The 57,671-nt window shown below is 69.9% G+C and carries 55 protein-coding genes and 4 tRNA genes (2 of these 59 running past the window's edge); 49 read left to right on the top strand and 10 right to left on the bottom strand.

What is annotated here, in order from left to right; genetic code table 11:
- From EY822_RS15150 to EY822_RS15135, 4 genes are all read right to left on the bottom strand, one after another.
- Window positions 1–965 carry the beginning of a Pls/PosA family non-ribosomal peptide synthetase gene (locus EY822_RS15150; RefSeq protein WP_150309275.1) on the bottom strand. It extends 3,277 nt beyond the left edge of the window, so the window shows 965 of its 4,242 coding nt (coding positions 1–965); its start codon is at window positions 963–965; the stop codon falls past the left edge of the window.
- Window positions 966–1,027: 62 nt separating this feature from the next.
- Entirely contained in the window at window positions 1,028–2,296 is a 1,269-nt protein-coding gene (gene ectB / locus EY822_RS15145; RefSeq protein WP_150309274.1) for a diaminobutyrate--2-oxoglutarate transaminase, read from the bottom strand.
- 257 nt (window positions 2,297–2,553) lie between these two features.
- Window positions 2,554–3,606: a M20/M25/M40 family metallo-hydrolase gene (locus EY822_RS15140; protein ID WP_150309273.1), complete on the bottom strand. Its 1,053-nt coding sequence runs from the start codon at window positions 3,604–3,606 to the stop codon at window positions 2,554–2,556.
- Between the two features lie 22 nt (window positions 3,607–3,628).
- Window positions 3,629–4,330: a 4'-phosphopantetheinyl transferase family protein gene (locus tag EY822_RS15135; RefSeq protein ID WP_150309272.1), complete on the bottom strand. Its 702-nt coding sequence runs from the start codon at window positions 4,328–4,330 to the stop codon at window positions 3,629–3,631.
- 147 nt (window positions 4,331–4,477) lie between these two features.
- On the opposite strand from EY822_RS15135, the gene EY822_RS15600 reads away from it, so the two are divergent.
- A complete protein-coding gene (locus EY822_RS15600) occupies window positions 4,478–5,290 on the top strand; it encodes an AfsR/SARP family transcriptional regulator (protein WP_150309321.1) in 813 nt (270 codons plus the stop codon).
- Here the strand turns inward: EY822_RS15600 and EY822_RS15125 are convergent.
- Window positions 5,250–5,322, bottom strand: a tRNA-Val gene (locus EY822_RS15125). The two genes, EY822_RS15600 and EY822_RS15125, sit on opposite strands and share 41 nt — an antisense overlap.
- Before the next feature lie 137 nt (window positions 5,323–5,459).
- On the opposite strand from EY822_RS15125, the gene EY822_RS15120 reads away from it, so the two are divergent.
- The 4 genes from EY822_RS15120 (at window position 5,460) to EY822_RS15105 (ending at window position 6,983) form a co-directional block, all read left to right on the top strand.
- Window positions 5,460–5,531: transfer RNA gene (locus tag EY822_RS15120), tRNA-Gly, on the top strand.
- A gap of 54 nt (window positions 5,532–5,585) precedes the next feature.
- Window positions 5,586–5,656: transfer RNA gene (locus tag EY822_RS15115), tRNA-Cys, on the top strand.
- Between the two features lie 14 nt (window positions 5,657–5,670).
- Window positions 5,671–5,742, top strand: a tRNA-Val gene (locus tag EY822_RS15110).
- A gap of 125 nt (window positions 5,743–5,867) precedes the next feature.
- Window positions 5,868–6,983 carry a Gfo/Idh/MocA family protein gene (locus EY822_RS15105; RefSeq protein WP_150309271.1) on the top strand — a complete coding sequence of 372 codons (1,116 nt, stop codon included), beginning with the start codon at window positions 5,868–5,870 and terminating at the stop codon, window positions 6,981–6,983.
- 9 nt (window positions 6,984–6,992) lie between these two features.
- On the opposite strand, the gene EY822_RS15100 is transcribed toward EY822_RS15105, so the two are convergent.
- Complete coding sequence (locus tag EY822_RS15100; RefSeq protein WP_150309270.1) at window positions 6,993–7,418, bottom strand: DUF5997 family protein; 426 nt, start codon at window positions 7,416–7,418, stop codon at window positions 6,993–6,995.
- A gap of 83 nt (window positions 7,419–7,501) precedes the next feature.
- Here EY822_RS15100 and EY822_RS15095 point away from each other — a divergent pair, with 83 nt between their 5' ends.
- The 5 genes from EY822_RS15095 to pdxT all read left to right on the top strand — a co-directional run bounded on the left by EY822_RS15095 (window position 7,502) and on the right by pdxT (window position 12,603).
- Entirely contained in the window at window positions 7,502–8,281 is a 780-nt protein-coding gene (locus EY822_RS15095) for a LysR family substrate-binding domain-containing protein (protein WP_227497384.1), read from the top strand.
- A gap of 190 nt (window positions 8,282–8,471) precedes the next feature.
- Window positions 8,472–10,406, top strand: a complete 1,935-nt coding sequence (gene thrS / locus EY822_RS15090; protein ID WP_227497398.1) for a threonine--tRNA ligase — start codon at window positions 8,472–8,474, stop codon at window positions 10,404–10,406.
- Window positions 10,407–10,537: 131 nt separating this feature from the next.
- Window positions 10,538–11,068 carry an HIT family protein gene (locus EY822_RS15085; RefSeq protein ID WP_227497397.1) on the top strand — a complete coding sequence of 177 codons (531 nt, stop codon included), beginning with the start codon at window positions 10,538–10,540 and terminating at the stop codon, window positions 11,066–11,068.
- A gap of 10 nt (window positions 11,069–11,078) precedes the next feature.
- Entirely contained in the window at window positions 11,079–11,996 is a 918-nt protein-coding gene (pdxS, locus tag EY822_RS15080) for a pyridoxal 5'-phosphate synthase lyase subunit PdxS (RefSeq protein ID WP_150309269.1), read from the top strand.
- Entirely contained in the window at window positions 11,986–12,603 is a 618-nt protein-coding gene (pdxT, locus tag EY822_RS15075; protein WP_150309268.1) for a pyridoxal 5'-phosphate synthase glutaminase subunit PdxT, read from the top strand. The genes pdxS and pdxT overlap by 11 nt, the downstream gene beginning before the upstream one ends.
- A gap of 156 nt (window positions 12,604–12,759) precedes the next feature.
- Here the strand turns inward: pdxT and EY822_RS15070 are convergent, their stop codons facing one another.
- On the bottom strand, window positions 12,760–13,548 hold the full coding sequence (locus EY822_RS15070) for a PIG-L deacetylase family protein (RefSeq protein ID WP_150309267.1): 789 nt from the start codon (window positions 13,546–13,548) through the stop codon (window positions 12,760–12,762).
- 95 nt (window positions 13,549–13,643) lie between these two features.
- Between EY822_RS15070 and EY822_RS15065 the strand changes: the two genes are divergently transcribed.
- The 9 genes from EY822_RS15065 (at window position 13,644) to EY822_RS15025 (ending at window position 22,828) form a co-directional block, all read left to right on the top strand.
- On the top strand, window positions 13,644–14,402 hold the full coding sequence (locus tag EY822_RS15065) for a YebC/PmpR family DNA-binding transcriptional regulator (protein ID WP_150309266.1): 759 nt from the start codon (window positions 13,644–13,646) through the stop codon (window positions 14,400–14,402).
- An 11-nt stretch (window positions 14,403–14,413) separates the two neighbouring features.
- A complete protein-coding gene (ruvC, locus tag EY822_RS15060; protein WP_150309265.1) occupies window positions 14,414–15,016 on the top strand; it encodes a crossover junction endodeoxyribonuclease RuvC in 603 nt (200 codons plus the stop codon).
- A gap of 16 nt (window positions 15,017–15,032) precedes the next feature.
- Window positions 15,033–15,647 (top strand): Holliday junction branch migration protein RuvA, encoded by a 615-nt coding sequence (gene ruvA / locus EY822_RS15055; protein WP_150309264.1) that lies wholly within the window; start codon window positions 15,033–15,035, stop codon window positions 15,645–15,647.
- Window positions 15,644–16,681: a Holliday junction branch migration DNA helicase RuvB gene (gene ruvB, locus EY822_RS15050; protein ID WP_150309263.1), complete on the top strand. Its 1,038-nt coding sequence runs from the start codon at window positions 15,644–15,646 to the stop codon at window positions 16,679–16,681. Before ruvA ends, ruvB begins: the two co-directional genes overlap by 4 nt.
- Window positions 16,682–16,755: 74 nt before the next feature.
- A complete protein-coding gene (locus tag EY822_RS15045) occupies window positions 16,756–17,226 on the top strand; it encodes a preprotein translocase subunit YajC (RefSeq protein WP_150309262.1) in 471 nt (156 codons plus the stop codon).
- 63 nt (window positions 17,227–17,289) lie between these two features.
- Window positions 17,290–19,110 carry a protein translocase subunit SecD gene (gene secD / locus EY822_RS15040; protein ID WP_150309261.1) on the top strand — a complete coding sequence of 607 codons (1,821 nt, stop codon included), beginning with the start codon at window positions 17,290–17,292 and terminating at the stop codon, window positions 19,108–19,110.
- Window positions 19,110–20,147 (top strand): protein translocase subunit SecF, encoded by a 1,038-nt coding sequence (secF, locus tag EY822_RS15035; protein ID WP_150309260.1) that lies wholly within the window; start codon window positions 19,110–19,112, stop codon window positions 20,145–20,147. The genes secD and secF overlap by 1 nt, the downstream gene beginning before the upstream one ends.
- Entirely contained in the window at window positions 20,144–20,503 is a 360-nt protein-coding gene (locus EY822_RS15030) for a rhodanese-like domain-containing protein (RefSeq protein WP_227497383.1), read from the top strand. The genes secF and EY822_RS15030 overlap by 4 nt, the downstream gene beginning before the upstream one ends.
- Before the next feature lie 72 nt (window positions 20,504–20,575).
- Complete coding sequence (locus EY822_RS15025; protein ID WP_150309258.1) at window positions 20,576–22,828, top strand: RelA/SpoT family protein; 2,253 nt, start codon at window positions 20,576–20,578, stop codon at window positions 22,826–22,828.
- Window positions 22,829–22,837: 9 nt separating this feature from the next.
- On the opposite strand, the gene EY822_RS15020 is transcribed toward EY822_RS15025, so the two are convergent.
- From EY822_RS15020 to EY822_RS15010, 3 genes are all read right to left on the bottom strand, one after another.
- Window positions 22,838–23,449: a hypothetical protein gene (locus EY822_RS15020; RefSeq protein ID WP_150309257.1), complete on the bottom strand. Its 612-nt coding sequence runs from the start codon at window positions 23,447–23,449 to the stop codon at window positions 22,838–22,840.
- 92 nt (window positions 23,450–23,541) lie between these two features.
- Window positions 23,542–24,774 carry a DUF349 domain-containing protein gene (locus EY822_RS15015; protein WP_150309256.1) on the bottom strand — a complete coding sequence of 411 codons (1,233 nt, stop codon included), beginning with the start codon at window positions 24,772–24,774 and terminating at the stop codon, window positions 23,542–23,544.
- Window positions 24,775–24,911: 137 nt separating this feature from the next.
- Window positions 24,912–25,694, bottom strand: coding sequence for a peptidylprolyl isomerase (locus EY822_RS15010; protein WP_150309255.1), 783 nt, complete (start codon window positions 25,692–25,694; stop codon window positions 24,912–24,914).
- A 118-nt stretch (window positions 25,695–25,812) separates the two neighbouring features.
- Between EY822_RS15010 and EY822_RS15005 the strand changes: the two genes are divergently transcribed.
- From EY822_RS15005 to metK, 30 genes are all read left to right on the top strand, one after another.
- Window positions 25,813–27,285 (top strand): replication-associated recombination protein A, encoded by a 1,473-nt coding sequence (locus tag EY822_RS15005; RefSeq protein WP_150309254.1) that lies wholly within the window; start codon window positions 25,813–25,815, stop codon window positions 27,283–27,285.
- A gap of 245 nt (window positions 27,286–27,530) precedes the next feature.
- Complete coding sequence (gene rpsD, locus EY822_RS15000; protein WP_150309253.1) at window positions 27,531–28,160, top strand: 30S ribosomal protein S4; 630 nt, start codon at window positions 27,531–27,533, stop codon at window positions 28,158–28,160.
- Between the two features lie 127 nt (window positions 28,161–28,287).
- Window positions 28,288–28,659 (top strand): DUF948 domain-containing protein, encoded by a 372-nt coding sequence (locus EY822_RS14995; protein ID WP_150309252.1) that lies wholly within the window; start codon window positions 28,288–28,290, stop codon window positions 28,657–28,659.
- Window positions 28,660–28,724: 65 nt separating this feature from the next.
- Window positions 28,725–28,943 carry a hypothetical protein gene (locus tag EY822_RS14990; protein WP_150309251.1) on the top strand — a complete coding sequence of 73 codons (219 nt, stop codon included), beginning with the start codon at window positions 28,725–28,727 and terminating at the stop codon, window positions 28,941–28,943.
- Between the two features lie 48 nt (window positions 28,944–28,991).
- A complete protein-coding gene (gene alaS / locus EY822_RS14985; protein ID WP_150309250.1) occupies window positions 28,992–31,646 on the top strand; it encodes an alanine--tRNA ligase in 2,655 nt (884 codons plus the stop codon).
- 5 nt (window positions 31,647–31,651) lie between these two features.
- Complete coding sequence (ruvX, locus tag EY822_RS14980; RefSeq protein WP_227497382.1) at window positions 31,652–32,119, top strand: Holliday junction resolvase RuvX; 468 nt, start codon at window positions 31,652–31,654, stop codon at window positions 32,117–32,119.
- Between the two features lie 248 nt (window positions 32,120–32,367).
- On the top strand, window positions 32,368–33,342 hold the full coding sequence (mltG, locus tag EY822_RS14975) for an endolytic transglycosylase MltG (RefSeq protein ID WP_227497381.1): 975 nt from the start codon (window positions 32,368–32,370) through the stop codon (window positions 33,340–33,342).
- The gene (locus tag EY822_RS14970) at window positions 33,335–34,276 is read left to right on the top strand and encodes a shikimate dehydrogenase (RefSeq protein WP_150309249.1); all 942 of its coding nucleotides are present in this window, start codon (window positions 33,335–33,337) and stop codon (window positions 34,274–34,276) included. Before mltG ends, EY822_RS14970 begins: the two co-directional genes overlap by 8 nt.
- Before the next feature lie 88 nt (window positions 34,277–34,364).
- The gene (gene aroC, locus EY822_RS14965) at window positions 34,365–35,573 is read left to right on the top strand and encodes a chorismate synthase (protein WP_150309248.1); all 1,209 of its coding nucleotides are present in this window, start codon (window positions 34,365–34,367) and stop codon (window positions 35,571–35,573) included.
- The gene (locus tag EY822_RS14960; protein ID WP_150309247.1) at window positions 35,573–36,061 is read left to right on the top strand and encodes a shikimate kinase; all 489 of its coding nucleotides are present in this window, start codon (window positions 35,573–35,575) and stop codon (window positions 36,059–36,061) included. The genes aroC and EY822_RS14960 overlap by 1 nt, the downstream gene beginning before the upstream one ends.
- Window positions 36,058–37,161 carry a 3-dehydroquinate synthase gene (aroB, locus tag EY822_RS14955; protein WP_150309246.1) on the top strand — a complete coding sequence of 368 codons (1,104 nt, stop codon included), beginning with the start codon at window positions 36,058–36,060 and terminating at the stop codon, window positions 37,159–37,161. The genes EY822_RS14960 and aroB overlap by 4 nt, the downstream gene beginning before the upstream one ends.
- A gap of 5 nt (window positions 37,162–37,166) precedes the next feature.
- Window positions 37,167–38,246, top strand: coding sequence for a magnesium and cobalt transport protein CorA (locus EY822_RS14950; protein ID WP_150309245.1), 1,080 nt, complete (start codon window positions 37,167–37,169; stop codon window positions 38,244–38,246).
- Window positions 38,247–38,283: 37 nt separating this feature from the next.
- On the top strand, window positions 38,284–38,724 hold the full coding sequence (locus EY822_RS14945) for a type II 3-dehydroquinate dehydratase (protein WP_150309244.1): 441 nt from the start codon (window positions 38,284–38,286) through the stop codon (window positions 38,722–38,724).
- A 90-nt stretch (window positions 38,725–38,814) separates the two neighbouring features.
- Entirely contained in the window at window positions 38,815–39,378 is a 564-nt protein-coding gene (efp, locus tag EY822_RS14940; RefSeq protein ID WP_150309243.1) for an elongation factor P, read from the top strand.
- Window positions 39,379–39,396: 18 nt separating this feature from the next.
- Complete coding sequence (gene nusB / locus EY822_RS14935; RefSeq protein ID WP_150309242.1) at window positions 39,397–39,810, top strand: transcription antitermination factor NusB; 414 nt, start codon at window positions 39,397–39,399, stop codon at window positions 39,808–39,810.
- Window positions 39,811–39,885: 75 nt separating this feature from the next.
- Entirely contained in the window at window positions 39,886–40,707 is an 822-nt protein-coding gene (locus tag EY822_RS14930; protein WP_406610424.1) for an ABC transporter ATP-binding protein, read from the top strand.
- The gene (locus tag EY822_RS14925) at window positions 40,704–41,759 is read left to right on the top strand and encodes an aliphatic sulfonate ABC transporter substrate-binding protein (protein WP_150309241.1); all 1,056 of its coding nucleotides are present in this window, start codon (window positions 40,704–40,706) and stop codon (window positions 41,757–41,759) included. The genes EY822_RS14930 and EY822_RS14925 overlap by 4 nt, the downstream gene beginning before the upstream one ends.
- The gene (locus EY822_RS14920; RefSeq protein ID WP_150309240.1) at window positions 41,759–42,739 is read left to right on the top strand and encodes an ABC transporter permease; all 981 of its coding nucleotides are present in this window, start codon (window positions 41,759–41,761) and stop codon (window positions 42,737–42,739) included. Before EY822_RS14925 ends, EY822_RS14920 begins: the two co-directional genes overlap by 1 nt.
- Window positions 42,740–44,746, top strand: a complete 2,007-nt coding sequence (gene acs, locus EY822_RS14915; RefSeq protein ID WP_150309239.1) for an acetate--CoA ligase — start codon at window positions 42,740–42,742, stop codon at window positions 44,744–44,746.
- Window positions 44,747–45,346: 600 nt separating this feature from the next.
- Complete coding sequence (gene pyrR / locus EY822_RS14910; RefSeq protein ID WP_150309238.1) at window positions 45,347–45,973, top strand: bifunctional pyr operon transcriptional regulator/uracil phosphoribosyltransferase PyrR; 627 nt, start codon at window positions 45,347–45,349, stop codon at window positions 45,971–45,973.
- Complete coding sequence (locus EY822_RS14905; RefSeq protein ID WP_150309237.1) at window positions 45,970–46,959, top strand: aspartate carbamoyltransferase catalytic subunit; 990 nt, start codon at window positions 45,970–45,972, stop codon at window positions 46,957–46,959. The genes pyrR and EY822_RS14905 overlap by 4 nt, the downstream gene beginning before the upstream one ends.
- Entirely contained in the window at window positions 46,956–48,320 is a 1,365-nt protein-coding gene (locus EY822_RS14900; RefSeq protein ID WP_150309236.1) for a dihydroorotase, read from the top strand. The genes EY822_RS14905 and EY822_RS14900 overlap by 4 nt, the downstream gene beginning before the upstream one ends.
- Window positions 48,317–48,832, top strand: a complete 516-nt coding sequence (locus EY822_RS14895) for a PH-like domain-containing protein (RefSeq protein WP_150309235.1) — start codon at window positions 48,317–48,319, stop codon at window positions 48,830–48,832. The genes EY822_RS14900 and EY822_RS14895 overlap by 4 nt, the downstream gene beginning before the upstream one ends.
- Entirely contained in the window at window positions 48,829–50,043 is a 1,215-nt protein-coding gene (gene carA / locus EY822_RS14890; RefSeq protein WP_150309234.1) for a glutamine-hydrolyzing carbamoyl-phosphate synthase small subunit, read from the top strand. Before EY822_RS14895 ends, carA begins: the two co-directional genes overlap by 4 nt.
- On the top strand, window positions 50,043–53,336 hold the full coding sequence (carB, locus tag EY822_RS14885) for a carbamoyl-phosphate synthase large subunit (RefSeq protein WP_150309233.1): 3,294 nt from the start codon (window positions 50,043–50,045) through the stop codon (window positions 53,334–53,336). Before carA ends, carB begins: the two co-directional genes overlap by 1 nt.
- The gene (gene pyrF / locus EY822_RS14880; protein ID WP_227497380.1) at window positions 53,333–54,208 is read left to right on the top strand and encodes an orotidine-5'-phosphate decarboxylase; all 876 of its coding nucleotides are present in this window, start codon (window positions 53,333–53,335) and stop codon (window positions 54,206–54,208) included. The genes carB and pyrF overlap by 4 nt, the downstream gene beginning before the upstream one ends.
- A complete protein-coding gene (gene gmk / locus EY822_RS14875) occupies window positions 54,205–55,125 on the top strand; it encodes a guanylate kinase (protein WP_150309232.1) in 921 nt (306 codons plus the stop codon). Before pyrF ends, gmk begins: the two co-directional genes overlap by 4 nt.
- A 125-nt stretch (window positions 55,126–55,250) precedes the next feature.
- Window positions 55,251–55,517 carry a DNA-directed RNA polymerase subunit omega gene (gene rpoZ / locus EY822_RS14870; RefSeq protein ID WP_150309231.1) on the top strand — a complete coding sequence of 89 codons (267 nt, stop codon included), beginning with the start codon at window positions 55,251–55,253 and terminating at the stop codon, window positions 55,515–55,517.
- 60 nt (window positions 55,518–55,577) lie between these two features.
- Window positions 55,578–56,873: a bifunctional phosphopantothenoylcysteine decarboxylase/phosphopantothenate synthase gene (locus tag EY822_RS14865; RefSeq protein WP_150309230.1), complete on the top strand. Its 1,296-nt coding sequence runs from the start codon at window positions 55,578–55,580 to the stop codon at window positions 56,871–56,873.
- 40 nt (window positions 56,874–56,913) lie between these two features.
- A protein-coding gene (gene metK / locus EY822_RS14860) for a methionine adenosyltransferase (RefSeq protein ID WP_150309229.1) crosses the window boundary here: on the top strand, window positions 56,914–57,671 show its 5' portion. 436 nt of this gene lie beyond the right edge of the window; the window shows 758 of its 1,194 coding nt (coding positions 1–758); the start codon lies at window positions 56,914–56,916; its stop codon lies beyond the right edge, outside the window.

Below are 57,671 nucleotides of genomic sequence, written 5' to 3'. Positions count from 1 at the left end.
GCTTCGCCCGAGACGAGCAGGAATCGAAGGTCCGGGAGGTCGTCGTCGATGGTCGCCAGCAACGTGGGAACGCAGCACATCGCCGTGACCCGTTTCGCCCGCAGGTACTCTGCGAGCTCGGCGCCCAGCAGGCTGGACCGGCCGGGCTTCGGCACGAGGGTGGCCCCCACCAGGAGCGGGACCCAGGTCTCCTCCACGGAGAAGTCGAAGGCGATCGTCATGCCCTGGTACATGCGGTCCGAGGGCAGCAGACCGTAACTGCTCGACGCCACCCGCACGAAGTTGCAGATGCTCGCGTGTTCGATCGCCACGCCTTTCGGTCGGCCCGTCGAACCGGAGGTGTAGATGATGTACGCCAACTCGTCGGTGGACTCCCCGACGTCGCCAGCGGCGAGGCGCGACGGGTCCGCGGCGTCGAGCTGCTCCTGCACGACGTCGAGGCACACCGTCGGTGCGGCCACCTCGGGGATGAGGTCGGTGAGCTGCGACACCGACAGGATCAGCACCACGTCGGCGTCCTCGACGATGTACTGGAGCCGGTCCGGAGGGAACCCCGCGTCCAGGGGCACGTACGCCGCCCGGATCTTCAGGACGGCGAGCATGCCGATGTAGTTCCGCCATTGGCGGTCGAAGAGGAGCGCAATACGGTCACCGGGTCGGGCACCGCGCTGCAGAAGATGGCGGGCGAGCTGGTTCGCCCGCGCATCCAACTGCTGGTAGGTGAGAATCACGTCCCCGGCATCGACGGCGATCTGCGCACCCTTGCCTTCGGCGAGCAACCGGTCGCACCGGTCTTCGATCAGCTGGTCCAACCGCTCACCCGGTGTCCACCGGACGGCCTGGTCGGCTTCGGGGGCGCGCAACACGCCGGCGGACTCGCTCGTCGGAGGCGCACTCGTCGGAGGCGTGCTCCGGGGGGCGATGGGGCGGGCGATGCGGGTTCGGGGGCTCGCGGTCGTACTCATGGTGTCCCTTTGCTGGAGAGAAGAGCTGGGTGAGAGGGGGAGCAGCGTCCGGTGCGGGACGCTCAGGCGACCGAGGTCAGTGCGACCGGCGCACCGGTCACCGCCTCCGCGGCGTCGGAGAGGATGTCGAGACCTCTCGACAGGTCCTCGGGGCTGATCGTCAGCGCCGGCATCGCTTTGACGACCTCGCCCAACGGGCCGGACGTTTCGACGAGCAGTCCACGGGAGAAGGACTCCGCGGCGATGCGCCGGGCCGTCCGGGGGTCGGGATAGGAGATGCCGGCGAGGAGCCCTCGGCCACGGACGACGCCGTCGGCGGTTGCCGCGATTCGCGCGAGCCCATCCCGCAATCGGACGGCGAGATCCGCGACCTCCGCCTCGAGCCGGTCGTCCCGCCAGTAGCGCTCCAGCGCCGCCGTGGCGGTGACGAACGCCGGATTGGGACCCCGGAAGGTTCCGTTGTGCTCGCCCGGCTTCCAGACGTCGAGTTCGGGCGTGAACAGCGTCAGCGCCATGGGAAGCCCGAAGCCCGAGATCGACTTGGAAAGGCAGACGATGTCGGGAACGATCCCGGCCTCCTCGAAACTGAAGAACCGTCCCGTGCGCCCGCAGCCGGCCTGCACGTCGTCGACGATGAGCAGCACGCCGTGTTCCGAACAGAGGGCGGAGAGGCCCCGCAGCCAGTCCGCCCGGGCGGCACGCAGTCCACCCTCCCCCTGCACGGTCTCCACGATCACCGCGGCGGGCGTGTCGAGCCCCGATCCCGGGTCCTCCAATGCCTGCCGGAGCCAGAGGAAGTCCGGTTCCGGGGCGTCGAGGTAGCCGTCATACGGGATGCTCGACGTGTAGGGAAGCGGAATCCCCGCTCCGGACCGCTTCATCGAATTGCCCGTCACGGACAGGGAACCCAGGGTCATCCCGTGGAATGCGTTCGTGAATCCGACGACGTGGTGCCGACCGGTGACCTTCCGCGCCAGCTTCAGTGCTGCCTCGACCGAGTTCGTTCCGGTCGGGCCCGGGAACATCACTTTGTAGTCCAACCGCCTCGGTTTGAGGATCACCTCCTCGAACGTCTCCAGGAAGCGCCGCTTGGCGGGAGTCTTCATGTCGAGGGAGTGCACGATCGAACCTGAGAGGAGGTATTCGACCAGGGGGGTGAGCAGTTCCGGATTGTTGTGGCCGTAGTTCAGGGCCCCGGCGCCGGAGAAGAAGTCCAGGTACTCCCTGCCGTCCTCGCTCCGGAGCGTGCTTCCGGCCGCCGTGTCGAAGACGGTGTCCCAGCCGCGGGAGTAGCTGCGGACCTCTGACTCCAACGTTTCGAAAATGTCCATCGACGGATCTCCTTCGCGACTCTGCGAGGGGCGAAGATCCGGATTCGACGTGCGAATCCGACACCCGATGCGATCCCGAAGTCGGAACAGACGACGCACGCCGGTGTGCGCGCCCTCTTCGGAAAAGATCGGATGACCCGTTGGACCGCCGGTCGGACCGTCGGGACACCACCCACCACGGACTGTAGGCATCGGACGGTCACCGGAGCGTTACACCGCCGTTACGGCGATGACGCCGCCGATGCCGCGTCGGCGGTTCACTCCGATCGGTGCACCTCGGCGAACGTCGCGGTGGCGAACGCGAGCGCGCCGGCCATGTCCCGAAGAAGCTCGGAGTCGACGTTCTCGATCGTGTCGCAGCTCTCGTGATAGCAGGAGTCGAAGGCGCGACCGGCGGTGCCGCCGTAGTGCTTCGCCTGATCGACGGTCTTGGCCTCGTCGTCACCGGTGAACAGACCCCCGACCGGTATCCCGGCGTCGGCGAAGGCGGCGTAGTCCGATTCGCCATCGAGGGGGGTGAACTCTGCGGGAAGCCCGCTCTGGTCGAAATATCGGAGGAATGTCTCCTCGATGATCTCCGAACCGGCTGGGCCGCCCCGTCCGACGACCGAGCCGTCGCCGTCGTGGACGAACCGCGCACCGTTCGGCGAGGCGGCCATGTCGACGTTCAGATTCAGCATCACTCCGTCGAGCTCCGATGTGCTCAACTCCTCGACATAGTGCTCCGAGCCGTGCAGGCCGTCTTCCTCGCCGCCCCAGAACGCGAAGCGCACGCGGTTGGTGGGCTCCATGCCGTCCTCGGCGAACCAGAGGGCGGTTTCGAGCAGCGCTGCGACGCCACTGCCGTTGTCGTTGATTCCGGGACCCCGGCGTACCGAATCGAGATGTCCACCGACCACCACGGTGTTCAGGGCGTTCCCGCCCGTGTCGGCGAGGACGGTGAAGGTCTCCACTCGCGCATCCCGGTGGTCGCGATAGCTGAACGACTGTCGGACGGTGTCGTAGCCGGCCGCTCGCAGTTGCTCCTCCACGTACCGGGCGGATTCCTCGTACCCGCTGGTACCCGCGGCGCGGTTGCCGCCGTTGGCGTCGGCGATGCGCTGCAGGGCGTCGAGGTGACCGAGCACATCCCGGGTCGAGAACGCGTCGGAGACCATGCGGGCGTCGATGCCGCTCGATCCTGCGTCGACGACCTCGGACAACCGTGGATCGGGCGAGAACGCGCTCGAAGGGACCGAGCACCCCGTCAGCACGAACACGAGAAGAAGAGCGAGAGTCACGGCAGCGCGACGACCGCCGGTATCCGCCATGTCCATGCCCGTTCCGCCTCGGCTAGCCGAGGCGTCGGCTCTCGATGAGGGACCCGGCCGAGAAGGCGACAGCCGCGGTGTAACCGGACGGCATGCCGAGCTCACGGGGGTCGATGTCCATCACCTCAATGCCCTCGATGTTCCGGGCCGACGCTTCGACGGTCGAGGGTTCTCGAAGGAGGCCCGTGCCGAGAACCTTGAGGAACGCTTCCTTGCGGGTCCACAGCCGAGCACGTACGCGTGTTGCCTCGGGGTCGGCGATGCCGGCGAGGGAGGAGCGTTCAGCCGCGGTGAGGACGACGTCGTCGAAACCCGCGAACCTCACCCGGGCGCTGTTCTCCACATCGATGCCGACCGCGGTCGTTCCGGGGCCTACCGCGCCGACCATGGCGCACCAAGGTCCGGACCGACTGAGGCTGATCCGCACCGGCTCCCCGCCGCGGCGAGCACTGTATCCGGGACGGCCGTGGTCGATGGATCCGGACGATCGGCAGTTGCGACACGAGTAGTCGAGGACGAGCTCGCGCGGAGCTGCGGAGAGAATGTTCGCGGCGAACGACCGGATGGCCAGCCGTCCACCGAGGAAGCGATCCCTGTCCCAGCCGCTCGCGAAGGTCGCCGCCCGCCGCAGCTCGACCGGATGCAGTTCCGACGCACGATCGTCCAGCGGATCGTCGAGACGCACCGCTGACACCAGCAAGTCCCCGAACCGGATCGACGCCACCGTTCCACGTTAGATCGTTCACGCGCTTACCGAAATGAAGAAATCTCATTATTGTGGAATCCTCACGCATCAACGCCGATGTCGTGATGGCGACGCACCGAGGCCCACGCCGAGGGGCGGCGCACGAAATCGTCAAAGGAACCCGACATGGTGATTTCCGAAGCCCCGAACGCCGTTCTGCCCGACTGCCCGCCCATTTCTCGGCTGTGTCTCCTGGGCGGACCGTACGCCGTGCATGGGCCGCACCGGCTGACCGCGCCGGAAGGGGCTGAGCGGTTGGTGGTCTTCGTAGCCCTGTACGATCACCGGCCGGTCCGCCGCCGCAAGATCGCGGGAACCCTGTGGCCCTCGGTGAGTGAGGAGAGGGCGGCGGGGAATCTTCGGGCCGCGCTCTGGCGCCTCAACGCGTCGGGTCTCGACGTTCTCGATGCGGACAAGGATGTGCTGGCGATCAAACCGGACGTGCGCATCGACCTGTTCGAGTTGTCCGCCTGGGCGAAGCGGGTGATGACCGGGACGGCGGTGGCCGACGACCTGACCCTCGACCATGTGCACGGGGCGGCGCTCGAACTTCTTCCCGGGTGGTACGACGAATGGGTCGTCATCGAGCGTGAGCAGTTCCGTCAACGCCTTCTGCACGCGCTCGACGTGCTGAGCAGACGGCTGACGCTCGAAGGTCGACACGCCGAGGCCATCGAGGCGGCCGTCATCGCGGCCGCCATCGAACCACTGCGGCAGACGACGCAGGAGGCTCTGATGCTGGCCCATATCGCCGAAGGAAACGTCAGTGAGGCGCAGCGCGTACTGGACGCCTACGCGCGCCTGCTGCACGCCGAGTTGGGGATCCTGCCGACGACCCGACTCTCGAGCCTCGTGCGCGCTGCGCACAGCGAGGTACGCCCCGTGCATCCGATGAGAGTGGGCGATACCGGACTCGAACCGATGACCTCTTCCGTGTGAAGGAAGCGCGCTACCAACTGCGCCAATCGCCCGCCGGATCCATGATGCCATACGTTTCGGGCCCCGGAATACGCCGGTGCCCCTCCCCGCGCCCGCCAATCCCGCGCGCTGTTTTGGCACTCGGCGCACCGATCGGATAGAGTCTCCAAGCACACGAAAACGTGGGCATGCGGATGTGGCGCAGTGGTAGCGCATAACCTTGCCAAGGTTAGGGTCGCGAGTTCGAATCTCGTCATCCGCTCGAATGGGGTCCTGAATTCTCAGGACTCCTGTTCACAGGTGGAGTGTCACCGTCGGTGGAGTGGCCGAGAGGCGAGGCAGCGGCCTGCAAAGCCGTCCACGCGGGTTCAAATCCCGTCTCCACCTCGCAAGAACAGCATGAGCGATTGGCGCAGCGGTAGCGCGCTTCCCTGACACGGAAGAGGTCGCTGGTTCGATCCCAGTATCGCTCACACACGAGAAGAAGCCCCGGTTGCCCGGGGCTTCTTCGTTTCTCCGGCACGCACGGGCGTCCCCGCGACACCGTCGGCCACGCCTCCGTTCGGCATCGTGACTAGCCTGTGCAGCGGAGGCCCCCATGACGAGCGACACCGGCAGCACCGACGTTTCGACGAGCGCCACCGATCGCATCTCCTTCGCGATCGTCGGCAGCGGTTGGCGCACCGAGTTCTTCCTGCGCATCGCCCGGGCGATGCCCGACCGCTTCGAGGTCTGCGGGCTCGTGACCCGCAGCGACGAGACAGGACGCCGCATCGAGGCGGACTGGGCCGCGCCCACCTACCGCACCATCGACGAGCTCCTGGCGGCGACGTCCCCGCGGTTCGTGGTGGTGTCGGTGCCGCGGGCGGTGGCACCGGATGCCATCGAGAACGTCGCCCGGCACGGGGTCGCCGTGCTCACCGAGACGCCACCGGGCACCGACGTGGAGGCGATGCTGCCCCTGCACCGGCTCGTCGAGTCCGGCGCGCGCATCCAGGTGGCGGAGCAGTACCACCTGTCGCCCCTGCTCAACGCGCAGCTCGCGATCGCCCGTTCCGGGCGTCTCGGCGCGATCAGCTCGGCGCGGGTGGCGCAGTGCCACGACTACCACGGCGTCAGCATCCTGCGCCGAGCCCTCGGCATCGGTTTCGAGGACGCCGTCATCACGGCCAGCCGATTCGACTCGCCGCTCACCGTCGGCCCCGGCCGCACGGGCGACCCGACCGAGGAGGTGGTGGTGACGGCGCACGAGGTCACCGCCCGCCTGGACTTCGGCGACCAGCTCGGCGTGTACGACTTCGCGGGCGAGCAGTACTTCTCCTGGATCCGCGCGAACCGGCTCCTGATCCGCGGCGACCGGGGCGAGATCTCGAACACCGAGGTGCGGTTCCTGCACGACTTCCGCACGCCCATGCTGCACACCATCCAGCGGATGAGCGCGGGGGAGGGCGGCAACCTCGAGGGGCAGTTCCTGCGCGGCCTGATCGCCGGCGACGAGTGGGTCTACCGCAACGAGTTCCTGCCCGCACGCCTCAGCGACGACGAGATCGCCATCGCCACCTGCCTCGTGCGGATGGCCGAGCACGCCGACGGCGGACCCGACTTCTACAGCCTCGCCGAAGCGGCCCAGGACCACTACCTCGCGCTGATGATCGCGCGGGCGGTCGACACCGGCGAGGCAGTGCGCACCGAGCCGCAGGCCTGGGCGCGCTGACGGCGGGGCCTACGAGTCCTGCGCCGCCTGCTCGGCAGCCGCCCGCTCCGCCCGGGCGCGACGCTCGGCATCGCGCTCCTTCACGCGCTTGTTCTCGGCGCGCACCTCGGCCTGCACGCCCCGCTCGTGCGCGAGCCACTCCGGCTGGTCGGCCAGCAGCGCCGAAATCTCATCGGTCGTGAGCGGATCGGTGACTCCGCCGCGGGCGAGCCCCGACACCGACACCCCGAGCTTCCGTGCGACCACATCGCGCGGGTGCGGTCCGTGCAGGCGCAGCTCGACGAGCCACTCCGGGGGAGAGGCCAGCAGGTCGTTCAGTTCGGTGCGCGAGACCGGGGTGTTCCGGAACGCCTCCGGCGCAGCCGGCAGGTAGATCCCGAGCTTCTTCGCCGCCGATACGGGCTTCATGGTCTGCGGCTTCTTCTCGGTGCTCATGAGGCCAAGGGTAACGGGCGTGCACTAGCCTGTGGATTCCTCATCGCGCACGCGGAGCGGATGACGGACCGGAAGGGGACGGCGTGACCACACCCTTCCGTGTCGGTTACGTGCCGGGCGTCACCCTCACCAAGTGGGTGCGCATCTGGAACGAACGGATGCCCGACCGGCCCCTCGAGATCGTCCGCATCACGCCGTCGACCCAGGTCGCCGCACTCACCGGACCCGCCGGCGATGTCACCCGCGTGGACGTGAGCTTCGTGCGCCTGCCGGTGGATCGCACCGGGCTCTCCGTCATCCCGCTCTACACCGAGGCGCCCGTCGTGATCGCGCCGAAGGACTCCGTACTCGCCGACGTCGAGTCGGTCGAACTGTCGGACCTCGCCGGAGAGACCCTGCTGCCGGTGACCGCGTCGCACACCGACCGGGAGATCGAGGATGCCGTCGAGCTCGTGGCGGCGGGCGGAGGCCTCCTCCAGCTCCCGCAGTCCCTCGCCCGGTTGCATTCCCGCCGGGACGTGCTGCACCGGCCGGTGACCGACGCGGACCCCACCGAGATCGCCCTCGCCTGGTTCGCCGACGACACCACCCCCGAGATCGAGGAGTTCGTGGGCATCGTTCGCGGCCGCACCGCCCGCAGTTCGCGCACCAGCCCGACGGGGGATCAGGCGCAGCCCGGGGCCGGCACCGGGGAGGGCGGGCGCGAGTCCAGCGGCGGCAAGACCGGCGCCCGGAGCGGCCCGCGCGACGGGAGGAAGGCGGGACAGTCCGATGGCGGGGCCCGCGATCGAGCGCGCGGCGACGCCCGCAAGCGGGCGCAGGCGAAGGCGGGCCGGAAGGGCGGCAAGGGCAAGCGCCGCTGACGTCCTCCCGCACCGGCTCGACGGCGGAACGCGGCCCGCCACGCCGGTACAGTTGGAGGGTTCACCAGCAACAGGAGGAGCGTTCTTCGTGACCCAGCACATCGATGCGGCAACAGTCCCCGACGAGCCCATCGAGGTCACCGAGACCACCACCGGATTCGACCTCTTCCCCGACCGCTCCGTCGTGGCCATGCGCGTGAACGGGACCCTGCGCGACCTCGCGGCGCCGCTCGTGATCGGCGACCGGGTGGAACCCGTGCCGGTGTCGTCGCAGGACGGCCTCGACATCCTGCGCCACTCGACCGCCCACGTGCTGGCGCAGGCGGTGCAGTCCCTGCACCCCGACGCCAAGCTCGGCATCGGCCCGTTCATCACCGACGGCTTCTACTACGACTTCGACGTGGCGTCGCCGTTCGCCCTGGAGGACCTCAAGGGGCTCCAGAAGGCGATGGACCGCATCATCCGCCAGGGACAGCGCTTCACGCGTCGCGTGGTGAGCGAGGACGAGGCCCGCCGCGAGCTGGCCGACGAGCCGTACAAGCTCGAACTGATCGGCCTGAAGGGCGGCTCGTCCACGGATGCGGTCGCAGGCGATGCCGGGGAGTCCGTCGAGGTCGGTGGCGCCGAGCTCACCATCTACGAGAACGTCGACGCGAAGACCGGCGAGCGCTACTGGCAGGACCTCTGCCGCGGCCCGCACGTGCCGTCCACCCGCATGATCGGCAACGGCTACGCCCTCACCCGTGTCGCCGCCGCGTACTGGCGGGGCTCCGAGAAGAACCCGCAGTTGCAGCGCATCTACGGCACCGCGTGGCCCACGAAGGACGAGCTGCGCGCCTACCAGGAGCGCGTGGAGGAGGCGTTGAAGCGCGACCACCGTCGCATCGGCAGCGACCTCGACCTCTTCTCCTTCCCCGACGAGATCGGGTCGGGTCTCGCCGTCTTCCATCCGAAGGGCGGCATCATCCGCCGAGAGATGGAGGACTACTCCCGCAAGCGGCACGAGGCCGGCGGTTACGAGTTCGTCTACTCGCCGCACATCACGAAGTCCACGCTGTTCGAGACGAGCGGTCACCTCGGCTGGTACGCCGATGGCATGTTCCCGCCGATGCAGCTCGACGAGGCGCGCAACGACGAGGGCGAGATCACGCGGCAGGGCGCCGACTACTACCTGAAGCCGATGAACTGCCCGTTCCACATCCTGATCTACCGCTCGCGCGGTCGGTCCTATCGCGACCTTCCGCTGCGGTTGTTCGAGTTCGGCACGGTGTACCGGTACGAGAAGTCGGGCGTGGTGCACGGCCTCACCCGGGTGCGCGGGATGACGCAGGACGACGCCCACATCTTCACGTCGCGGGAGAACATGGCGGAGGAGCTGAAGGGCACGCTCGACTTCGTGCTCAGCCTGCTGCGCGACTACGGCCTCACCGACTTCTACCTCGAACTGTCGACGAAGGACCCCGAGAAGTACGTCGGCGACGACGACACCTGGACGGAGGCGACCGACACGCTCCGCCAGGTGGCCGAGGAGACCGGTCTCGAGCTCGTGCCCGATCCGGGCGGCGCGGCGTTCTACGGCCCGAAGATCTCCGTGCAGGCGCGGGACGCCATCGGCCGCACCTGGCAGATGTCCACGATCCAGCTCGACTTCAACCTGCCCGAGCGGTTCGAGCTCGAGTACACGGCGTCGGACGGATCGCGCACGCGCCCGGTGATGATCCACCGCGCCCTGTTCGGCTCGATCGAGCGCTTCTTCGGCGTGCTCACCGAGCACTACGCCGGAGCGTTCCCGGTCTGGCTGTCGCCCGTGCAGGTGATGGGCGTGCCCGTCGCCGAGGACTACGCCGATTACCTCGCGGACATCATCGATCGCCTCCGCGGCGAGGGTGTGCGCGCCGACATCGACCGTTCCGACGACCGGATGCAGAAGAAGATCCGCACCCACACGATGGCGAAGATCCCGTTCCAGCTCATCGTCGGCAGCGAGGACCGGGATGCGGGCACCGTGAGCTTCCGCTTCCGCGACGGCACGCAGAAGAACGGCGTGAGCGTCGAGGAGGCGATCGAGCGCATCCTCACCAGCGTCCGGACGCGCGCGCAGGTGGAGACGGCGTGGCTCGACTGACCGTGTCGGACTACGACACTCCCGATGGATCCGGCGACACGTCCGCCGGAGCGCCGGGCGACGCGACGGCCGGTGACGCGACGGCCGGAGGCGCGGAGCCGCGCGCGGAGAACTCGGCCGAAGGCTTCGCGCTGGCCGGCGTGCCCGACGAGTTCCAGCGCCTGTGGACCCCGCACCGCATGGTCTACATCGAGCACGGGCAGCAGCCCGCGAAGGACGACTGCCCGTTCTGCATCGCCCCGTCGATGGACGACGAGCACGCCCTCATCGTGGCGCGCGGCACCCACGCATTCGTGCTGCTGAACCTCTTCCCCTACAACAGCGGCCACCTGCTCGTCTGCCCGTACCGGCACGTCGCCACCTACGACCTCGCAACGCCGGAGGAGGTCGCCGAGATCGGCAGCCTCACCCAGACCGCCATGCGCGTGATCCGTTCGGTGTCGGGCAACGACGGCTTCAACCTCGGCATGAACCAGGGGGTGATCGCGGGGGCCGGCATCGCCGCTCACCTGCACCAGCACATCGTGCCGCGCTGGGCCCAGGACGCGAACTTCCTGCCGATCATCGCCAAGACCAAGGCACTCCCGCAGCTCCTCGGCGACGTCCGCCGGAGCATCGCCGACGCCTGGCCTGCGGCGGGAAGCACCCCCGAGACGAATTAGACTGGACCCCATGTCAACATCTGCTTCCTCCGGTTCCACCCCCTCGGGCGAGGTCGGCTCCAACCGCGTCAAGCGCGGCCTCGCCGAGATGCTCAAGGGCGGCGTCATCATGGACGTCGTCACCGCCGACCAGGCGAAGCTCGCCGAGGACGCCGGCGCCGTCGCGGTCATGGCGCTGGAGCGCGTGCCCGCCGACATCCGCTCGCAGGGCGGCGTGGCGCGGATGAGCGATCCCGACCTCATCGACGGCATCGTCTCCGCCGTCTCCATCCCCGTGATGGCGAAGGCCCGCATCGGCCACTTCGTCGAGGCCCAGATCCTGCAGGAGCTCGGCGTCGACTACATCGACGAGTCCGAGGTGCTGAGCCCCGCCGACTACGTCAACCACATCGACAAGTGGAAGTTCACCGTGCCGTTCGTCTGCGGCGCCACGAACCTCGGGGAGGCGCTCCGCCGCATCAACGAGGGCGCAGCGATGATCCGCTCCAAGGGCGAGGCCGGTACCGGCGACGTCTCGGAGGCGACCAAGCACATCCGCAAGATCAAGTCCGAGGTCGCCGCGCTGTCGTCGATGTCGAAGGACGAGCTGTATGTGGCGGCCAAGGAACTGCAGGCCCCGTACGACATCGTGGTGGAGATCGCCGAGACGGGAACGCTTCCGGTCGTGCTGTTCACCGCGGGCGGCGTGGCCACCCCGGCGGATGCGGCGATGATGATGCAGCTCGGCGCGGACGGAGTATTCGTCGGTTCCGGCATCTTCAAGTCGGGCGACCCCGCCAAGCGCGCGGCCGCCGTGGTCAAGGCGACCACCTTCTACGACGACCCCGCCGTGCTGGCGGAGGTCTCCCGCGGCCTCGGCGAAGCGATGGTCGGCATCAACGTGGCCGACCTCGCCGCGCCGCACCGCCTCGCCGAGCGTGGCTGGTAGCGACACGATCGCCCCGCCCGTCGGAGTCCTCGCGCTGCAGGGGGACTTCCGCGAGCACCTCCGGGTGCTGACGATGCTCGGTGCGCGCGCCGTTTCGGTGCGCCGCCCCGAGGAACTCGACGACGTGTCGGGCCTCGTCATCCCGGGCGGCGAGTCCAGCGTCATGGACAAGCTGTCCCGGTCGTTCGGGATGGCCGAGCCGGTGCGGGCGGCGATCGACGAGGGACTGCCGGTGTACGGCACGTGCGCGGGCCTCATCATGCTCGCCGATCGCATCGTCGACGGCATCCCGGGTCAGCGGAGCTTCGGCGGAATCGACATCGCCGTGCGCCGCAACGCGTTCGGGCCGCAGACCGCGTCGTTCGAGGTGGACCTCGATGTGCCCGTGCTCGGCGACCCGCCGCTGCACGCGGTGTTCATCCGCGCCCCGGTGGTCGACTCCCTCGGACGAGAGGCGACGCCGCTCAGCGCACTCGACGACGGACGCGTCGTCGCCGTGGAGCAGGGCAACCTGATCGGCACATCGTTCCATCCCGAGATGACGAACGACTACCGCTTCCACCGCTACTTCCTCGACCGGGTACGGCGGGTCGCCTTCCGCGGCTGAACCACCGCCACCTCCCGCGACACGGGTCCCACGGACCCTGAGCCTGTCGAAGGGTCGGAACGTCCCTTCGACAGGCTCAGGGACCCTATCACTCAGGGTATGCATCGCCCGGGACCGTATTGCTCTGGGACCGTGTTGGCTCAGGAACCGTGCACCTCAGTCGAGGCCCTCGAAGACATCGGTGAGGAGCGGGGCCCCCGGGTCCCGGGGCGGCCACACGATCGCGTGGAACTCGCGCCGCAACGCCGCCCGCCACTCCTCGTCCAGCAGGTCGTCGAAGAGCACATGCCGCTGGCTGCGGTGCTCCTTCAACCCGGCGAGCACGAGATGGGACACCGGCCTGGTGTTCACCCGCACGCTGACGATGCCGTCCGGGACACCCCGCAGGTGGTAGACGCGCTGCGGATCCCAGACCGGAAGGCCGTGCTCCGCCCGCCACACCTGCATGCGGTCGAACAGCAGCTGGGGGATCACGCCGTGCACCAGGCGCCGCAGGCCCACCCCGCCTTCCGCCCGCACGCGGTGGAACGCCTCGTCGGTGGCCCGCCCGATCCGAATGTGATCCGGATGCCCGCTCACGCCGTCGGGCCCGAAGGTGAAGACGACATCCGGCCGTTCCGCTTCGAGGAACGCCGCCACGCGGTCCACGAGCTCGTCGTACGGCACCGCGTCGAGGCGGCCGTCCGGGTACCCGAGCCAGTCGTGCCGGTCGGGCGTTCGGCCGACCGCGATCCAGGCGCGTTCGTCCTCGTCGCGACGGAAGGCCCCGAGCCCATCGGGCGGCGCCTGCACCCCCGGCGCGACCTCGCCCGCATCGCCGTCGGTCGCGTGCAGCACGGCGAGACGGAAGTCCGGCTCGGCGGCGTGCAGCGCGACCGAGCCGTACAGCGCATACGACTCGTCATCCGGATGGGCGACGCAGATCGCGAGGGAGCGCGACGTCATGGCGCCGATGTTATGCCCGCGCGGGGGAGCGGCACCAGCGGGAATAGTCGCGTCCTCTAGACTTAAGCGTCTTTTGCGGTTAGGAGCCACCAGCCATGTCCGGTCATTCCAAGTGGGCGACGACGAAGCACAAGAAGGCGATCATCGACTCTCGCCGGGCCAAGTCGTTCGCCAAGCTCATCAAGAACATCGAGGTCGCAGCCAAGATGGGCGGTGCCGATCTCGCCGGTAACCCCACGCTCGTGGATGCCATCCAGAAGGCCAAGAAGACGTCGGTGCCGATCGACAACATCAACCGCGCGGTCAAGCGCGGCGCCGGGCTCCTCGGCGAGTCGGTGGACTACCAGACCATCATGTACGAGGGGTACGGCCAGAACGGCGTCGCGATGCTCGTCGAATGCCTCACCGACAACAAGAACCGGGCCGCCGCGGAGGTCCGCACCGCGATGACCCGCAACGGCGGAACGATGGCCGATCCGGGAAGCGTGGCGTACAACTTCCACCGGAAGGGCGTCATTGCCGTCCCGCACGCCGACGGCATCACCGAGGACGACGTGCTGCTCGCCGTGCTCGACGCGGGCGCCGAGGAGGTCACCGACCACGGCGAGCTCTTCGAGATCCGAACGGAGCCGTCCGACATCGTCGCCGCCCGGAGCGCCCTGCAGGAGCAGGGCATCGACTACGACTCCGCCGACGTGGAGTTCGTTCCCTCGCTCAAGGTCGAGATCGACGCCGACACCGCTCGCCGGGTGTTCAAGCTCATCGACGCGCTCGAGGACCTCGACGACGTGCAGAACGTCTACGCGAACTACGACGTGCCGGCCGAGGTCCTCGCCGAACTCGACGAGGACTAGCGGCTCCAACCATGCCGTTCCGCGTGCTGGGCATCGACCCGGGACTCACCCGCTGCGGCATCGGTGTGGTCGACGTGCGTTCCAACCGCTCCGCCGTGCTCGTCGAGGTGTCGGTCGTGCGGACGACCGCAGACATGACGCTCGACGCTCGACTGCTCGAGCTCGGCCGGAGCATCGAGGACGTGCTCGACCGGCACCGGCCGGACGTGCTCGCCATCGAGCGGGTGTTCGCTCAGCAGAACCTGAAGACGGTCATGGGCGTGGCCCAGATCAGCGGGGTCGCTCTGCACGAGGCGGCGCGGCGCGGCATCCCCGTGGCGCTCCACACGCCGAGCGAGGTGAAGGCTGCCGTGACCGGGTACGGATCGGCCGACAAGCGGCAGGTCGGCACGATGGTCGCCCGCATCCTCGGCCTCACGGAGGCGCCGAAACCGGCCGACGCCGCGGACGCGCTGGCCATCGCGATCTGCGCCGCCTGGCGGCAGAGCTCGACCCCGTCGGTCGCGTCCCCGGCACGCCGGAGCAGGGTGCCGTCGGCGCGGTCCGCCGCGGTGTCCACGCCCGCGCAGGCCGCGTGGCTCGCCGCCGAGCGTGCGGCCCGAAGTCGGAGGTAGCTCGTAGGCTGAGGCGGTGATCTCCTCCCTCCGCGGCACCGTACTCGTCGCATCCGGTTCGACCGTGGTGCTCGAGGTCGGCGGCGTCGGGTATTCGGTGCAGGTCACGCCGGCGCACGCCTCATCGCTCTCGGAGGGACAGGAGGCGATGCTGCTCACGTCCCTCATCGTGAGGGAGGATTCCCTGTCGCTCTTCGGCTTCGCCGGAGCCGACGAACTGCGCGTCTTCGACCTGCTCTGCGGGGTCACCGGTGTCGGACCCAAGTCGGCCCTCGGCGTGCTGGCGAGCGTGGACCCGGCCTCGATCGCCGCCGCCGTGGCGACCGAGGACGACGCGGTCTTCCGCCGCGTGTCCGGCATCGGACCGAAGACGGCCAAGCTGATCGTGCTGCAGCTCGCGGGCAAGATCGTGGTCAGCGCGCCGGTCCGCGCCGCGGCCCCCGCGCCGACCCCGTCGAACGGCGGCAACGTGGTCGCCGCGCTCGTCGGTCTCGGCTGGTCGGAGCGCGTCGCAACCCAGACGATCGACGAGATCCTCGCCGAGGACGACACCGACCCGTCCACGGCGGTGCTGCTCCGCCTCGCGCTCGCCCGGCTCGGTCCGCAGCAGGCCGTCGGGGGAGCCCGATGACGGCCTTCGACGGCGCCGCCGACATCGCGAACCCGGAGGTCGAGTCCGACGCCGAGCTGGCGTTCGAGGGAGCCCTGCGCCCGAAGACGCTCGCCGAGTTCGTGGGCCAGACGAAGGTGCGCGGGCAGCTGGAACTGCTGCTGAAGGCCGCCGACCTGCAGGCCCGCACGCCCGACCACATCCTTCTCGCCGGTCCCCCCGGCCTCGGCAAGACCACTCTCGCCATGATCGTCGCGCAGGAGAGCAACCGACCGCTCCGCATGTCGAGCGGACCCGCCATCCAGCACGCCGGCGACCTCGCCGCCGTGCTGTCGTCGCTCGTACCGGGGGAGGTGCTCTTCATCGACGAGATCCACCGGATGGCGCGCCCGGCCGAGGAGATGCTGTACCTCGCGATGGAGGACTTCCGCATCGACATCATGGTCGGCAAGGGAGCCGGAGCCACCTCCATTCCACTCGACCTCGCGCCGTTCACCCTGGTGGGCGCCACCACCCGGAGCGGGCTCCTGCCGAATCCCCTCCGCGACCGGTTCGGCTTCACCGCTCACCTCGAGTTCTACGACGACACGGAACTCGAGCAGGTGCTCGGCCGCGCCGCACGCCTGCTCGACCTGTCCATCGACCGTCGCGCCCTCGCCGAGATCGCCGGGCGCTGCCGCGGAACGCCCCGCATCGCCAACCGGCTGCTGCGGCGCGTGCGCGACTACGCGCTCGTGCACGGGGTCGACGCCGATCTCGGGTCGGTGCACGCCGCGCTGGAGCTCTACGACGTCGACCCCCTCGGTCTCGATCGGCTCGACCGCGCCGTGATGGAGATCATCCTGACGCGGTTCGGCGGGGGACCGGTGGGCCTCAGCACCCTCGCCGTGTCGGTCGGCGAGGAGGCCGAAACCGTGGAGTCGGTGGTGGAGCCGTTTCTCGTGCGCATCGGCTTGCTCACCCGCACACCGAGGGGCCGGGTAGCCACGCCCGCGGCCTGGCGACACTTCGGTCTGCCGGGTCCCAGCCAGGGCCTCTTCGGCGATGACCTATAATTCGAGTTGGTCTTCACGAACGCGCGATTCTGTGCGCGCGACCACCGCCACCATCGAAAGGCTTCCTAGATCCTATGGATCCGTTTACCCTCATCATGCTCGCGGTCCTCGCGATGCTCATCTTCTTCATGTTCCGCAACGGTCGCAAGCGCCAGCGCGACCTCGCCGCACTGCAGGAGCAGATGGTTCCCGGAGCCGAGGTGATGACCAGCTTCGGTCTCTACGGAACCCTGCTCTCCATCGATGAGGAGGCGAACACGGTGCTGGTGGAGACGTCGCCCGGCGTGACCCTGAAGCTGCACCGCCAGGCCCTGACGCGCGTCGTCGACCCGGTGCTCGCCGAGGACGAGGACACGTCCGACACCGTCGACGACACCCTCGCCGACGACACCGTGGTGATCGACGAGACCACCCGGCCGCAGTTCGGCGAGCGCACCGCGTCCGGCACCGCTGCGTCCGGCACCGCCCGACCGATCGACGACCGCGCCGCTGGCCTCGACGACGACACCGACCCTTCGGGTCGCGACCGACGATCCGGCGACTAACACAACCATCTGCTCGGGGGGGCACAGTGCTCCGCCGCGCTCGTAGAAAGCAGAGTCCCTGAGTTGGCACAGTCGTCGACCCCCGTGCGCAAGGCGCGCCGTTCCCTGATCTGGCTGGCCGCGATCATCGTCGCGCTCGTCCTCGGCAACGCGGCCAGCGTGATGTTCTCGGACGGATCCTGGACCCCGAAGCTCGCGCTCGACCTCGAGGGGGGAACGCAGATCATCCTGGCGCCGGTGCTCGGTGACGAGGAGGCCAATCCCTCCGGCGAGCAGCTCGCCCAGGCCGTGTCGATCATCCGCGAACGCGTCAACGCGAGTGGCGTGTCCGAGGCGGAGATCACCACCCAGGGTGGCTCCAACATCGTGGTGTCGATCCCCGGCCGGCCCGACGAGGAGACGCTGAACCGCATCGAGCAGTCGGCTCAGCTCGAATTCCGACCGGTCCTCGTGGCCGGAGCTCCCGGACCGGTGGCCGAGGAGACGCCCGCCCCGGAAGGGGAGGCTGCACCCGACGCCGAGACCCCCGCGGTCGACGGTGCGACGGACGACCCCGCGGCCGAGGCCCCGGCCGAGGAGGCCCCCGCCGAGGAGGCTCCCGCCGAGGAGGAGCCCGCGCCCGAGGCGACGCCGGCCACCGAGCCCACCGATGGCAGCGACCTCGCCTGGGTGACGCCGGAGCTGCAGGAGGCCTTCGACAGTTACGACTGCGACGCGGCCGACAACGACAACAGCACCGCCCCCGCCGACCAGCCGCTCATCACCTGTGAGGCCGACGGATCGGTGAAGTACATCCTCGGCCCCGTCGAGGTCTCCGGCGAGCGGATCTCCGACGCCACGAGCGGCCTGCAGCCCACCGCGCAGGGCGGCACGAGCAACATCTGGGCCGTGAACATCGAGTTCGACGGCGAGGGCACCGAGCAGTTCGGTGAGGTCTCCACCCGCCTCGTCGGTCTCGAAGGCGTGCGCAACCAATTCGCCATCGTGCTCGACGGCCAGGTCATCTCCGCCCCGCGCACCGAGGGCGCCGTCACCAACGGTCAACCGAGCATCACCGGGAGCTTCACCCAGGAGACGGCCAAGACGCTCGCCGACCAGCTCAAGTTCGGCGCCCTGCCGTTCAGCTTCACGGTGCAGAGCTCCGAGCTCATCTCCGCGACGCTCGGTACCGCCCAGCTCGCCAGCGGTCTCCTCGCGGGCTTCATCGGACTCGTTCTCGTGGTGGTGTATTCGCTCGTGCAGTACCGGGCGCTGGCGGTCGTGACCATCGCCTCGCTCGTCATCGCTGGCGTCCTCACCTACCTGATCATCACCCTCCTGTCCTGGCGCGAGGGGTACCGCCTCTCGCTCGCCGGTGTGGCCGGTCTGATCGTGGCGATCGGTATCACCGCCGACTCGTTCATCGTCTACTTCGAACGCATCAAGGACGAACTTCGCGACGGGCGAGGGCTGGTCTCCGCCGTGGAGAGCGGGTGGAAGCGCGCCATCCGCACCGTCATCGCGTCGGACACGGTCAACTTCCTCGCGGCGGCCGTGCTGTTCATCCTCGCCGTCGGCAATGTGCGGGGCTTCGCCTTCACACTCGGACTCACCACGCTCATCGACCTGCTGGTCGTGGCCATGTTCACACACCCCATGCTGCAACTCCTCGCCACGACCCGGTTCTTCAACGACGGTCACCGCCTGAGCGGACTCGATCCGCGGGCCCTCGGCGCCGTCTACCGCGGCCGCGCCACGTTCCGCACCCCCGCCGTCGTTGCCGGCAAGAAGCCGGTGACGAGCGCCCGCGAGGCCGAGAGGCGACGCACCATCGCGGAACGCAAGGCGGAGGAAGCCTCCCTGGTGTCGGCCTCCCGCAGTTCGAAGTCGGATAAGGATTCCTGATGGCCAATTTCACCGAGTTCGGCAACGACCTCTACACCGGCAAGCGCTCGATCAACATCGTCGGACGCCGGAAGCTCTGGTATTTGATCGCGGCCATCGCCATCCTCATCGCGGTAGTCGGCCCCATGCTGCGCGGCGGTTTCGTGTTCGGCATCGAGTTCACCGGTGGATCCGAGTACCAGGTCAGCTCGCCCGAGTCCACCAGCCAGGACCTCGCGACGGACGCTGTCGCGACCGTCTCCGACGTCCCGGCCCGGGTGTCGGTCGTCGGCAACGAATCCGTGCGCGTGCAGACCGAGCAGCTCAGCAGCGACGAGAGCGCCGAGGTGCGCACCGCCCTCGCGGAGGCCTACGCGGTGCCCGAGGCCGATGTCACCGAGTCGTTCATCGGACCCGCCTGGGGCGCCGACATCACCGGCGCGGCCCTGCGGGCACTCGCGGTGTTCCTGCTCCTCGCTGCGGTCGTCATGGCCATCTACTTCCGCACCTGGAAGATGTCGGTGGCGGCCCTCGTCGCCCTTCTGCACGACCTCGTCCTCACCGCCGGCATCTACGGCATTTCGGGCTTCGAGGTCACCCCCGCGGCGGTCATCGGGTTCCTGACCATCCTCGGCTACTCGCTCTACGACACCGTCGTGGTTTTCGACAAGATCCGCGAGAACACCGCCGAGGACGGCACCGAGTCGCGCCGGACCTTCGCCGGGTCGGTGAACCTCGCGGTCAACCAGACGCTCGTCCGGTCCATCAACACGTCGGTCGTCGCCATCCTGCCGGTGGCGTCCATCCTGCTGATCGGTGCGATCCTGCTCGGAGCGGGCACGCTCCGTGACATCGCCCTCGCGCTGTTCATCGGCATCCTGGTCGGCACGTACTCGACGATCTTCCTCGCCGCACCGATCTACGCCCACCTGCGGGAGGGCGAGGACGAGATCCGCAAGGCCGACGCGCGCACCCTCGCCGCCCGCGAGAAGGCCGGCGACGCGGCGCCGAAGGTGGCCACCGGCGCGGCGCGACCCGTGACGGCGGGCGAGCGATGACGCCGATGGATTCCGCGGGGTTCGGTGCGGAGATCGACGCCGCAACGGCCATCGCCCGCGTGACACCGGGTGACTCCTGGCTGCTGGACGTGCGCGAACCGACCGAGTGGGAGGCAGGCCACGCGCCCGACGCCCACCACGTGCCCATGGGCTCCCTGCAGGACCGCCTCGAGGAGATCCCCGACGACACCCACGTGCTCGTCATCTGCCGATCCGGCGGCCGATCCGCCCGGGTGACGAACGCCCTCCTGCGGGCGGGCTATCCGGCGACCAACGTGGTGGGCGGCATGGAGAGCTGGCAGGACGCCGGTGGTGCCGTGGTGCGCAACAACGGAACGCCGGGCATCGTCGCCTGACCGCGAACGCGTCCTTCCGACTCCTCGCGCGGTGCTATTTTTGAGCGTATTCGAGTGTGAGGAAGTGCGGGCATGACGGAGACCACGACGTCCACCACGGCGTCGCTCCGACGTCTCGTTCCCCGCCTGTTCTCGCGTGCCCAGCCCGCCGGCGCCGTGGACAATCTGGTGCGGACGCTCCGCACCCACCACCCGCGGGCCGACCTCTCGCTCATCGAACGCGCGTACCTCGCCGCCGAGCGCGCCCACGAGGGGCAGAAGCGGAAGAGCGGCGAGCCGTACATCACCCACCCGGTCGCGGTGGCGCAGATCCTCGCCGATCTCGGCATCGGGCCGAAGACCGTGGCGGCGGCGCTGCTGCACGACACGGTGGAGGACACCGACTACACGCTCGACATGCTGCAGCACGACTTCGGCGACGAGATCGCGATGCTCGTCGACGGGGTCACCAAGCTCGACAAGCTGAAGTACGGCGACAGCGCACAGGCGGAGACGGTGCGGAAGATGGTCGTCGCGATGTCGAAGGACATCCGCGTGCTCATCATCAAGCTCGCCGACCGCCTGCACAACGCCCGGACGTGGGGATTCGTCAATCCGGAGTCCGCCGCGCGGAAGGCGAAGGAGACCCTCGAGATCTACGCGCCGCTCGCGCACCGGCTGGGGATCCAGGCCATCAAGTGGGAGCTCGAGGACCTGTCGTTCGCGGTGCTCTATCCGAAGTTGTACATCGAGATCGAGAGTCTCGTGCGCCAGCGCACCCCGCAGCGCGAGGAGTTCGTGCAGCACGTGATCGATTCGGTGAACGAAGACCTCAAGGCCGCGCGCATCCGGGGCACCGTGGTCGGCCGGCCGAAGCAGTACTACTCGATCTACCAGAAGATGATCGTGCGCGGCCGCGAGTTCGACGAGATCTACGACCTCGTGGGCATCCGCGTGCTCGTCGACTCGCTGCGGGACTGCTACGCCGTGCTCGGGTTCATCCATGCCCGGTGGAACCCGGTGCCCGGCCGGTTCAAGGACTACATCGCCACCCCGAAGTTCAACCTGTACCAGTCGCTGCACACCACGGTCATCGGGCCGCAGGGACGGGCCGTCGAGATCCAGATCCGCACCAACGAGATGCACCGCCGCGCGGAGTTCGGCGTCGCCGCGCACTGGAAGTACAAGGAGCAGGTCAACTCCGGCAAGGGCGCGGAGGGCGCCGTGCAGAGCGAGACCGACATGGCCTGGCTCGCCCACATCTCCGACTGGCAGGCCGAGACGGCCGACCCGGGGGAGTTCCTCGACTCGCTGCGCTTCGAGATCGGGGCGAAGGAGACCTACGTCTTCACCCCGAAGGGCAAGGTCATCGGGCTGCCCGCCGGTGCGACACCGGTGGACTTCGCCTACGCGGTGCACACCGACGTCGGCCACCGCACGATGGGCGCCAAGGTCAACGGGCGACTCGTGCCGCTCGAGTCGACGCTGAACAGCGGTGACGTGGTCGAGGTGTTCACCTCGAAGAACCCCGACAGCGGACCGAGTCAGGACTGGCTCAACTTCGTGCGGAGCCCGCGTGCGCGGAACAAGATCCGTCAGTGGTTCACCAAGGAGCGCCGCGACGAGGCGATCGAGCAGGGCAAGGATGCGATCACCCGTGCCATGCGCAAGCAGAACCTGCCGCTGCAGAAGCTGATGAGCCAGGACGTGATCTCCGAGGTCGCGTCGACCATGAAGTACGCCGACGTGTCCGCCCTGTACGCCGCTCTCGGCGAGGGGCACATCTCGGCCCAGTCGGTGATCGAGAAGGTGCTCGTCGCCATTCAGGGCGAGCCCGACGACGAGATCGAAGACGTCGTCGCGATCACCCAGCGGTCGAGGTCGCAGGTCAACAGCGACTCCGGCGTGCTCGTGCGCGGCGCCCCCGACATCCTCGTCAAGCTGGCGAAGTGCTGCACCCCGGTGCCCGGCGACGAGATCGTCGGTTTCGTGACCCGGGGTTCCGGCGTCTCGGTGCACCAGAAGGTGTGCCACAACGTGGCGTCGCTGTATCAGGAGCCCGAGCGGATGATCGACGTCGAATGGGCGCCGTCGTCGAAGAGCCTGTTCCTCGTGCACATCCAGGTGGAGGCGCTCGACCGCGCCGGACTGCTGTCGGATGTGACCCGGGTGCTCTCCGAGCACCACGTGAACATCCTGTCGGCCAGCGTCTCCACGTCGACGAACCGGCTCGCGATCAGCAGGTTCGTGTTCGAGATGGGTGACACCACGCACCTCGACCGGGTACTGAACGCGGTGCGCCGGATCGACGCCGTGTACGACGTCTACCGCGTCAACGCGGGCTGACCGGCCCCGTCACGGGGCGGGTACGGCGGCGGGCGCGGGCGGAGCCCCGGGCGGTCGGGGGCGCCCCGTCGCCAGGGCGCAGAGCCGGTCGATCGCCTTCCGCTTGTGCGGCAGGTTGCGTCTGCGTCCGAGATAGGCAACGACCTCGCCCGGATTCCGGCCGCCGAGGTCGAGGAGGGTCCGCACCGTCCGCTCGTCGGCATCGGTGAAGAGCGAGAAGCGCGCCAGGTCGGCGCAGGTGCGGAGCACCGAGGTCACGGGCATTCCCCCGAAGGACACCACGTCGTCCCGGTCGACCACGACCTCGCGCAGGATGCGACCCGCTGCCGCTCCCGGATGCACCCGGGACATCGTGTCGACGCAGAACCGGTGCGGCAACGGCGGCTCGCCCACGGCACCCCATACCCACGCGGCGCTCCCCAGCTCGGCGATCACGCGCGCCGGGGCGACGGCGGCGAGTGCCGCTCCGCGCTCGGCGCGGCCGGAGGGCGAATCCACCGGACGGAAGCACTCGTCCACCCGGTAGAGCTCGCCATCGAGCCGGGCCGCGCAGAGTTCGGCGAGCGGAAGGTCGAGGGGGGAGAGCACGGCGGAGAGCACGGGAGCGGGGCGTGGATTCATGCGCCCATGCTGGCCGAACACGGGACGGGAACCCTCGCGGGGAACCTCTCCTGTGGAGAAAATCCCTGCGAGAGTCGGTGCGTCGGTTGCGGCTAGGAGCCGAGCGCCTCGAGCCAGACACGACGCGCGTTCAGCGCCTCCTCGGCCTCGGCGATCTTGCGGCTGTCGCCCGATCGGCGGGCGTCCTCGAGCTCGTTCTCCAGCTTGCCGATGGCGTCGGTGAGCTGGCTGGCCAGACCCTCCGAGCGCGCCTTCGTCTCCGGGTTGTTCTTGTGCCAGTGATCCTCGTCGAGCTTGCGCACGTGGTTCTCCACCTTGCGCAGTCGATCCTCGACGGGCTTGACCTTGTCGCGGGGCACCTTGCCGATCTCGTCCCAGCGACGCTGGATGCCCATCAGCCGTTCCCGCGCCGTGGCCCGGTCGGAAACGGACAGGATGGCTTCGGCATCGTCGAGCAGGGCGAGCTTCTGGGCGAGGTTGGCCTCGAACTCCTCGTTGTCCTGGGCGTCCACATCGGCCTTCGCGCCGTACAGGGCGTCGCCGGCCGCCTTGAACTTCGCCCACAGGGCATCGTCGTAGCGCTTGCCGGCCCGGCCGACCGTCTTCCACTCGTCGAGGAGTGCGCGGTACCCGGGGATGCCGTCGACACCGCGGGACACGAGCGCCTCGGCCTGCTCCACCAGACGCTGCTTGGCGTTGCGGGCGTCCTTGTGCACGCTGTCGAGCTCCGCGAAGAACGCCTTGCGGTGCTGCTCGAGGCCGGTGCGTGCGGTGCGGAATCGCTTCCACAGGTCGTTGGCCTCGTTCTTCGGCAACCGGGGACCGTCCTGCTGGTGCTTCTGCCACCGGGCGAACAGGGCGTCGAGTTGCGCGGTGGTCTGCTTCCACTGCACCTTGGCGGGATCCTGCGCGGCGAGCGCCTCGGCCTCGACCACGATCTGGGTGCGTTCGGCGATGGCGGCATCCACGACGGCCCGAGCTTCTTCGCTCTGCTTCTCGGTGAGCTGTCCCACGGTGGTGCGGAGGGCGTCGAGCCGGGTGACGAGCGCCTGCAGGTTGCCCACGGCGTTCGCGCCGGTGACCGTCTCGGTGAGGTGCGCCACAGCCTTGGCGATGTCTGCGGCGGGGGCGCCGCCGCGAGCGCGCTGCTCGAGCAGCGTCACCTGGCCGTTGAGGTCGGCGAACTTGCGCTCGAAGTAGGCGAGAGCCTCCTCGGCCGTGCCGTCGGGGTACTGGCCGACGACCCGTTCGCCGTCGCCGTCACGCACGTAGACCGTGCCGGTCTCATCGACTCGGCCCCACGGGCCTTGGTTCTCACTGGACACGAAACTCACCTTGTTCTCAGCCTTGGTCACCACACCGGCAACGCCGGTGCCTTCGAAGAGTGCGTTCCAGCCTATTGCACGGAGGGCGGACAGGCTCCTCTCCCGCGGTTCCGGGGCTGCCGTGCAGCAGCGGAGCTCTACTCGACCGTCACGCCGGTGATGGTCGCGGGCACGACGGGCGCGCCGTCGGTCGCCCCGTTGGGGCCCGGAGTGATACCGCCGCTGGTGATGGACTCGGTGAGCGCGTCCAACCCGCTGGTGACGCGACCGAAGACGGTGTACCCGCCGGTGGAGCCGTCGAGCGGCGTGTCCTCGTAGACCACGAAGAACTGGCTGCCGTGTCCGAACGTGCTGGCCGTGCGGGCCATGGCGATCGTGCCGGCGGGATAGACGTTGTCGGCGGGCGGGTTCTCGACCGGACCCCAGGTGTAGCCCGGGTCGCCCGTTCCGTCACCGTTCGCCGATCCGCACTGCAGGATGGCGGTAGTGAGCCGGTGGCAGGTCGTGCCCGCGTAGAAGTCGCTCTGCGCGAGGCTCACGAACACCGAGGTCGCCTGCGGTGCACGGTCGCCGTACAGCTCGATACCGAGCTGCACCGACTCGTTGAGCGTGAGCTCGCCGGTCCACACGCGGGATTCGGCGACGTCGACGGACGGCACGGGACCCACGTTCTCGCCGGCCGGGTCGGTGGGAGCGGCGCTCGGTGTCTCGGTGGGTACGGCCTCCGGCGTCCCCGGACCGACGGTGAAGTAGAGGACCTGGGCGCCGATGGCGAGGGCGAGCACGACGGCGAGGGCTATCGCGGCGAGGATGTTGTCGCGCCGACGCCGCCGGGAGCGACGGGCGTGCAGTGCCTGCCTCGCGTGGTATTCGCGCAGTCGCTGCCGCGACGCGCGCGCTTCCCGGTCCCTCGATGCCATCTCGTCCCCTCGCTGTGCCTGTGCACCAGCACACACTACTGGGCGGCCCGCTCGAGCCCCGGTGGGCCGCCTCGTCGTCCGCGTCGTCCTGTCCGTGGCAGCAACTACCATCGCTGGTATGACGGATGCGGGCCGGGGGCTGTACGGCGGAACGACCCCGCTGGCCGTGCGGATGCGTCCCCGCAGTCTCGACGAGGTCGCCGGGCAGAAGCATCTGCTCACTCCCGGATCCCCGCTCGTCAGTCTCGCCAGCGACGCGACGGGCCAGAAGGGATCCGTGTCCGTCATCCTCTGGGGACCGCCCGGCACCGGCAAGACCACGCTGGCGCAGGCCATCGCCCACGGCTCCGGGCGGTCGTTCGTCGAGCTCTCGGCGGTCACGGCGGGCGTGCGCGACGTGCGCGCCGTCATGGAGAAGGCCATGAGCGACCGGGACCTGTACGGCGTGTCCACCGTGCTCTTCCTCGACGAGATCCACCGCTTCACCAAGGCGCAGCAGGATGCGCTGCTGCCGGGGGTGGAGAACGGCTGGGTCATCCTCGTCGCGGCCACCACGGAGAACCCGTCGTTCTCGGTGATCTCACCGCTGCTGTCCCGCTCGCTCCTGCTCACCCTGCAGCCGCTGAGCGATGACGACCTCGGCATCTTGATCGATCGCGCGGTGATCGACCCGCGCGGTCTCGCCGGACGGTTCTCGCTGAGCGATGAGGCGCGCGACATGATCATCCGTCTCGCGTCGGGCGACGCCCGCCGGGCCCTCACCGCACTCGAGGCCGCCGCGGTGTCGGCGGGCTCGCTGGCCGGCGGCTCCGACGCAGGGGAGGGTGCGGACGGGGCGGCATTCGAGGACGCCGGGCTGTACGGCGGAAGCGACGACGACGGTGACGACGACGACGAGGGCGACCACGAGGAGGGAGACGTCGGAACGGGCCCGTCCGCCGCCGCGGGAGCGCCCATCATCACGCCGGAGCAGGTGGCGCTCGCGGTGGACCGGGCGCTCCTCCGCTACGACCGCAACGGCGACGAGCACTACGACGTGATCAGCGCCTTCATCAAGTCGATCCGGGGCTCCGACGTCGACGCTGCCCTGCACTACCTCGCACGCATGATCGAGGCGGGGGAGGATCCGCGGTTCATCGCGCGGCGCATCATCATCTCGGCGTCGGAGGACATCGGCCTCGCCGACCCGCAGGCGCTCGTCGTGGCGGTGGCGGCCGCCGACGCCGTGCAGCTGATCGGCATGCCGGAGGGGCGCATCCCGCTGGCCCAGGCGGTGGTGCACCTGGCCACCGCGCCGAAGTCGAACGCCGCCTACCTCGGGATCAATGCGGCCATCGCCGACGTGCGGGCCGGGCGGATCGGCCGCGTTCCGCACCACCTCCGCGACGCGCACTACGCCGGCGCCAAGAAGCTCGGACACGGCAAGGGCTACCGCTATCCGCACGACGCCGACTTCGGCGTGGTGCCGCAGCAGTATCTGCCCGACGAGCTGCGGGATGCGCGGTACTACACTCCGACGTCGCACGGCCACGAGCGGGAACTGTCGGCCCGGGTGGAGAAGTTGCGCCGCATCGTGCGCGGCAACGGGTGACCCCGTCGAACGGTCCGGCCGCGTGCTATTCTTGACGTCGCCTGAGTTCGTTTTCGCGTGCGGCTGCGTCGAATCTGTAACGACGGGAATCGTCCTGTAGCCGGACGACCCTTGGCGAATCCCTCTGATCTTGTGATGAGCACCCCTGTGCTGGCACGTCCGTGCCCGGCATTCGCGCGTGCATGCGTGCACGCGGACGGCATCACTACGCACTGCTTACGGAATTCATTCATCGAAAGGAACCCGTGTCTACCAAGTCACGCACCCGCAGCAAGACCCGCCTCTCGCGCGCGCTGGGCATCGCCCTCACGCCGAAGGCCGCCAAGTACCTCGAGAAGCGTCCCTACGGCCCCGGTGAGCACGGCCGGTCCAAGCGCAAGCAGGACTCCGACTACGCCGTTCGTCTGCGCGAGAAGCAGCGTCTGCGCGCCCAGTACGGCATCCGCGAGGCCCAGCTCAAGATCGTCTTCCAGGAGGCCCGCCGTGGCCAGGGCCTGACCGGTGAGAACCTGGTCGAGCTGCTGGAGATGCGCCTCGACGCCCTCGTGCTTCGTGCCGGCTTCGCCCGCACCACCGCACAGGCGCGCCAGTTCGTGGTGCACCGCCACATCCTCGTCGACGGCAAGATCGTCGACCGCCCCTCGTTCCGCGTGAAGCCGGGTCAGACCATCCACGTGAAGACCCGCTCCGAGGGCACCGAGCCGTTCCAGGTCGCCGCCGCCGGTGGCCACGTCGACGTTCTGCCCAAGGTTCCGGGCTACCTCGAGGTGGAGATCGACAAGCTGCAGGCGCGCCTCGTGCGCCGCCCGAAGCGCGCCGAGGTTCCGGTGACCTGCGAAGTGCAGTTCGTCGTCGAGTACTACGCAGCACGCTAGTCCGGCGGGCGCACGACGCCCGACCCGGCACCGCTAGTGTGGAGGCGGATCACCCGAGGGTGGTCCGCCTCGCGCGTTAAGCGACACCGCTCGAAGCGCTCGCCGCTTCCCACGAAAGGGTCACACCATGTCGGGTGGAGACATTGCCGGACTCATCGCGGCCGGTGTATTCGCGATCCTCGTCGCCTTCCTCGCCCTGCCCCTGATCAAGCTCGGCAGAGTGTTCGACGAGACCACGGTCGCCATCCGTGAGGCGAGCAACGGCATCACCCCGATTCTCGAGGAGACGACCGTCACCATCCAGGAGGCGAATCGCCAGCTCGCCCGGGTCGACACCATCACGGGCAGCGTGGCGGATGTCACCGGCAACGTCTCGGCGCTCGTCTCGCTCTTCGCGGCGTCGGTCGGCGGCCCGCTGATCAAGATCGCCGGGTTCACCGCCGCCGTGCGGGCCGGCATCGCGGGGCTCCGTCCCGCCCGCCCGGGCAAGACCCGCTGACCCGTCCGCTGCCGGTCGCCCGGGAGCGGCGTCGACCGTTTTCTACCACTCGAGGAGTACCGCACATGAAGATCGTCCTGTGGCTCGTCGTCGGCATCGGGATCGGGTTCGGAGCGGCGCACGTCGTCAGCCGCACGCCGCAGGGTGCCCGATTCTTCGACCGGATCAACGCGCGCGCCGCCGCCGTGCGGGACGCCGCCCGCGCCGGCTACCTCGAGCGCCAGGCCGAACTCCGCGCCGTGGTCGGCGCCGCCGAGACCACCATCTCCGACCTCGACCGCTGACGCGGCTCCCGCAGCCTTCCCCTTCCATCTCCTACCCCGACGGGCCCCATGCAGACCGCAGACATCCGCCAGCGCTGGCTCGACTTCTTCGCCCAGCGCGGCCACACGATCGTTCCCTCCGCGTCACTGGTGAGCGACGACCCCACCCTCATGTTCACGGTCGCCGGCATGGTGCCGTTCGTGCCGTACCTCACCGGCCTGGTGCCTGCGCCGTATCCCCGAGCCACCAGCGTGCAGAAGTGCATCCGCACCAACGACATCGACGAGGTCGGCAAGACGCCGCGGCACGGCACGTTCTTCCAGATGAACGGCAACTTCTCGTTCGGCGACTACTTCAAGGAGCAGGCCATCGCGTACGCGTGGGAGCTCCTCACCACGAGCGAGGCCGACGGCGGGTACGGATTCGACGAGCGCGACCTGTGGGTCACCATCTACGAGGACGACGATGACGCCTTCCGGTACTGGAAGCAGGTGGCGGGCCTGCCCGACGAGCGCATCCAGCGCCTCGGCAAGGACACCAACTACTGGTCCACCGGCCAGCCCGGCCCCGCCGGTCCGTGCTCCGAGATCTTCTTCGACCGCGGTCCCGCCTACGGTGCGGACGGCGGGCCGGCGACGGACGACGACCGCTACGTCGAGATCTGGAACCTCGTCTTCATGCAGTACCAGCGCGGCGAAGGCACCGGCAAGGGCGACTTCGACATCCTCGGCGAACTGCCCAAGAAGAACATCGACACCGGCATGGGCCTCGAGCGCGTCGCGTTCCTCAAGCAGGGCGTCGAGAACATGTACGAGATCGACCAGGTGCGTCCCGTGCTCGACCGCGCCGCGGCACTGTCCGGTCGCCGGTACGGCGCCGACCACGACGACGACGTGCGGATGCGCATCGTCGCGGACCACGTGCGGTCCTCCCTGATGCTGATCGCCGACGGCGTGAACGTGTCGAACGAGGGCCGCGGCTACATTCTCCGCCGGCTCCTCCGCCGCACCGTGCGCGCCATGCGCCTGCTCGGCGTGGACACCGCGACCCTTCCCGAGCTCCTCCCGGCGTCGCGGGATGCGATGAAGGCGGCGTACCCCGAGGTCGCCACCGACTTCGACCGGATCAGCCGCATCGCCTACGCCGAGGAGGACACGTTCCTCCGCACGCTCGCCAGTGGCACGAACATCCTCGACCTCGCGGTCGCGGACACCAAGAAGAAGGGTGCGGCCGAGCTGCCCGGCGACACCGCGTTCCTGCTGCACGACACGTTCGGTTTCCCCATCGATCTCACGCTCGAGATGGCGGAGGAGGCGGGGCTGCAGGTCAATCGGACGGAGTTCGACCGACTCATGGCCGACCAGAGGTCGCGCGCCAAGGCCGACGCCAAGAACAAGAAGACCGCGATCGCCGACCTGTCGGTGTACAGCGCGTTCCGGGCGTCCGGCGAGACCGTGTTCACCGGGTACGACGTGCTGGAGACGGAGACCAGCGTGCTCGGCATCCTGGTCGACGGCGCGTCGGTGACCCGCGCGTCGACCGGCGACATCGCGGAGATCATCCTCGCCGAGACGTCGCTCTACGCGGAGTCCGGTGGTCAGGAGGCCGACGCCGGCACCATCGTGGGCACCGGGTTCGAGCTCGAGGTGCTCGACGTGCAGCGCCCCGTCAAGGGCCTCACCAGCCACCGGGTCTCCGTGCGGGCGGGCGAGGTGGGGGTCGGCGACGCCGCTCGCACCGTGGTCGACGCCGACTGGCGTCGGGGGGCGACGCAGGCGCACTCCGGCACGCACATCGTGCACGCCGCACTGCGGCAGATCCTCGGCCCGGAGGCGCACCAGTCCGGCTCCTACAACAAGGCCGGCTACCTCCGGCTCGACTTCTCCTGGAACCAGGGCCTGTCGGCCGAGACCCGCAGCGAGATCGAGGACCTGTCGAACCAGGCCATCCGCGACGACCTCGAGGTGACCACCCGCGTCCTGCCGCTCGACGAGGCGAAGGCGCTCGGCGCGATGGCGCTCTTCGGCGAGAAGTACGGCGACGAGGTGCGCGTCGTGGACATCGGCGGCCCGTGGTCCCGGGAGCTCTGCGCGGGAACGCACGTGCGGCACAGCAGTGAGATCGGCCTGATCAACCTCGTCAGCGAGTCGTCCATCGGCTCGACGAGCCGCCGCGTCGAGTCGCTCGTGGGCCGCGACGCCTTCCGCGACCTCGCCACCGAGCGGGCCATCGTGTCGCAGCTCACCTCGAGTCTCAAGACGCCGCGGGAACAGCTGCCGGACCGCATCGCCGAGCTGATGGCGAACCTCAAGGCGGCGGAGAAGAAGATCGCCGACTTCGAGTCGCGCCAGCTCGCGCAGCGGATCCCCGAGCTCGTTTCCGGCGCGCGGCGCGTGGGTGCCGTCACCCTCGTCTCCGCGGCGGTCGGATCGCTCCGGTCGAGCGACGAGCTGCGCTCCCTCGTCACCGGCGTACGGGAGCGGCTCGGCTCGGACGCCGCCGTCGTCGCACTCGCGGCCGACGTGTCGGGCAAGCCCGCGGTGATCGTGGGCACCAATGCGGCGGGCCGGGAGACCGGCGCGCGCGCCGGCGTGCTGGCCCGTGCCGCCGCTGCCGTGCTCGGCGGCGGCGGGGGCGGCAAGGACGACCTCGCTCAGGGCGGTGGATCCGACGTCGCGGCCATCCCGGCCGCGCTCGAGTCCATCTCGACGAGCCTCAGCTGATTCTCGTGCGCAGGGGAGTCCGCATCGGCGTGGACGTGGGCAAGGCGCGCATCGGGCTGGCCCGGTGCGATCCGTCCGGCATGCTGGCCACACCGCTCAGCACCGTGGCCCGCGCGGCGACGGGGGACGCCGACCTCGCCGAGATCCGCGTCGCCGCCGACGAGGCGGACGCGATCGAGTTCGTGGTGGGACTGCCGCTGTCGATGTCGGGGGCTCGCACGCCGTCGACGGAGGACGCCGTGGCCTTCGCCGAACGACTCGCCGCCGCTGGTGGACGGCCGGTGCGGCTCGTCGACGAGCGACTCTCCACGGTGACCGCCCAGGCCGCCCTCCACAGGTCCGGCCGCAACACTCGCTCCTCACGTTCCGTGATCGATCAGGTTGCCGCCGTTATAATCCTGCAACATGCTCTCGACAGCGAGCGGGCCGGCGGGTTGGCGCCGGGTTCCGTTCTTTCGACCGAAGGACCGTAACCCTGTCAACTCCGACATCCCCACGTAACCCCGGCACCGGCGCCCCCTCTACCGGGGCGTCGAGCGACCCGTTCGCCGAGCTGTTCTCCGAGCGGCCCACCCCACCCGACTCGACCGGCGGGAGCGGCACCGGGCGCGGCCCGCGGTCCACGCGGGGCGGAGGCGGGAGACGCCCGCACCCGAAGTGGCCCTACGCGCTCCTCGTCGTCGTCGCCCTGCTCGTCGGCGCCGGGGTCGCCGTGTACGCGGTGGTGATTCCCGCGGTGTCCGGCATCTTCGCGCCGTCGACGGCGGAGGATTATGCCGGACCAGGCGAGGGCGAGGTCACCGTGCTGATCGAGTCCGGAGCGACCGGCTCGAGCATCGGAGACACGCTCGCCGAGGCCGGTGTCGTCGCGTCCTCTGCCGCCTTCTACGAGGCCGTCGTCGCCACCGTGCCCGAGCCCGTCTTCCAGCCGGGCACCTACCTCCTGGCCGAGAAGATGAGCGCCCGAGCGGCACTCGAACGGCTCCAGGACCCCACCAGCCGCATCGAGGACACGGTCACCATTCCGGAGGGGACCACGGTGTCCGGCGTCCTTCCCCTGCTCGCCGACGCGACCGACGTCCCGCTCGCCGATCTCGAAGCGGCGGCCGCGGATCACACGTCGTTCGGTCTGCCCGCCGAAGCACCCCGCCTCGAGGGCTACCTCTTCCCGGCCACCTACACGTTCCAGCCCGACACGTCGGCACGCGACATGCTGCAACGGCTCGTCGACCGGCAGTTCCAGGCGCTCGACGAGGCGGGCGTGCCCGAGGCCGACCGGCACCGCGTGCTCACCCTCGCCTCCATCGTGCAGAAGGAGGCCCGCTACGACGACGACTTCTACAAGGCGGCCCGCGTCTTCGTGAACCGGCTCGACCAGGGCATGGCCCTGCAGTCGGACGCGACCGTCTCCTACGGTGTCTCCTCGACCGGCCGGGTGTCGACCACCGACGCGGAGCGCGCCGACCCCAACCCGTACAACACGTACGTGTATCCGGGCCTTCCCGTCGGACCCATCTCCAACCCGGGCGACCTCGCCATCAAGGCGGCGATGAACCCCGCCGAGGGTCCGTGGCTGTACTTCGTGACCGTCAACACGCTCACCGGCGAGACGAAGTTCTCCGAGACCTTCGCCCAGCACGAGGCGGCGGTGGCGGAGTGGATGCAGTTCATGCGGGACAACCCCGGCAATGGCTGACGCGCGGCCCGCGCGTCTCGCCGCGCTCGGGTCGCCGATCGCCCATTCGCTGTCGCCGGCGCTGCAGAGCGCCGCATACCGAGTGCTGGGCCTCGACTGGCAGTACGACGCGATCGAGGTGACGAGCGCCGGTCTCGACGGTTTCCTCCGCGGGCTGGACGACGACTGGCGGGGGTTGTCGCTCACCATGCCGTTGAAGCGCACGGTGATGCCGATGCTCGCCCGCATCGACCCGGTGGCCGAACTCACCGGGGTCGCGAACACCGTGCTCCTGCACGGAGTCGACGGCGCCTTCGCCGGCACTGACGAGGTGGACGGGAACGTCGGAGCCGGACGACCGGGCATGTCGGGGTTCAACACCGACGTGTACGGCATCGAGCAGTCCCTGCGCTCCGCGGGGGTCGTCACCGCCGCGAGCGCGCGCGTGCTCGGCGGGGGCGCCACCACCGCATCCCTGCTCGTCGCCCTCCAGCGGCTCGGTGTGCACCGGGTACTGGTGTCGGTGCGAAACCCGAGCCGGGCAGCCGAACTCCCCGGGCTCGGGTCGCGTCTCGGTCTCGACGTGACGGTGCGCGCGCTCGACGACACGGTGAAGGACCCCGCGTTCGCCGACCCGGATGTCGTGGCGAGCACCATGCCCGGGGACGCCGAGGTGGCCCTCGACTTCCCTCCGCACGTGCGCGAGCGTGCCGTGCTGTTCGACGTGGCGTACTCGCCCTGGCCGACCCGCGTCGCCGCGCACTGGTACGAGGCCGGAGGGCGCGTCGTGCCCGGCATCGACATGCTCATCCACCAGGCGCTCCTGCAGGTGCGCATCTTCGTGTCCGGGAACCCGGAGCGTGTGCTCCCCGACGAGCCTCGTGTGCTGGCGGCCATGTCGGCGAGCGTGAACCGCGACCTCGGTTCCGACTGGCACGGCCCGGACGCCGCCTGACCCGACGTTCGCCGCCCGGCGAGGCGACCGACTGGCTCGCCGGGCGACGGGCCTGTGGGAGGATTCTTCTCGGAGAAAGGTGCTGCACATGCTGCGTTGGCTGACCGCCGGGGAGTCCCACGGACCCGAACTGATCGCGACCCTCGAGGGCCTGCCCGCGGGTGTGCCGATCTCGCTCGACGCCATCCGCACCGACCTCGCGCGCCGCAAGCTCGGCTACGGGCGCGGCGCACGCATGAAGTTCGAGCAGGACGAGCTGGCCCTGTCGACCGGCGTGCGGCACGGCTTCACCCTCGGCAGCCCGCTCGCCGTACGCATCGGCAACACGGAATGGCCCAAGTGGGTCGACGTGATGAGCGCGGAGCCCGTCGATCCGTCCACCCTCACCGGTGCACGGGCGGCGCCGCTCACCCGCCCTCGCCCGGGGCACGCCGACCTCGTCGGCATGCAGAAGTACGACTTCGACGAGGCGCGTCCGGTGCTGGAGCGCGCGAGCGCCCGCGAGACGGCCGCCCGCGTCGCCCTCGGCGCCGTGGCGCGATCCTTCCTCTCCGAGCTCGGCATCACCCTCGTCAGCCACACGCTCTCCATCGGGCCCGTGCGGGCACCCGAGGACTCGTCCCTTCCGACGCCCGCCGACGTCGACACGCTCGACGCCGACCCGCTGCGGTGCTTCGACCCCGAGACATCGGCGCGCATGGTGGCGGAGGTCGACAGCGCCCACCGCGAGGGCGACACCCTCGGCGGAGTCGTCGAGGTGCTCGCCTACGGTCTCCCGCCGGGTCTCGGCTCCCACGTGCACTGGGACCGACGCCTCGACTCCCAGCTCGCCGGCGCCCTCATGGGCATCCAGGCCATCAAGGGCGTCGAGGTCGGTGACGGCTTCCTCACCACCACCCGCCGCGGATCCCAGGCGCACGACGAGCTGGTCGCGTCGCCCGACGGCATCGCTCGGGTGAGCGACCGCGCCGGCGGGATCGAGGGGGGCATGAGCACCGGAACCGTACTGCGGGTGCGCGCCGGCATGAAGCCCATCGCCACCATCCCGCACGCCCTCCGCACCGTGGACATCGCCACGGGCGACGCGGCGCCGGCTCACCACCAGCGTTCCGACGTGTGCGCGGTTCCGGCCGCGGGCGTGGTCGCGGAGGCGATGGTGGCGCTCACCCTGGCAAACGCCGTGCTCGAGAAGTTCGGTGGCGACTCGCTCGGCGAGACCCGACGGAACCTCACCGGGTACCTCGCCGCCATCCCCGAGACCCTGCGCACCGGTTCCTCGGCGAGCCTTCCCGTCTAGTGGCGCTCGTGCTCATCGGCCCGCCCGCCGCGGGCAAGACGAGCGTGGGGCGGAAGCTCGCCCGCATCCTCGACCGACCGTTCGTCGACACCGATCGACGCATCGTGGCCGAGCACGGTCCGATCGCCGACCTCTTCCGCGACCACGGAGAACCGCACTTCCGCGCACTCGAACGCGCCGAGATCGTTCGCGCGCTCGCGGGCAACGCCGTCGTGTCGCTCGGCGGGGGAGCCGTGCTCGACCCGGACACGCGTCGGGATCTCGAGACGCAGCCCGTCGTGCTGCTCACCGTCAGCCGGGAGGCGGCACTGCGCCGCATAGGGGGGAGCAAACGCCCGCTGGTGAACGGCATCGACTCCTGGCAGCGGCTCGTGGACGAGCGGGCCGACCTGTACGCATCGCTGGCCACGCTGACCTGCGACACATCCGACCGACCCGTATCCCGGGTCGTCGACGAGATCGCCACCTGGGCGAGGGAGAACGCATGAGCGCCGACGACACCGAGGCCCGCAGAACCGACAGCACCGAGATCCGCGTCACCGGCGTCGACGGCTACGGCATCCACGTGGGCCGCGGGGTGCTGTCCCGCATCCCGGACGAGCTCGGCAGCGCCGTGCGCAAGGTGCTGATCGTGCACGCACCGCCGCTCGCCGCCCTGGCCGGCGCCCTGCGGGAGGAACTCCGGGACCGCTACGAGGTCTACCTCGCCGAGGTGCCCGACGCGGAGGGGGCCAAGCGGGTCGAGGTGGCGGCGTTCTGCTGGAAGATCATGGGCACCACCGACTTCACCCGGTCGGATGCCGTGATCGCGTTCGGCGGCGGCTCCACCACCGACCTCGGCGGTTTCGTCGCCGCGACCTGGCTGCGCGGCGTCAAGCTCCTCCAGATCCCCACGACCGTGCTCGGCATGGTGGACGCCGCGGTCGGCGGGAAGACCGGCATCAATACCGACGAGGGCAAGAACCTCGTCGGCGCCTTCTACGCGCCCGCCGCGGTGCTGGTCGACCTCGACCTGCTGGAGAGCCTGCCGAAGAACGAGATCCTCGCCGGCTTCGCGGAGATCGTGAAGGCCGGCTTCATCGCCGAGCCGGAGATCCTCGACATCCTCGAGGCCGACGTGGCGGTGGCGACCGATCCGACGACCGACCAGTTCCGCCGGGTGCTCGAGCTCGCCATCGCCATGAAGGCCCGCGTGGTGAGCGAGGACTTCACCGAGCAGGGTCAGCGCGAGATCCTCAACTACGGGCACACGCTCGGCCACGCGATCGAGCACTCCGAGCGCTACCAGTGGCGGCACGGCGTGGCCGTGTCGATCGGCATGGTCTTCGCCGCCGAACTGTCCCGGCTCACCGGGTCGCTCAGCGACGAAGCCGTGGACCGGCACCGTCGCATCCTCGAGTCGCTCACCCTGCCCACCACCTATCCGCTCGGCCGATGGAAGATGCTGCTCGCGACCATGCAGCGCGACAAGAAGGCGCGGGGCGGAATGCTGCGCTTCATCGTGCTCGACGACATCGCGAAGCCGTCGGTGCTGACCGGGCCGGACGAATCGCTGCTCTTCGCGGCCTACCAGGAGATCGGCTCGTAAGGCGGGTGATCGTCGACAACGCCGTCTACGTGGACGGATACCGCACCAAGAACCCCGCGAACCTGCAGGAGACCTTCGAGCTGTTGCGGGAACGGGCCGGCATGGCCTGGATCGGCCTGTACCGGCCGGATGCCGCGGAGATCCGTGCGGTAGCCGACGAGTTCGGTCTGCACGCGCTCGCCGTGGAGGACGCGTCGAAGGGTCATCAGCGATCCAAGCTGGAGCGTTACTCCGACACGCTGTTCCTGGTGCTGCGACCGGCGCGCTACCTCGACTCCGAGGAGAAGGTCGAGTTCGGCGAGCTGCACGTCTTCGTCGGGCCGGCGTTCGTGGTCACCATCCGTCGTGCGGAGTCCCCCGACCTCGCCGTGGTGCGGCATCGCCTCGAGGCCGCTCCCGACCTGCTCGGGCGCGGGTCGCTCGCGGTGCTGTACGCCATCCTCGACCAGGTGGTCGACGAGTACGGCCCCGTCGTCGCGGGACTCGAGAACGACATCGACGAGATCGAGGACCAGCTCTTCAGCGGGAGCGATGCCGACGTGTCGCGCCGGATCTACGCCCTGCTCAGCGAGGTGATCAACTTCCGCCGTGCCGTGCATCCCCTCATCCCGATGCTCGAGACACTCGTGCGGGGCGCGGGCGGCACCGACGCGGCGGACGCGGCGGTCGCGCCCGACGTCGAGCTCGAGCGCCTGCTGCGCGACGTGCTCGACCACGTGCTGCGGGTCTCGGACAGCGCGGATTCCTTCCACGCACTGCTGCAGAACGCCCTCACCGTGCACTCGACCCTGGTCACCCAGCGGCAGAACGACGAGATGCGCCGGCTGTCGGAGGCCGGCCTCGACCAGAACGAGCAGACGAGGCGCCTGTCCGAGACCACGCTCCAGCAGAGCGAGCAGATGAAGAAGGTGTCGTCGTGGGCGGCGATCCTGTTCGCACCGACCCTCATCGGCACCGTGTACGGCATGAACTTCGACACCATGCCGGAGCTGCACTGGACCTACGGCTACCCGCTCGCAGTCGGGGCGATGGTGGCCATGGGTGCGGCCCTGTACACGATCTTCAAGGCGAAGAAATGGCTGTGACGGGCCGCCGGGACGGCCGCCGTTAGGCTCGGATGCCATGGGCACCATCCTCATCCTCAACGGTCCGAACCTCGGCCGTCTCGGCAGCCGCGAGCCGGACGTCTACGGCAGCGGGTCGCTCGACGACCTGCGCGACCACCTGACCGGCATTGCGCCCGTCGGTGTGGACATCGACCTCCGGCAGACGAACGACGAGGCCGAGCTCATCTCCTGGCTGTACGAGGCGGTGGACGGACGCATCCCCGTCGTGCTGAACCCCGCGGCCTTCACGCACTACTCCTACGCCCTCCGCGACGCCGCGGCGCTCGTGACGAAGGCCGGGCTGCCCCTCGTCGAGGTGCACATCTCCAACCCGCACGCGCGGGAATCCTTCCGGCACACCAGCGTGATCTCCGCGGTCGCGACCGGGGTCATCGCCGGGTTGGGCTTCGAGTCCTACCGGCTCGCGGTCGACCACATCGCCCGCACGAGCGGGTAGGCTGTACCGTCGGACCGCGAGTCGCACCGCCTCACGCGTCCTCCTCGCTCCGGCGCATCCCGCCCCCTCACTGCTTAGGACCGTTTCTTCATGGCTTCAACCGCTGACATCCGCAACGGCGTCGTCCTCAACATGGACGGCCAACTCTGGACGGTCATCGAGTTCCAGCACGTGAAGCCCGGCAAGGGCGGCGCGTTCGTGCGCACCAAGGTCAAGAACGTGATGAGCGGCAAGGTGGTGGACCGCACCTTCAACGCGGGCGCGAAGATCGAGACCGAGACGGTCGACCGACGCGAGTTCCAGTACCTCTACGCCGACGGCGAGAGCTACGTGTTCATGGACGTCACCAACTACGACCAGATCACCCTCAGCGCCGCCCAGGTGGGCGACGCAGCGAACTTCATGCTCGAGAACCAGAACGCCACCGTCGCGCTGCACAACGGCAACCCGCTGTACGTGGAGCTGCCCGCATCCGTGGTGCTCGAGATCACCTACACCGAGCCCGGCCTGCAGGGCGACCGCTCGACCGGGGGCACCAAGCCCGCGACCGTGGAGACCGGTCACCAGATCCAGGTGCCGTTGTTCCTCGAGCAGGGCACCCGCGTCAAGGTGGACACCCGCACGGGTGACTACCTCGGCCGCGTCAACGACTAGTCCGCGGCTCCCGACCCGATGAGTGCCAGGACCAAGGCGCGCAAGCGCGCGCTCGACGTGCTGTACGTGGCCGACGTGCGGCAGATCCCCATCGCCGACTCCCTGGCGAGCGAGGCGGCCAGGGCGACGCACGAGCCCGACCGCGCCGTGGCGTGGGCGTACGCGCGTCGCATCGTCACCGGCGTGATGGAGCACATGGGCGAGATCGACGAGCTCATCCAGACCTACTCGCAGAACTGGTCGCTCGAGCGCATGCCGATCGTCGACCGCGCGACGCTCCGCATCGGCATCTGGGAACTGCTGTTCAACGACGAGATCCCCGAGGGCGTGGCGATCTCCGAGGCGGTCGACCTCGCCCGCTCGCTCAGCACCGACGATTCGGCCGGGTTCATCAACGGGATGCTGGCGAGCATCGCCAAGACGAAGTCCTGACGACCCTCCCCACCAGATTTCGCCGCGTTACGGTTCGGCTTTGCCGAACGTCGGGGTGCGCCTAGCGTCGGCTGCGTGACCTTCGCCGCCGCCCTCCCCGCCTCCCGCGCCCTTCCGGTGCGGCTGTCCGGCGTGGGCCGTGCCCTCGGTGGCCGAACGGTGCTGCGCGACGTGGACATCGACGTCGAACCGGGCGAGATCGTCGCGCTGATCGGTCCCTCGGGATGCGGCAAGTCCACGCTGCTCCGGCAGGTGAGCGGCCTGGACGCCCCCGACCGCGGATCCGTCAGCATCGACGGCACCCCGGTCGCCCCGGTCGATCAGCGCTGCGCGGTGGGGTTCCAGGAACCCCGCCTGCTGCCCTGGCGCTCGATCGCGCAGAACGTGTCGCTCGGACTGCCCCGCGGCACCGACCGCACCACGGGTGCCGCCCGGGTGGCCGAACTCCTCGCGCTGGTCGGCCTCGACGCGTCGCGGTCGCTCCGCCCGCGGCAGGTCTCCGGCGGCATGGCCCAGCGCGCATCCCTCGCGCGCGCCCTGTCGCGGAGCCCCGGCGTGCTGGTGCTCGACGAACCGTTCGGCGCACTCGACGCGCTCACCCGCCTGCGCATGCAGGACCTCCTGCTCGACGTGCACGGTGCCGAGCCCACCACGGTGCTCCTCGTCACCCACGACGTCGACGAGGCCCTCTACCTCGCCGACCGGGTCGTACTGCTGGGCGAGGACCCGGCGGAGCCCGGTGAGGGATCGGGCATCCGCCGCGTGCTCGAGGTACCCGGAGCCCGACCCCGCGACCGGGCGAGCGCCCAGCTCGCCGAACTGCGCGCCGAGTTGCTCGAGGGCCTCGGCGTGTCCAGCCACCACGTTCCCACCCCCACCGCAAGGAGCACCCCATGACCCGCCGTTCCCGTCTCCGACGTTCGGGCGTCGCGTCCGCCGTCGCCGGCCTCGCCGCTTCCGCCCTCCTGCTCACCGGCTGCGCTGCGGGCGAGGGGTCGGCGCTGAACGAACCCGAGCCCACCGACGCTGCCGAACAGCGCTGGAGCGCCGACACGCTCGACATCGACTTCGCCACCTACAACCCGCTCAGCCTGGTGATCAAGGACCAGGGCTGGCTCGAGACGGCGACCACCGGGGACGTGACCGTCAACTGGATCCAGTCGGCGGGCTCGAACAAGGCGAACGAGGCGCTCCGCGCCGGTGCCGTGGACGTGGGATCGACCGCCGGCTCCGCCGCGCTGCTGGCCCGCTCGAACGGATCGCCGATCAAGACCATCGACATCTACTCGCAGCCCGAGTGGTCGGCGATCGTCGTGGGCGCCGACTCGCCGATCACCGACGTGACGGAGCTGGCGGGCAAGTCCGTCGCGGCCACCAAGGGCACCGACCCGTACTTCTTCCTGCTCCAGTCGCTCGAGGAGGCCGGAGTTCCGCTCGCCGACGTCGACGTGCAGAACCTGCAGCACGCGGACGGGAAGACCGCGCTCGAGAACGGCAGCGTCGATGCCTGGTCGGGACTCGACCCGCTGATGGCCACGAGCGAGGCCACCGCCGGCTCGAAGCTCATCTACCGCAACGTGGACTTCAACACCTACGGGTTCCTGAATGCGACCGAGGAATTCCTCGACGAGTCGCCCGACCTCGCCCAGCTGGTCGTGAACGCCTACGAGAAGGCGCGTGCGTGGGCGCAGGAGAACCCGGAGGAGACGGCGCAGATCCTCGCCGACGCGTCCGGCATCGACCTTGCGATCGCCACGGCCGTGCTCGACCGCACCACGCTCGACCTCGATCCCGCGCCGGGGGAGACCCAGCGCGAGGTGCTCGAGGTGGTCGGTCCGATCTTCGTGGAGTCGGGCGACGTGTCGGATCAGGACGCGATCGACACCGCCCTCGACTCGCTCTTCGACCCGAGCTTCGCCGACCGGTCGAACCCGGACGCGCTCGACTGATGGGAAGCGCCACGAGCCAGGGCACGCGACGGGACGACACCGCTCCGTCGGTCGCGGCCGAGCGGGCGGGGACGGAGCGGTCGGCGACGATCGGGTTCGACGCCGCTCGGGGCACCGCCGCGGCGGGTGCGCGTGCTGCCGGTGCGGATGCCGGGGTGGCGGCCCGCCCGGGCCCCGGTCGCGACGGGGACCAGGGCCGCGGCGGCGCCGAACCCTCGGCGCGGCGCCGAACCCGTCCGGCCCGCGTCCTCCTCGGCCTCGTCGTGCCGGTGCTGCTTCTCACCATCTGGCACCTCGCATCCGTCACCGGATTCGTCGAGTCGTATCTCCTGCCCGGACCGGTCGCGGTGTGGGAGGCGGGAGTGGATCTCGCCGAACGCGGCCTCCTCGGACCCTACGTCGCCATCTCCACCCAGCGCGTACTCCTCGGTTTCGTCGCCGGGGCGCTCGTCGGCATCGTGCTGGGGGCGCTCGTCGGCCTGTCCCGTCTCGCCGACCTGCTGCTCGCCCCCACCATCGGCGGGTTCCGCGCCGTGCCGTCGCTCGCCTGGGTGCCGCTGCTGCTGCTCTGGGTGGGAGTGAACGAGGACTCCAAAGTCATCCTCATCGCGATCGGGGCGCTGTTCCCGGTGTACACCACGGTCGCCGGTGCGCTGCGCCACGTCGACCCGCACATCGTGGAAGTGGGCCGCGCCTTCGGCCTGCGCGGCGTTGCGCTGTTCACGACGGTGCAACTGCCCGCCGTGCTCCCGTCGGTCGTGTCCGGCCTGCGGCTCGCCCTCGCTCAGGCCTGGCTGTTCCTCGTGGCCGCGGAACTGATCGCCGCGTCGATGGGGCTCGGCTTCCTCCTCACCGATTCCCAGTACAACGGGCGGGTCGACCGGATGCTGCTCGCCATCGTGCTGCTCGCCCTGCTCGGCAAGACCACCGACGCGATCATCGGACTCGCGGAGCGGTACCTGCTCCGGCGGTGGGGCTGAGTGCCCGGCACGAACGCCGTCCGCGCCGAGGACCTCCGGTTCCCCCCTCCCGCGGATCTCGCGGAGAACGCCAACCTGACGGCGGACGCCTGGGCCGAGGCCGATGCCGACCGCATCGGCTTCTGGGAACGCCAGGCGGAACGCCTCACCTGGGCGACGCCCTGGCACACCGCGCACTCCTGGCGCCCCGCGCTGGACGACGCCGGTGTCCCCGCCATCCCGGCGGCCGGCTGGTTCGAGGGCGGCACGCTCAACGTGGCGGTCAACTGCGTCGATCGACACGTGGCCGCGGGGCACGGGAGCCGGGTGGCGCTGCACTTCGAGGGGGAGCGGGGCGACCGGCGCACGATCACCTACGCCGACCTGGAGCGCGAGGTGAACCGGGCGGCGAACGCGCTCACCGACCTCGGCATCCGGCGCGGGGACCGCGTGGTGATCTACCTGCCGGTGCTGCCCGAGACGATCGTCATCACGCTGGCGGTGGCCCGGATCGGTGCCGTGCACTCGCTCGTGTTCGGCGGGTTCTCCGCCGAGGCGCTGCGGTTCCGCGTGGAGGACACCGGTGCCAAGCTGCTCGTCACGAGCGACGGACAGTTCCGCCGCGGCGTCGCCGTGGCCACCAAGAGCAACGCCGACGCCGCGGTCGCATCCGCCCCCGCGCTGGAGCACGTGCTCGTCGTGAGGCGAACGGGGCAGGACCTCGCCTGGACGGAGGGTCGCGACGTGTGGTGGCACGACGTCGTGGACACCGCGTCACCGGTGCACCGGGCGGAGGCGTTCGACGCCGAGAATCCGCTGTTCATCATGTACACCTCCGGCACCACGGGCACGCCGAAGGGGCTGGTGCACACGAGTGGCGGTTACCTGACGCACGCCTCGTGGGCGCACTGGGCGCACTTCGACGTGAAGGACGACGACGTGCACTGGTGCACGGCCGACCTCGCCTGGGTGACCGCGCACACCTACGAGATCTACGGTCCGCTCTCCAACGGGGTCACCCAGGTGATCTACGAGGGCACACCGAACACCCCCGACCCGGGGCGTCACTTCGAGATCATCGAGCGCTACGGCGTGACCACCTACTACACCGCTCCCACGCTGGTGCGGAGCTTCATGAGCTGGTTCCCCGAGGGGCCGCAGGGGTACGACCTGTCGTCGATCCGCCTGCTCGGCTCGGTGGGGGAGGCGATCAACCCGCAAGCGTGGCTGTGGTTCCGCGAGCACGTGGGTTCGGGGTCGGCGCCCATCATCGACACCTGGTGGCAGTCGGAGACCGGCGCGGCCATCCTCGCGCCGCTACCGGGCGTGACGACGCTGAAGCCGGGGTCCGCGACGCGGCCGCTGCCCGGCCTGTCGGCGAAGGTGGTGGACGACGACGGCATCGAGGTCGCCCGAGGATCGAGCGGCTATCTCGTTCTCGACGCGCCCTGGCCCGGCATGGCGCGCACCATCTGGGGCAATCCGGCGAGGTACCGCGAGGCGTACTGGGCGCGGTTCGCCGCGCAGGGACTGTACTTCGCGGGCGACGGAGCCCGGTACGACGAGGACGGCGACATCTGGCTGCTCGGACGTGTGGACGAGGTGATCAACGTGTCGGGCCACCGGTTGTCGACCATCGAGGTGGAGTCGGCGCTCGTGTCGCATCCGGCCGTGGCGGAGGCGGGCGTCACCGGATACGCGGATCCGATCACCGGTCAGGCCATCGCCGCCTTCGTCATCCCGCGATTCGCGGAACGCCCGGACGCAGCGGACGTCCCCGGCTGGCGGGCGCTCGGCGCGTCGCTGGAGAGGGAGCTGCGCGACCACGTGGCGGCCCGCATCGGCCCGATCGCGAAACCGAAGCGCATCCTCCTCGTGCCCGACCTGCCGAAGACGCGGTCGGGGAAGATCCTGCGCCGGCTCCTCGCCGACCTGCTCGAGGGACGGGAGCTGGGCGACGCCACCTCGCTGCAGGATGCCGCCTCCGTCGACGCGATCCGCCGCATCCTGGAGCCCTCCGGTCCCTGAGCCCGTCGACGGCGTTAGCGCTGCCGTTTCGCTCGATCGCCCGCGGTGATACGCGGGCGATTGAGCAAACGCGCGGCGCGGGACCGCACGGTCCCTGAGCGTGTCGAAGGGACGCGAGGCGCGCAATGACCAGGTGCGGATGGTGACACGCCGTTGCGATGAGGACGCGCGGGCGCTTCGGACCTGCGCTGATGGTGCGCCGCCCGCACATGTCCGGAGCGCCCGCGTGATCCGGCCGCCTCGGCGCGTCGCTGCTGTTTCATGGATGCGGGGAGCGGGCGGGTACGTCTTTCTAGCGTGCGGTTGAGTCGCGCTGCCGTTTCGGTCGACCGCCCGGAGAGATTCGCGGGCGATCGACGGGAACCGCGGCGGGATCGGTGGAAACAGCGGCGGGTGATCGCAGAAGCGGCGTGGCGGGTGCGTTTCCGTGCGCGTTGCGTTCCTTCGACGTCCTCAGGAACCGTGGGGTTGATCCCTTCGACGGGCTCGGGAACCGGCGGGGTCGGGGACCGCAGGGCCTCGACCGGGCGAGCGGCACGGTAGAGTGAGCGGGAAGACATCCTTTAAGTTCCGTCCAGAGAGGCGGGGAAGGAGGTCAGGTTGAGCGCACGCACACTGCTGCATCAGGCTGATATCACGCGGGCACTCACGCGCATCGCGCACGAAGTGCTCGAATCGAACCGCGGATCCGCCGGCCTCGTGCTCCTCGGCATCCCGACCCGCGGGGTGCTGCTCGCCTCGCGCCTCGGCCGCATCCTCGCCGACATCGACCCGGACTTCGATCCCGCTTCGGTCGGCTCCATCGACGTCACGATGTACCGCGACGACCTCTCGCGGAAGCCCACCCGCGCCCCCGCACCCACGTCGGTGCCGCCCGGCGGCATAGACGGCACCACCGTGGTGCTCGTCGACGACGTGCTCTACTCGGGCCGCACCATCCGGGCCGCACTCGATGCCATCAGCGACCTCGGCCGCCCGCGCGCGGTGCGCCTCGCCGTGCTCGTCGACCGCGGACATCGCGAGCTCCCCATCCGCGCCGACTTCGTGGGCAAGAACCTGCCGAGCGCGCAGCACGAGCGGATCTTCGTGCACCTCGCCGAGCTCGACGGCGACGACTCCGTCAGCATCGACTCGCTCAGCACCAACCCCGCGAGCACCGACCCCGCGAGCACCGCCCAGGTCGATGCAGCCGCCGGATCCACCACGCACGGGAGGGCCCGACCGTGAGGCACCTCCTCTCCACCCGCGACCTGTCCCGCGACGAGGCAATCCACGTCCTCGACGTCGCCGAGAACATGGCCGACGTCGCGACCCGCGAGGTCAAGAAGCTGCCGACGCTGCGCGGCCGCACCGTGGTCAACCTCTTCTTCGAGGACTCCACCCGCACCCGCATCTCCTTCGAAGCGGCCGCGAAGCGCCTCTCGGCCGACGTGATCAACTTCAGCGCCAAGGGGTCGAGCGTCTCGAAGGGCGAGAGCCTCAAGGACACCGCGCAGACCCTCGAGGCGATGGGAGCGGATGGCGTCGTTCTCCGCCACCCGGCCTCGGGTGCGCCGCACGTGCTCGCCGAGAGCGGCTGGATCGACGCCGCCATCGTCAACGCCGGCGACGGCACGCACGAGCACCCCACCCAGGCGCTCCTCGACGCCTTCACCATTCGCCGACGCCTGCACGGCGGTACCCAGCGCAGCAGCGACGGTGCCGCCGCGCACGGCACCGCCCGCGGCCGCGACCTCGACGGCGTCTCGGTGGTGATCGTGGGCGACATCCTGCACTCCCGCGTCGCGCGTTCCAACGTGTGGCTGCTCACCACCCTCGGCGCCGCCGTCACCCTCGTGGCGCCACCCACCCTCGTGCCCATCGGGATCGACACCTGGCCGGTCGACGTGTGCTTCAGCCTCGACGAGGCGATCGACACGGTGCGCCCCGACGTCGTGATGATGCTGCGCATCCAGGCCGAACGGATGAGCGCCGCGTTCTTCCCGAACACCCGCGAGTACGGGCGGGTGTGGGGTCTCGACGACGCACGAACGGCGCGGCTCGCGCCCGATAGCATGGTGATGCATCCCGGCCCGATGAACCGGGGCCTCGAGATATCCGCCGCCGCTGCGGATTCGGCCCGGTCCACGGTGCTCGAACAGGTTGCCAATGGTGTCTCCGTGAGAATGGCAGTGTTGTACCTCCTCCTCGCGGGGCAGGGAGAGGGCTTATGAGCGCGCACGAGCACGACTACGTGATCCGCGGAGCGTCGCTCGTCGACGGCGAGCGCACCGACATCCGCATCGCCGACGGCCGCATCGCCGAACTGGGGACGGCGCTGTCCGCGGCGGGAGCCACGGCGATCGACGCCGACGGGCTGCTCGCCCTTCCCGGGCTCGTCGACCTGCACGTGCACCTCCGCGAACCCGGCTTCGAGCAGAGCGAGACCGTGCTCACCGGCACGCGCGCGGCGGCGGCGGGCGGCTTCACGGCCGTCTTCGCCATGGCGAACACCTCACCGGTCGCCGACACCGCAGGGGTCGTGGAGCAGGTCGAGGCGCTCGGTCGCCGGGCCGGCTACGCCACGGTGCGCCCGATCGGTGCCGTGTCCGTGGGTCTCGCGGGGGAGCGGCTCGCCGAGCTCGGCGCCATGGCCACCTCGCGCGCCGGCGTGCGCGTCTTCTCGGACGACGGCCACTGCGTCTCCGACGCCCTGCTCATGCGTCGTGCGCTCGAGTACGTGAAGTCGTTCGACGGCGTCATCGCCCAGCACGCGCAGGAGCCGCGCCTCACCATCGGCGCGAGCATGAACGAGAGCGCCCTCTCCGGCGAGCTCGGCATCCCGGGCTGGCCCGCCGTGGCCGAGGAGTCGATCATCGCCCGCGACGTGCTCCTCGCCGAGCATGTGGGCTCGCGCCTGCACATCTGCCACGTCTCCACCGCCGGTTCGGTCGAGGTGCTGCGCTGGGCGAAGGCCCGCGGCATCGACGTGACCGCCGAGGTCACCCCGCACCACCTGTTGCTCACCGAGGATCTCGTGGCCGGCTACGACGCCCGCTACAAGGTCAATCCGCCGCTCCGCTCGTCGGAGGACGTGCTCGCGCTCCGCGCCGGCCTCGCCGACGGGACCATCGATATCGTGGCCACCGACCACGCGCCGCACCCCGCCGAGGCGAAGGACTGCGAGTGGGGCGCCGCCGCGTTCGGCATGGTGGGCCTCGAGTCCGCGCTCTCCGTGGTGCAGGCAGCCGTGGTCGACTCCGGACAGCTCGACTGGGCGGATGTCGCGCGCGTGCTCTCGTACACGCCGGCCCGGATCGGTCGCCTGTCCGGGCACGGGGTGCCGCTCGCCGTGGGCGCCCCGGCCAACCTCGCCCTCTACGACCCGACGGCGTCGCGCCCCTTCGACGTCTCGCGGCTGGCCGGCAAGGGCACCAACTCGCCCTACCTCGACCGCACCCTGCCGGGCAGTGTGCGCGCCACGTTCCACCGGGGCTACCCCACGGTGCTGAATGCGACGCCGCTCGCCGAGGAGACCGTCTCCGCCAGCGCCGAGCACGCCGATCGTGCCGCGGGCACGCGGGGAACCGAGTGAACGAGCGGGTCGTCCCCGGCGTGATCGTTCTCCTGCTCCTCGCCGGTCTGCTCACGCTCATGTATCGCGGGTGGCGGGCGCGTCAGCGCAGGCAGTCCGGCATATCGCGCCCACCGACCCCTCCTGCGACGCTCGGCCCCGACCTCGCGAGCCTCGACGTGCTCTACGTGGCGACCACCGTGGCGGCGGAGCCGCTCGACCGCATCGCGGTGCACGGCCTCGGCTACCGCGGCCGTGCGCTCGTCCGGGTGACGCCGGAGGGCGTCGTGCTCGCCATCACCGGCGAGGACGAGGTCTTCATCGGGGCGGACGCCATCGACGGGCACGGTCTCGCCACCTACACCATCGACCGCGTGGTCGAGTCGGGCGGCCTCGTCGTCATCACGTGGAGGCTCGGCGGACCCGACGGCATCCTCGTCGACAGCTACCTCCGGGTGACCGACGCCGACGCGCGCCCCGGCCTGCTCGCAGCGCTCGAGCGCATCTCCCGAACCGAAAGGACTTCCGAGTGACCCACCTACCCGCAGTACTCGTGCTCGAGGACGGTTCCCGCTACACCGGCCGGGCCTACGGCGCCACCGGCCGCACGCTCGGCGAGGCCGTGTTCGCCACCGGAATGACCGGCTATCAGGAGACGCTCACCGATCCCTCCTACGCGGGGCAGATCGTGCTGCAGACCGCCCCGCACATCGGCAACACCGGCGTGAACGACGAGGACCAGGAGTCCGCGCGCATCTGGGTGGCCGGCTACATCGTGCGGGACCCCTCCCGCGTCGTGTCGAACCACCGGGCCACGCGCAGCCTCGACGACGACCTCGTCGCCCAGGGCATCGTCGGCATCTCCGGAGTCGACACCCGCGCGGTCACCCGGCACATCCGCGACGCCGGTGCCATGCGCGCCGGGATCTTCTCCGGCGAGGATGCGGCGCTCGACGCCGACGAGCAGCTCACCGTCGTGCGCTCCGCGCACGAGATGACCGGACTCAACCTGTCCGGGGCCGTTTCCACGGCCGAGCTCTACACGATCCCGGCCGAGGGGGAGCGGATCGGTTCCGTCGCGGTGCTCGACCTCGGCATCAAGACCGCCACGGTGCGCCAGCTCGCGGCCCGCGGCCTCGACGTGCACGTCGTGCCGCAGTCGATCACCATCGAGGAGCTCGCCGAGCTGAATCCCACCGCCGTGTTCTACTCGAACGGCCCGGGCGACCCGAAGGCGAGCGAGTACCACGTTGAGCTGCTCCGCGACGTGCTGCGCCGCGGGCTGCCGTTCTTCGGCATCTGCTTCGGCAACCAGCTGCTCGGGCGGGCCCTCGGCTTCGAGACCTACAAGCTGCCCTTCGGCCACCGCGGCATCAACCAGCCCGTGCTCGATCGGCGCACCGGCAAGGTGGAGATCACCTCGCACAACCACGGATTCGCCGTGCGCGCCCCGCTCGACGGACCCGTGGACACCCCGGCCGGCTTCGGCCGCGCCGAGGTGAGCCACGTCGATCTCAACGACGACGTGGTGGAGGGGCTGAACTGCCTCGACATCCCCGCGTTCAGCGTTCAGTACCACCCCGAGGCCGCCGCCGGCCCGCACGACTCCACCTACCTGTTCGACCGGTTCCTCGACCTGATCAAGGACGCGAGTGCGTCGACGGGATCGGGCCCGTCGACGGGCTCAGGGACCGTGGGGGACACCGCGACGGACTCCACAACCGCGACGAAGGAAGGCAACTGATGCCCAAGCGCACCGACATCAACTCGGTCCTCGTGATCGGCTCCGGACCCATCGTCATCGGGCAGGCCGCCGAGTTCGACTACTCCGGCACCCAGGCGTGCCGCGTGCTGCGCGAGGAGGGCATCCGGGTCATCCTGGTCAACTCCAATCCGGCGACGATCATGACCGACCCCGGATTCGCCGACGCCACCTACATCGAGCCGATCACCAGCGAGGTGCTGGAGAAGATCCTCGCGAAGGAGCGCCCGGACGCGGTGCTGCCCACGCTCGGCGGCCAGACCGCCCTCAACGCGGCCATCGAACTCGACCGCCTCGGCATCCTCGCCAAGTACGACGTGGAGCTGATCGGCGCCAAGGTCGAGGCCATCCAGAAGGGCGAGGACCGCCAGCTGTTCAAGCAGCTCGTGCTGGAGTCCGGTGCCGACGTGGCCCGCTCGCACGTGGCCCACACGGTGGAGGAGGCCGTGGACTTCGCCGAGGACCTCGGCTACCCGCTCGTCGTCCGACCCTCGTTCACCATGGGCGGGCTCGGCTCCGGCTTCGTCTACACCCGCGACGAGCTCGTGCGTTTCGTCGCCGACGGTCTGCACCAGAGTCCCACCACCGAGGTGCTGATGGAGGAGTCCATCCTCGGCTGGAAGGAGTACGAGCTCGAGCTGATGCGCGACACCGCCGACAACACGGTGGTCGTCTGCTCGATCGAGAACGTCGACCCGGTCGGCGTGCACACCGGCGACTCCATCACGGTGGCGCCCGCCCTCACCCTCACCGACCGCGAGTACCAGAACCTCCGCGACATCGGCATCGACATCATCCGCCGGGTGGGCGTGGACACCGGCGGCTGCAACATCCAGTTCGCCATCGACCCGGCCAACGGCCGCGTCATCGTGATCGAGATGAACCCGCGGGTCTCCCGCTCCAGCGCGCTCGCGTCGAAGGCCACCGGCTTCCCCATCGCGAAGATCGCGGCGAAGCTCGCCATCGGATACCGTCTCGACGAGATCCCGAACGACATCACCAAGGTCACCCCGGCGAGCTTCGAGCCGACCCTCGACTACGTCGTCGTCAAGGTGCCGCGGTTCGCCTTCGAGAAGTTCCCCGCCGCCGACCCCACCCTCACCACCACCATGAAGTCGGTCGGTGAGGCCATGGCGATCGGCCGCAACTACGCCACCGCACTGCAGAAGGCGCTGCGTTCCCTCGAGAAGCGCGGCTCGTCGTTCTCGTGGGGCGAGGAGTCCCGCTCGATGGAGGAGCTGCTGGAGATCAGCCGCACCCCCACCGACGGCCGCATCGTCACCCTGCAGCAGGCGCTCCGGGCCGGGGCGACCGTCGAGCAGGCCTTCGAGGCCACCGGCATCGACCCGTGGTTCCTCGACCAGATGGTGCTCATCAACGAGGTCGCCGACGAGATCCGGGCCGCCCCGCACCTCGACGAGTCGGTGCTCCGGCACGGGAAGGATCATGGCTTCTCGGATGCGCAGATCGGCCAGCTCCGCGGCCTCGCCGAGGCGGAGGTGCGGGCCATCCGGCACAACGCGGGAGTGCGCCCGGTCTTCAAGACCGTGGACACCTGCGCGGGGGAGTTCCCCGCGCTCACCCCGTACCACTACTCGAGCTACGACAGCGAGACCGAGGTCGCCCCGAGCGACCGCCGCAAGGTCATCATCCTGGGGTCCGGTCCGAACCGCATCGGGCAGGGCATCGAGTTCGACTACTCCTGCGTGCACGCGTCGTTCGCGCTGTCCGACGCCGGGTACGAGACCATCATGATCAACTGCAACCCGGAGACGGTGTCCACCGACTACGACACCAGCGACCGGCTCTACTTCGAGCCGCTCACGCTGGAGGACGTGCTCGAGGTCATCGCCGCGGAGAGCGCGAGCGGTGAACTCGTGGGCGTGGTCGTGCAACTCGGCGGGCAGACCGCTCTGGGTCTCGCGAAGGGCCTGCAGGCGGCGGGCGTGCCGATCCTGGGCACGTCGCCCGACGCCATCGATCTCGCCGAGGAGCGCGGCCTGTTCGCGGGCATCCTCGACGACGCCGGCCTCGTCGCGCCGAAGAACGGCACGGCCATCGCCGTGGACGACGCCGTGCGCATCGCGGAGGACATCGGCTACCCGGTGCTCGTGCGACCGAGCTACGTGCTCGGCGGGCGCGGCATGGAGATCGTGTTCGACAGCCCGTCACTCGTCGACTACTTCGACCGGATGAAGGACACGGCCATCATCGGCCCATCCAGCCCACTCCTCATCGACCGCTTCCTCGACGACGCGATCGAGATCGACATCGACGCGCTCTACGACGGCGAGGAGCTCTACGTCGGCGGCGTGATGGAGCACATCGAGGAGGCCGGCATCCACTCCGGCGACTCGAGCTGCACCCTCCCGCCGGTCACCCTGAGCCGCGCCGAGATCGACCGGGTGCGGGCGGCCACGCTCGCCATCGCGCAGGGCATCGGCGTGCAGGGCCTGCTCAACGTGCAGTTCGCCATCGGAGCCGGGGTGCTCTACGTGCTCGAGGCCAATCCGCGCGCCTCCCGCACCGTCCCCTTCGTCTCCAAGGCGCTCGGCATCCCTCTGGCCAAGGCCGCGTCGCTGATCATGGTCGGATCGACCATCGCCGACCTGCGCGCGAGCGGCCTGCTCCCGCAGCAGGACGGATCGGTCGTGCCGCTCGACTCGCCGATCTCGGTGAAGGAGGCGGTGCTGCCGTTCAAGCGCTTCCGCACGCGCGAGGGCAGCATCGTCGACTCCGTGCTCGGCCCGGAGATGCGCTCCACGGGAGAGGTCATGGGCATCGACCGCGACTTCCCGCGGGCCTTCGCGAAGAGCCAGGAGGCCGCGTTCGGCGGGCTGCCGCTCTCCGGCACCGTGTTCGTGTCGGTGGCGGACCGGGACAAGCGCGCCATCATCCTGCCCGTGCTGCGGCTGCTCGAGCTCGGCTTCGCCATCAAGGCCACGAGCGGCACCGCGGAGGTGCTGAACCGACACGGCATCCGCGCCGAGATCGTGCGCAAGTACAGTGAGGGCGACGAGTCGGCCACCGGATCTCCGTCGATCGTCGACCTGATCAACCGCAACGAGGTCGACGTCGTCATCAACACCCCGAACGGCAGGTCCGCCCGCGCCGACGGCTACGAGATCCGCGCGGCCGCCGTGGCCGCGGACAAGCCCCTGTTCACCACGATCGCGCAGCTGTCGGCCGCCGTCGCCTCGTTCGAGGCGATCCGGGCCGGCTTCGACGTGAAGTCGCTGCAGGAGTACGCCGTCGATCGGGCGGCCCGCCTGTGACGGCGACCCCCGCCCCCGCCGACAGCCGCCCCTTCGGTGCCCGCCTGGGCGACGTCTTCGCCGAGCACGGCCACCTGTGCGTCGGAATCGATCCGCACGAGTTCCTGCTGCGCGACTGGGGCCTGCCGGTGAGCGCCGCGGGCACCCGCGACTTCGGGCTCCGCGTGGTGGATGCGGCAGCCGGTACCGTGGGCATCGTCAAGCCGCAGGTCGCGTTCTTCGAACGCTTCGGATCTGCGGGGTACGCCGCGCTGGAGGACGTGCTGGCCGCCGCCCGGGCTGCCGGGCTCCTCGTGATCGCCGATGCCAAGCGCGGCGACATCGGCACGAGCGTCGACGCCTACGCCGCGGCGTGGCTGACGCCCGGGTCCCCGCTCGAGAGCGACGCCCTCACCGTGAGTCCCTACCTCGGCGTCGGCGCGCTCGCGTCGACCTTCGCGCTCGCCGCCTCGGCGGGCAAGGGCGCGTTCGTGCTGTCCGCGACGTCGAACGCCGACGCGGCAGCCGTGCAACGGAACGGTGTGGCGGCCGGGGTGCTCGCCGCGGTGCGCGCCTGGAACGCGGCCCGCACCGCGCCCGACGGCGCGGCTCCCGTGCCGTTCGGCGCGGTGGGCGTCGTGCTCGGCGCCACCGTCGACCTCGCTGCGTTCGGCATCGACACGGACGAGGAGAACGCGCTGCCGGGCACGCCGGTGCTCGCCCCCGGCTACGGATCGCAGGGCGCCACCTTCGACACGGTGCACAGCACTTACGGCGGTCTCGCCCGGGGCACTATCCTGAGCGAATCCCGCAGCATCCTGTCGGCGGGACCGGACTCGCTCGACCGGACCCTCTCCCGTCGGGCGCTCGAGGCACGGGAGGTGTTCGCGTGAGGCCGAATCCGCCCGAGGTGGATCGTGCGGCCGCATCGAAGGCGGCGGTGGCGGCACGACGGGCACGCGCCGCAGTGAAGCAGGACATCCTCACCGGCGCCCGGACGCCGCTCGCCGTGCTTCGCGCGTCCATCGACCCCGCGGCGAAGCCGGAGCACACGCTCCGCGTGACGGAGTACCTCACGAGCATCCCGAACATCGGCCCCACCAAACTCGAGCGCATTCTCGCCGACCTCGGCATCTCGCCGGCCAAGCGGCTGGGCGGCCTCGGCGTGCACCAGCGCGAGCACCTCGAGGACTTCATCGTGCGCTGGCAGACGGCCAAGTCGATCATCGAGCCGTCGCGGCTCGTGGTGCTCGCCGGACCGACCGCGGTGGGCAAGGGCACTGTGTCGACGCACATCCGGGAGAACTACCCCGACGTCATGCTGTCGGTGTCGGCCACCACCCGCGCGCCGCGCCCCGGCGAGATCGAGGGCGTCAACTACTACTTCGTCGACGATGAGGGTTTCGACCGGTTGATCGCCGACGGCGCACTGCTCGAATGGGCCACCGTGCACAACGCCTACCGCTACGGCACCCCGCGCGCGCCGATCGAGGCTGCGCTCGCCCAGGGCAAGAGCGTCCTGCTCGAGATCGACATCCAGGGCGCACGGCAGGTGCGGCAGGCGATGCCGGAGGCGCGACTCGTGTTTCTGCTGCCGCCCAGCTGGGACGAACTCGTGCGTCGACTCATCGGCCGCGGCACCGAGTCGAGCGAGGAGCAGTCCCGTCGCCTGGTCACCGCGAAACAGGAACTCGCCGCGCAGGACGAGTTCGATTACGCGGTCGTCAACCGCGACGTCCCGGATGCGGCCCGCGAGGTCGTAGACTTGATGCAGATTCGATCGGTGTCCCCGGCGTCGACCGCGCGCTGATCGCGCTTCTTCCGATTGCGGGCGCCCGGGCGCGACAGCCGCCCGCTCCCGCCCGGACCACGACGAAACCGATGCGGGCCCGCCCGCCGCTTCACCCCACGACCCCATCACCACGAGGAGAGACCATGGCCGACAAGCTCACCGGAATCATCGACCCGCCCATCGACGAGCTGCTGGAAAAGGTCGACTCCAAGTACGCGCTCGTGATCTTCGCCTCGAAGCGCGCACGCCAGATCAACGACTACTACGCCGACCTGCACGAGGGAAGCCTGTTCGACAACGTGGGACCGCTCGTCGACTCCACCATCGACGACAAGCCGCTCTCCGTCGCCCTGCACGAGATCAACGAGAACAAGCTCGTCGCCAAGGCCGCTCCGGCGCCCGAGCAGTAACACGGAACGACGAGCAGTACCGCGAACGACGAGACTCCCGGCGCCCCGAGCCGCCCGCCCGTGACGAATCCCGAACGCCTCACCGTCGTCGTCGGCATCAGCGGCGGGATCGCCGCCTACAAGGCCGTCGGAGTGGTCCGCGGGCTCGTTCTCGCCGGTCACGACGTTCACGTCGTGGCGACGGATGCCGCGCTGCGGTTCGTGGGGCGACCCACGCTCGAGGCGATCAGCCGCAACATCGTTCACAGCGACCTCTACGAGGGCGTCGCGCAGGTCCGGCACGTGGCGATCGGTCAGTCCGCCGACCTCATCGTCATCGCGCCCGCCACGGCGAACACCCTGGCGAAACTGGCGACCGGTCTCGCCGACGACCTGCTCGGCACCACCGTGCTGGCGAGCACCGCGCCCGTGATCGTGGCGCCCGCCATGCACACCGAGATGTGGCAGAACGCGGCCACCGTCGCGAACGTGGCCACTCTCCGCTCCCGCGGGATCGCGTTCGTCGGACCGGAGAGCGGACAGCTGACGGGGTCGGACTCCGGCCCCGGGCGGATGGCCGAACCCGATGCGATCGTGGCCGCCGCCCTCGCCCTGGTGCCCGGTGCGCCCGCTGCGGAAGGCGCGCCCGGCGCCGATCCCGGACCTGCCGTCGACGGCGCGCCCGGCGCCGATCCCGACCTGCCGACTCGCCACGACCTCGCCGGTGTGCGCCTCCTGGTGAGTGCCGGCGGAACTCGCGAACCTCTCGACCCGGTGCGCTTCCTCGGCAACCGGTCGAGCGGCAAGCAGGGCGTCGCGCTCGCCGTCGCCGCCCGGGACCGCGGTGCCGAGGTCACCCTCCTCGCCGCCCACCTCGAGGTGCCCGCACCGGAGGGCGTCGACGTGGTGCAGGTCGAGACGGCCAAGCAGCTCGCGCAGGCTGCGGCGGAGTACGCACAGGACTCGGACGTGATCATCATGGCCGCCGCCGTGGCGGACTACCGCCCCGCATCGATCGCCCAGACCAAGCTCAAGAAGGATGCGATCGGCGACACGATGACGCTGGAGCTCGTCAAGAACCCCGACATCCTCGCGTCGCTGGCCGCGAACCGCCGCGCCGATCAGGTGGTGATCGGCTTCGCCGCCGAGACCGCGGGCGACACCGCGGAACTGCTCCGGGTGGGCCGGGAGAAGCTCGAACGCAAGGGCTGCGACTTCCTCGTCCTCAACAGGGTCGGGTGGCTCCGGGGCTTCGCCGTGGATGACAACGCCGTCGTGGTCGTGTCACGGGGCGGAGATATAGTGATGGAGGCCTCCGGCAGCAAAGCCGCCGTGGCCGATCGCATTCTCGACGTCCTCCGCCCTTCCGGCTCGTAGTCCGGCGCTGCTGGACGTCCCCCGACCGCATGGAGACCACGTGACGGAACTGCGCCTTTTCACCTCCGAGTCCGTGACCGAGGGGCATCCCGACAAGATCTGCGACCAGATCTCGGACAGCATCCTCGACGGTCTTCTCGAACAGGATCCGCACAGCAGGGTCGCGGTCGAGACGCTCGTCACCACCGGTCTCGTGCACGTGGCGGGCGAGGTCACCACCACGGGATACGTCGACATCCCCACGATCGTGCGCGACCGCATCCGCGCCATCGGCTACACCTCGTCGGCGCTGAGCTTCGACGGCTCGAGCTGCGGCGTCTCGGTGTCGATCGGCGCCCAGTCGCCGGAGATCGCCTCCGGCGTCGATCACTCGGTGGAGGAGCGCACGAACGCCGCGTCCGACCCCAGGGACCACCAGGGCGCGGGCGACCAGGGCATCATGTTCGGCTTCGCCACGCGCGAGACGCCCGAACTGATGCCGCTGCCGATCTGGCTGGCGCACCGGCTCGCCGAGCGCCTCTCGGAGGTGCGGCGGAGCGGACAGCTCGACTACCTGCGACCCGACGGCAAGACGCAGGTCACCATCGGCTACGAGGGCTTCGTGCCCCGCACCGTGGAGACCGTGGTGCTCTCCACGCAGCACTCGCCCGACGTGAGCCTCCCCACGCTCGAGGCGGAGGTGAACGAGGTCGTGATCCGGCCCGTGCTCGAGGCGGCGGGCTTCGATTCCGCGCACGCCACGAAGCTGATCAACCCGGCAGGACGCTTCGAGATCGGTGGACCGAAGGGCGACGCGGG

The sequence above is a fragment of the Planctomonas psychrotolerans genome, assembly GCF_008642235.1.
Taxonomy (GTDB): domain Bacteria; phylum Actinomycetota; class Actinomycetes; order Actinomycetales; family Microbacteriaceae; genus Planctomonas; species Planctomonas psychrotolerans.
Note: the sequence above shows the minus strand (reverse complement) of the source record. Positions and strands in the feature narration are given on the sequence as shown.

Excerpts from the sequence above, each read along its gene's own strand:
- EY822_RS14900 (WP_150309236.1), top strand. The coding sequence starts at position 46,956 with ATGAGCGCGCACGAGCACGACTACGTGATCCGCGGAGCGTCGCTCGTC.
- nusB (WP_150309242.1), top strand. The coding sequence starts at position 39,397 with ATGAGTGCCAGGACCAAGGCGCGCAAGCGCGCGCTCGACGTGCTGTAC.
- EY822_RS15070 (WP_150309267.1), bottom strand. The coding sequence starts at position 13,548 with ATGACGTCGCGCTCCCTCGCGATCTGCGTCGCCCATCCGGATGACGAG.
- ectB (WP_150309274.1), bottom strand. The coding sequence starts at position 2,296 with ATGGACATTTTCGAAACGTTGGAGTCAGAGGTCCGCAGCTACTCCCGC.
- aroB (WP_150309246.1), top strand. The coding sequence starts at position 36,058 with ATGAGCGCCGACGACACCGAGGCCCGCAGAACCGACAGCACCGAGATC.
- EY822_RS15025 (WP_150309258.1), top strand. The coding sequence starts at position 20,576 with ATGACGGAGACCACGACGTCCACCACGGCGTCGCTCCGACGTCTCGTT.
- thrS (WP_227497398.1), top strand. The coding sequence starts at position 8,472 with ATGCGCGTGAACGGGACCCTGCGCGACCTCGCGGCGCCGCTCGTGATC.
- EY822_RS15005 (WP_150309254.1), top strand. The coding sequence starts at position 25,813 with ATGACGGATGCGGGCCGGGGGCTGTACGGCGGAACGACCCCGCTGGCC.
- ruvC (WP_150309265.1), top strand. The coding sequence starts at position 14,414 with ATGCCGTTCCGCGTGCTGGGCATCGACCCGGGACTCACCCGCTGCGGC.
- EY822_RS15045 (WP_150309262.1), top strand. The coding sequence starts at position 16,756 with ATGGATCCGTTTACCCTCATCATGCTCGCGGTCCTCGCGATGCTCATC.
- EY822_RS14990 (WP_150309251.1), top strand. The coding sequence starts at position 28,725 with ATGAAGATCGTCCTGTGGCTCGTCGTCGGCATCGGGATCGGGTTCGGA.
- EY822_RS15030 (WP_227497383.1), top strand. The coding sequence starts at position 20,144 with ATGACGCCGATGGATTCCGCGGGGTTCGGTGCGGAGATCGACGCCGCA.
- EY822_RS15140 (WP_150309273.1), bottom strand. The coding sequence starts at position 3,606 with ATGGCGGATACCGGCGGTCGTCGCGCTGCCGTGACTCTCGCTCTTCTT.
- aroC (WP_150309248.1), top strand. The coding sequence starts at position 34,365 with ATGCTGCGTTGGCTGACCGCCGGGGAGTCCCACGGACCCGAACTGATC.
- rpoZ (WP_150309231.1), top strand. The coding sequence starts at position 55,251 with ATGGCCGACAAGCTCACCGGAATCATCGACCCGCCCATCGACGAGCTG.
- EY822_RS14925 (WP_150309241.1), top strand. The coding sequence starts at position 40,704 with ATGACCCGCCGTTCCCGTCTCCGACGTTCGGGCGTCGCGTCCGCCGTC.
- alaS (WP_150309250.1), top strand. The coding sequence starts at position 28,992 with ATGCAGACCGCAGACATCCGCCAGCGCTGGCTCGACTTCTTCGCCCAG.
- EY822_RS15020 (WP_150309257.1), bottom strand. The coding sequence starts at position 23,449 with ATGAATCCACGCCCCGCTCCCGTGCTCTCCGCCGTGCTCTCCCCCCTC.
- carB (WP_150309233.1), top strand. The coding sequence starts at position 50,043 with ATGCCCAAGCGCACCGACATCAACTCGGTCCTCGTGATCGGCTCCGGA.
- EY822_RS14995 (WP_150309252.1), top strand. The coding sequence starts at position 28,288 with ATGTCGGGTGGAGACATTGCCGGACTCATCGCGGCCGGTGTATTCGCG.
- EY822_RS14945 (WP_150309244.1), top strand. The coding sequence starts at position 38,284 with ATGGGCACCATCCTCATCCTCAACGGTCCGAACCTCGGCCGTCTCGGC.
- EY822_RS15065 (WP_150309266.1), top strand. The coding sequence starts at position 13,644 with ATGTCCGGTCATTCCAAGTGGGCGACGACGAAGCACAAGAAGGCGATC.
- pdxS (WP_150309269.1), top strand. The coding sequence starts at position 11,079 with ATGTCAACATCTGCTTCCTCCGGTTCCACCCCCTCGGGCGAGGTCGGC.
- EY822_RS15010 (WP_150309255.1), bottom strand. The coding sequence starts at position 25,694 with ATGGCATCGAGGGACCGGGAAGCGCGCGCGTCGCGGCAGCGACTGCGC.
- ruvB (WP_150309263.1), top strand. The coding sequence starts at position 15,644 with ATGACGGCCTTCGACGGCGCCGCCGACATCGCGAACCCGGAGGTCGAG.
- EY822_RS15100 (WP_150309270.1), bottom strand. The coding sequence starts at position 7,418 with ATGAGCACCGAGAAGAAGCCGCAGACCATGAAGCCCGTATCGGCGGCG.
- EY822_RS14920 (WP_150309240.1), top strand. The coding sequence starts at position 41,759 with ATGGGAAGCGCCACGAGCCAGGGCACGCGACGGGACGACACCGCTCCG.
- EY822_RS15105 (WP_150309271.1), top strand. The coding sequence starts at position 5,868 with ATGACGAGCGACACCGGCAGCACCGACGTTTCGACGAGCGCCACCGAT.
- efp (WP_150309243.1), top strand. The coding sequence starts at position 38,815 with ATGGCTTCAACCGCTGACATCCGCAACGGCGTCGTCCTCAACATGGAC.
- secF (WP_150309260.1), top strand. The coding sequence starts at position 19,110 with ATGGCCAATTTCACCGAGTTCGGCAACGACCTCTACACCGGCAAGCGC.
- EY822_RS15600 (WP_150309321.1), top strand. The coding sequence starts at position 4,478 with ATGGTGATTTCCGAAGCCCCGAACGCCGTTCTGCCCGACTGCCCGCCC.
- EY822_RS14970 (WP_150309249.1), top strand. The coding sequence starts at position 33,335 with ATGGCTGACGCGCGGCCCGCGCGTCTCGCCGCGCTCGGGTCGCCGATC.